Origin of the sequence: Streptodolium elevatio, from assembly GCF_040649515.1 — a bacterium.
Taxonomy (GTDB): domain Bacteria; phylum Actinomycetota; class Actinomycetes; order Streptomycetales; family Streptomycetaceae; genus Yinghuangia; species Yinghuangia elevatio.
The window spans coordinates 57529-115199 of sequence record NZ_JBEZFP010000008.1 but is presented as its reverse complement, the minus strand read 5'-3'; the positions used below and the strand labels follow the sequence as shown (position 1 = coordinate 115199).

Here is a 57671-nt window from a genome sequence, read left to right as displayed (position 1 = left end):
GCGCCGCGGAACGCGCGGGCGGGGACGAGGTCGGCGAGTACCGGCAGGGACGTGCCGGGCAGGGCAGTGCTCACGAGGACTCCACACTCAAGGTTCAGTTGCGGGACCAGGCGAACGTACCGAACGCGTTAACGACCGTTCATGCCGGTGCCCGACAACGAAGCGCACGGTTCGTTGTCGGGCACCGCACAACCTGCCTCGTGCGTCGGTCGGCACAGCTCGGCGGAACTCGGCAGAATTCGGCGGAAGTCACCGGATAGCGGCCGAATTCAGATGACCGCGTCCGAACTCAGGGGAACCCGGAGGAGCTCAGAGCTGGATCGACTTGATCTCCAGGTACTCCTCCAGGCCGTACCGGCCCAGCTCGCGGCCGTTGCCCGACTGCTTGTAACCGCCGAACGGGGCAAGGGGGTTGAAGGCGCCGCCGTTCACGTCCACCTGGCCGGTGCGGATCCGGCGGGCGAAGGCGAGGCCCTCTTCCTGCGTGGCTGCCCACACCGCGCCGCCGAGGCCGTACGACGTGTCGTTGGCGATGCGCTCGGCGTCGGCCTCGTCGTCGTAGGGCAGGATCGACAGGACCGGTCCGAAGATCTCCTCGCGGGCGACGGCCATGTCGTTGGACACGTTGGCGAAGACCGTCGGACGCACGAAGTAGCCCGCGTCCACGCCGTCCGGACGCCCGGGGCCGCCGGTCGCGAGGACGGCGCCCTCTTCGACGCCGCGCTCGATGTAGCCCTGCACGCGCTCGAACTGCACGGACGACACGAGCGGGCCGAGCTTGCCGTCCAGCGCGCCCGCGGCCTCGGCCGCCAACTCCACGGCGCGGTCGTGGTCGTCGCGGTGCACGAGCATGCGGGTCAGCGCGTTGCAGGCCTGCCCCGAGTTGAGGTACGCGCCGTTGACCCCGGCCCGGACCGCGGCCTCCAGGTCGGCCCCGGGCAGGATCACGTTCGCCGACTTGCCGCCCAGCTCCAGGGCCACGCGCTTGACGGTCGGCGCGGCGAGCGCGGCGACCCGCGTGCCGGCACGTGTCGACCCGGTGAACGAGACCATGTCGACGCCCGGGTGCGACGCGATCGCCTCGCCGACGACGGGCCCGGTCCCGGACACCAGGTTGACGACGCCCGCCGGGATGCCGGCCGCGTCCAGGATCTCCATGAAGACGTACGCCGCCGACGGCGCCACCTCGCTGGGCTTGAGCACCACCGTGCAGCCCGCCGCGAGCGCGGGCCCGAGCTTGTTGGTGATCTGGTGCAGCGGGAAGTTCCAGGGCGTGATCGCGCCGACCACACCGACGGGTTCGCGCACCACCAGCGAGTTGCCGATGCGCTCCTCCCACACGAACTCCTCCGCGAGGCGCACGTACGTGCCCAGCACGCCGATGGGCAGGCCGACGTGTACGCGCTGCGCCAGCGGACCCGGCGCGCCGATGTCCCGGGTCACCGCCTCGGCCATCTCGCCGGTGCGCTCGGCGAGCAGGTCACGGACCTTGGCCAGGGCCGCGGCGCGCTCCGCGGGCGGCGTCGCGGCCCACCCGGGGAAGGCGCGGCGGGCCGCGGCGACCGCACGGTCCACGTCCTCCGGCGTGCCTTCGGGGACGGTCGCGTGCACGGTCTCGGTGACCGGGTCGACCACCTCGATGACGCCGCTGCCCGTCGAGGGCACCCACGCGCCGCCGATGTGGATGGTGTCGTGCACCGTGACCGCCGTCCCGTGTCCGGACGTCGCGGCCCCCGTGGTCTCCGCCTGCTGTGTCATGCCGGGCACCCCTTCTCCACTGGCCCCACTGCTACATCACTGCTACGTCGTTGCTGCGTTTGCTGCGTCGTTGCCCACGTCTCCGGGAACGCTACGTCCGGCGCGCCGCGAGGTCACCCCTCCGGGGCGGGAATAGGTTTCTTGCGTAGGATCTTCAATTGCAAGTAACTTGCAATTGAAAACGCCTCGGAGGAACTGATGACCTACACCTTGCCCGAGCTCCCGTACGACTACGCGGCGCTGGAGCCCGTCATCAGCGGCCAGATCATCGAGCTGCACCACGACAAGCACCACGCGGCGTACGTCAAGGGCGCGAACGACACGCTCGAACAGCTCGCCGAGGCGCGGGACAAGGACCAGCTCGGCGGCATCGTCGGACTCGAGCGCACGCTCGCGTTCCACCTGGCCGGACACGTGCTGCACTCGATCTACTGGACGAACATGTCCGGCGACGGCGGCGGCGAGCCCGGCAAGGACGGCGCCGAGGGCGAGCTCCGCGAGGCCATCGAGGAGCACCTCGGCGGCTTCGACAAGTTCAAGAACCAGCTCACCAAGGCCACCGCCACGACCCAGGGTTCGGGCTGGGGCGTGCTGGCTTGGGAGCCGCTGGGTCAGCGCCTGATCGTCGAGCAGGTGTACGACCACCAGGGCAACATCGGCCAGGGCGCGGTCCCGCTGCTGGTGTTCGACGCCTGGGAGCACGCGTTCTACCTGCAGTACAAGAACGTCAAGCCGGACTTCGTCGACGCCATGTGGAAGATCGTCAACTGGCAGGACGTCGCCGCCCGCTTCGGCAAGGCGAAGGCGGCCGGCGCGCTCGTCTGAGCAGCCGGCGACCGACGGCCTCGTAACGGCACAGCCGCGCAACTGCGCGGTACGCACCGCAGATTCCGGAGGGACGTGACCTCCGGGGCCTTTCGAACTGATCGTCTTCCCAACGTCAGCTTCAGTCAGGCCGGAAACGACCCCGCGCGCGCCAATCGCGCGGGGTCGTTTCGCTGCGCCCAACCCTAGAGCGGGCACGGGAGTCGACGGGAACCGCACACCTTTGAACGCATGAACGCATGAGCGCATGAACGCGACCCGCCGCACAGTCCCTCGCCGGGGCAACACCCAGCCCGCGCCTGAGCCCGCGTCCGTCCGCTCAGTCCGACGGCGACGTCCAGACGAGCGGCCTGCTGCGGCCGACCACGGAGTACTCGCGGGCCAGCCCTGCCTCGTGCAGGCGGGCCAACGGGGTGAAGGACAGGCCGTACTCGTCCTCGCCCTTGTCGAATCCCCAGTCCTTGTAGATCTCGACCTCGTAGACCACCCGGACCGCGGGACCGGCGGCGGCCGCCACGTCGCCCCGCGCGGCGTCCTCGCCGTCGTCCGCCGCGATGTCGAGCCGTCCGGTGATGCGGTACTGCAGACCGCGCAGCGCCAGCCACCAGTCCAGGTGGTCCCCCCGGCCGATCCGCACACCGTGCCAGTTCGTCGTCACGTCGAACTCGCGCTCCGTGCCCCCGCTCTCGCGCCAACGGGCCAGGGCCAAGTCCCGCCACTCCACCAGGTGCCGGTCAGCGACGCGCCGAAAGGGTGCGGTGCCGAGCGGGCCTTCAGGGTCGACCGTGAGGTCGGCGCCGGTACGCCCGTAGTAGTGCCGCAGCGTGGCGGCACTGTGCCGCAGACCGACGACGCGCCAGACCACCGCGGTGGGACGCAGGGCCACCGAGAACGCCCGGTCGCGGACACCCGGACGTCGCGACCCGAACGGCGCGTTGCCGTTGGGGGTACGCGGGTCCGGTCGGCCGCGGCGGGCCGTGCGTACCAGGGGTCTGGAGCGTTCAGGCGCGGTCATCTGTCCAGTTTATTGGCTTATGTCACGATCTGTTGTACGGGTGCTTCATGGTGTCGCCGCGTCCGAGCATGGCATGCATCCGCAGGCGTACGCAGGGGCCGCGAGGCGTAATGTCTTTCCGCCTCGCGGCCCCTCGGCGCCGTGCCCCGCTGCCCGTCCTCAGTCGAAGATGGGGCCTTCGGTGCGCGTGCGCTTGAGCTCGTAGAAGCCCGGCGTGCCCGCGACCAGCACGCAGCCGTCCCACAGCCGGCCCGCGGCCTCGCCCTTGGGAGCCGGGGTCACCACCGGGCCGAAGAACGCCACGCCGTTGACGGACACGACCGGCGTGCCGACGTCTTCACCCACAAGGGTGATGCCCTGCTTGTGCGACTCGCGCAGCGCCTCGTCGTAGTCGGTGGAGTCCGCGGCGTCCGCGAGGTCCTTGGGCAGCCCGGCCTCCTCCAAGGCCTCCTCGATCGTCGCCCGGTCGTAGTCCCGGCCGCCGGGATGCCGCCGGTTGCCCAGCGCGGTATAGAGCGGCAGCAGCGCCTCGTTGCCGTGCTTCTGCTCGGCGGCAATGCACACGCGCACCGGGCCCCAGCCGCGCTGCAGCATCTCCTTGTACTGCTCCGGGATGTCGTCCCGGTTCTCGTTGAGCACCGACAGGCTCATGACGTGCCAGGTGACGTCGATGGGACGCACCTTCTCGACCTCGAGGATCCAGCGCGAGGTCATCCAGGCCCACGGGCACAGCGGGTCGAACCAGAAGTGCGCTTGGTCGCGCTCCACGGTCGTCAAGATGCGATCCTTCCGCTTCACAATGGCGGGTGGTATCCGCCCCTCAACCGTGCAACCCCGCCCCCGCGCGCGCCATTCCGCAACGACCCCGCCGATCCGCACCGCCGTGAAAGGATCGCGGGGACAAGCGGAGACAAAGGGAGCGTGACCCGTGCCCGGTAGGAACCTGACGCGCGACGAGGCCCGCGAGCGGGCCCGGCTGATCGGCGTCGAGGCGTACGACATCGCCCTCGACCTGACGACCGGGCCGACCACGTTCCGGTCCGAGACGGTGATCCGGTTCACCTGCGCGGAGCCGGGCGCCGCGACCTTCGCCGACCTGCTGGCGCCCGAGGTGCACGAGGTGACCCTGAACGGGCGCGCCCTCGATCCGGCGCAGGTCTTCGACGGCGTGCGCGTGGCGCTCGACGGGCTGGCGGCGGAGAACGAGCTGCGGGTCGTCGCGACGTGCGCCTACAGCCGGACCGGCCAGGGGCTGCACCGCTTCGAGGATCCGGTGGACGGCGGCGTCTACACGTACACGCACTTCGAGCCCGCCGACGCCCGGCGGCTGTACGTCAACTTCGAACAGCCGGACCTGAAGGCGTCGTTCACGTTCACGGTGGACGCCCCCGAGGAGTGGACCGTCGTGTCGAACGCCCCCGAGGCGTCCCGCGAGCCGGTCCGTGCCGGGGTCGCGCGGTGGCGGTTCGTGCCGACCGAGCGCATCTCCACGTACATCACCGCGATCGCGGCCGGCACCTACCACGTCGTACGCGACGTCTACGAGGGCGACGGCGTGACCGTCCCGCTGGGCCTGCTGTGCCGCGCCTCGCTCGCCGAACACCTCGACGTGGAACGGCTGATCGGGCAGACCAAGGCCGGTTTCGCGTTCTTCCACCGGGCGGACCGCTTCGCGCTGCCGTACCCGTTCGGCAAGTACGACCAGGTCTTCGTACCGGAGTACAACATCGGCGCGATGGAGAACCCCGGCTGCGTCACCTTCCGCGACGAGTACGTCTTCCGCTCCAAGGTGACCGAGGCGGCGTACGAAGGCCGCGCCAACACCGTGCTGCACGAGATGGCCCACATGTGGTTCGGCGACCTGGTCACCATGACCTGGTGGGACGACCTGTGGCTCAAGGAGTCGTTCGCCGACTACATGGGCACCGCGGCCGTCGCCGAGGCCACCGAGTACGAGGACTCGTGGGTGTCCTTCGCCATCCGCCGCAAGGCGTGGGCCTACCGGCAGGACCAACTCCCCACCACGCACCCGGTCGTCGCCGACATCCGCGACCTCGAGGACGCGATGCTCAACTTCGACGGCATCACGTACGCCAAAGGCGCCTCGGTCCTCAAACAACTGGTCGCGTACGTCGGCAAGGACGCGTTCTACGCGGGCTCGCGGCAATACTTCGCGCGGCACGCGTACGGCAACACCGGCCTGGAGGACCTGCTTTCCGCCCTGGAGGCGTCCAGCGGGCGCGACCTGTCGACGTGGTCCAAGGCGTGGCTGGAGACCACCGGCATGAACCGCCTCGTGCCGGAGGTCGAGGTGGACCCGGACGGCGTGATCACCTCCTTCGCGGTACGCCAGGAGGGCGAGCCGCCGCGCCCGCACCGCATCGCGATCGGCTGCTTCGACGACGACGGCTCGGGGCACCTGGCCCGGGTGCGGCGCGTCGAGGTCGACGTGACCGGGCCGCGCACCGAGGTCCCCGAGCTGGTCGGCCACCCCCGGTCCGCGCTGATCCTGCTCAACGACGACGACCTGACCTACTGCAAGATCGCCTTCGACACCGTGTCGGCCGCGACCGCGCTCGCCCGTCTGTCGGACGTGGACGACTCCCTCGCCCGCGCGCTCATCTGGTCGGCGATGTGGAACCTCGCCCGCGACGCCGAGCTGCCCGCCAGGGAGTTCGTGGACCTGGTGCTGCGCCACGCGTCGGGCGAGTCGCGCATCGCGGTCGTGCAGATGGTGCTGGAGCAGGCCGAGTCGGCGCTCGAGCACTACGCCGACCCCGGATGGCGTGCCGAGGGCCGCGCCCGGCTCGCCGCCGGGGCGCTGCGCGAACTGCGGTCCGCCGAACCGGGCAGCGACCACCAGCTCGCGTGGGCGCGCTGCTTCGGGCGTACCGCCACCGGGCAGGAGGGACTGGAGTTCCTGCGGTCTCTCGTGGCGGGCGACGACGAGGTCGAGGGCCTAGTCGTCGACAAGGAGCTGACCTGGCTCATCACCGAGACACTCGCGGTCGAGGGGTTCGCCGACGCGACCGACATCGACTCGGTGCTGGCCGGCGACGACACCGCCGCGGGGCGCCAGCACGCCGCGGCCTGCCGCGCGGCCGTCGACTCGCCCGAGGCCAACGCGGAGGCGTGGCGCTCGGTCGTGGAGTCGGACGAACTGCCGAACGCCATGGTCGACGCCGTCATCCGGGGCTTCAACCGCACGTCCGCGCCCGCGAACCTCGCGCCGTACACCGAGCCCTACTTCGCGGCGCTCGACCGCGTGTGGGCCGAGCGCTCTATCGAGATCGCCCGGCGCATCGTGGTGGGGCTCTATCCGATGTGGGACGTCTCGCCGGAGCTGCTGCGGCGTACCGACGACTGGCTCGCCGACGACCGCCGGGCCCCGGCCCTGCGCCGTCTGGTCGTGGAGCGCCGCGACGATGCCGCCCGGGCGCTGCGGGCCCGGGCCAAGGACGCGTCCGCCGGGCGCTCCGCCTGACCTCCGCACCGATCCACCGACCGCAAAGGAGACGACCGGCGTGCCCGGTACCAACCTCACCCGTGAAGAAGCCCGCGAGCGGGCCCGGATCCTCACCGTCGACACCTACGACGTCGCACTCGACCTGACCGGCACCGGTCCGACGTTCGCGTCCGAGACGACCGTGCGGTTCTCCTGCGCCGAGCCCGGCGCCTCGACGTTCATCGACCTGGTCGCCCCGTCGGTCGACTCGGTGACCCTCAACGGCACCGAGCTCGACCCGGCGAAGGTCTTCGCGGACAGCCGCATCCGGCTGGACGGTCTGGCCGCGGAGAACGAACTGCGCGTCGTCGCCTCGTGCGCGTACATGAACACCGGCGAGGGCCTGCACCGGTTCGTCGACCCGGTCGACTCGAAGACCTACCTCTACACGCAGTTCGAGGTCGCCGACGCGCGCCGCGTGTTCGCCAACTTCGAGCAGCCGGATCTGAAGGCGTCGTTCGCCTTCAGCATCTCCGCGCCGCAGGACTGGCAGGTCATCAGCAACTCGCCGACGCCCGACCCCATCCCGTCGCTGGAGGGCAACGGGGCGGCGGTGTGGCGGTTCGCGCCGACGCCGCGGATCTCGACGTACATCACGGCCCTGGTCGCCGGGCACTACCACGCGGTCCGCGACTCCTACACGGCCGCGGACGGCACGGTCGTGCCGCTGGGGGTCTTCTGCCGCGCGTCGCTCGCCGAGTTCCTGGACGCCGACAACATCTTCGACGTGACGAAGCAGGGCTTCGACTACTTCCTCGAACAGTTCGACTTCCCCTACCCGTTCGCGAAGTACGACCAGCTCTTCGTGCCGGAGTACAATGCGGGCGCGATGGAGAACGCGGGCTGCGTGACGATCCTGGAGGACTACGTCTTCCGGTCGAAGGTGACAGACGCGTCGTACGAGGTGCGCGCGGAGACCATCCTGCACGAGCTCGCGCACATGTGGTTCGGCGACCTCGTCACCATGCAGTGGTGGGACGACCTGTGGCTCAACGAGTCGTTCGCCACGTACGCGTCGATCCGCTGCCAGGCGGAGGTCACGCGCTGGAAGCACGCGTGGGCGACGTTCGGCAACCGCATGAAGACGTGGGCCTACCGGCAGGACCAACTCCCGTCCACGCACCCGATCTTCGCGGACATCCGGGACCTGGAGGACGTCGAGGTCAACTTCGACGGCATCACGTACGCCAAGGGCGCCTCGGTGCTCAAGCAGCTCGTCGCGTACGTCGGCAGCGACCAGTTCATGGCCGGTGTCCGCACCTACTTCAAGCGGCACGCGTGGGGCAACACGACGCTCGCCGACCTGCTGACCGCCCTGGAGGAGACCTCCGGCCGCGACCTGTCCGCGTGGTCGGCCGAGTGGCTGCAGACGGCCGGCATCAACACGGTCCGCCCCGAGATCACCGTCGACGACTCGGGCACCATCACGTCCTTCGCGGTGCTCCAGGAAGCGCCGGAGGCGTGGCCGACCATCCGCACGCACCGCATGGCGATCGGCTTCTACAACCGCACGTCGGAGGGGCTCGTACGCTCCCACCGGGTCGAGCTGGACGTCTCCGGGCCGCGTACCGAGGTCGCCGAACTCGTCGGCCGGGCCCGGCCCGACGTCGTGCTGCTGAACGACGACGACCTGACATACTGCAAGATCCGCCTCGACGAGCACTCACTCGCGGTGGTGACGTCGGCGATCGGCGAGTTCGCCGACCCGCTGCCGCGCGCGCTGTGCTGGGCGGCGGCCTGGGACATGACGCGCGACGCGGAGATGGCGACGCGCGACTACCTGACCCTGGTGCTGTCCGGTATCGGGCAGGAGAAGGACATCAACATCGTCGGCTCGCTGCACCGCCAGCTGATCAGCGCGCTCGAACTGTACGCCGCCCCGGAGTGGCGGCCCACCGGGCTCGCCCGTCTGGCGGAGGCGGCACTCGGCCACCTGCGTTCCTCGGCACCCGGCAGCGACCACCAGCTCGCCTGGGCGCGCTGCCTGGCCACGGTGGCGGTCACCGACGACCAGATCGCGCTGCTCAAGGGGCTGCTCGACGGCACCGGGACGGTGGACGGCCTCGCGGTCGACACCGACCTGCGCTGGGCGCTGCTGCAGCGCCTGGTCGCGGTCGGCGCGGCGGACGCCGACGCCATCGAGGCCGAGCGCCGGCGCGACGACACGGCCGCGGGCGCGCGGCACGCGGCGGCCTGCCTGGCGGCGCGGCCGACGCGTGCGGCAAAAGACGAGGCGTGGGCCTCGGTCGTCGAGTCGGACACGCTGCCGAACGCCACGCAGGGCGCGGTCATCGGCGGGTTCCTGCAGCCGGACCAGCGCGAACTGCTCGCGGCGTACACGGAGCGCTACTTCGAGGCGATCGCCGGGATCTGGGAGCAGCGCACCAACGAGATCGCCCAGATGATCGTGATGGGCTTCTACCCGTCCATCCAGGTCTCGCAGGCGACCCTCGACCGCACCGACGCGTGGCTCGACGCGGCGGACCGGGTGCCGGCGCTGCGCCGCCTCGTGGTCGAGAGCCGCGACGGCGTCGCCCGGGCGCTGCGGGCCCAGGAGAAGGACCGCGCCTCGGCGTAGCCCGGATCGGCCGGGCCGGCCCCGACGCTTCGGCGGGACCTGACGCGTCGACAGGACGCGCCGGTCCGAGACCGGACGAGTCGGCGGAGCTCGGCGGGGACCGTGGGGGACCGTCGGGATCCGCGGATCAGCCTCGAAGCGAAGCCGCTTCGGGCGGATCCGCGGACCCGACGGGAACCGCCGGCCGCGCGGGGGCGACGCGTCACTCTCGCGGCTCCCCCGGTGGGGCGGTGCGGTACGGCGGCGAGTACGGTAGGACCGTGGTCAACAGGAATGCACTGCGTGCCGGCACGGTCGCGGCCGGCGTAACGCTCATGCTGCTCATCTCGTCCCCGGCGTTCGCCCTGACGCGGGACGACGGCGACGACCCGGGCCCCGGTCTGAGCATCGGCGAGACGCTCGGTTACTTCGTCGGGCTGCCGATCCTGCTCTTCGCGGTGATCGCGTTCCTGGTTTCGCTTCCCGACATCATGCGCAAGGGCGGCAACAAGAACCCGTAGGCCTAGTCCGGGGTGCCGCGCGGCCGTCGGGTCACAGGCCGCGCAGCACCCTGGCGAGCGAGGCCGCCCGCGCACTCGCGGTGAGGTCTTCGAGCAGCACCTTCCGGCCCGCCGAATCGGCCACCGGCAGGAGCCAGTTGGGGTACTCCCGTGAGGTTCCCGGGAGGTTCTGCGGACGGCGGTCCCCCACCGCGTCCGGCAGCCAGACGCCGATCATCCGGCAGGGCGCCCGCACGAGAAGGCGGTGCAGCGCCTCCACCGTCTCCCGCTCCCCCGCCCCCGGCCGCAGCAGCCCTCGGGAGCGCAGCAGGTCGAGCCACGCGTCGCGGTCCCGGTCCGCTTCCGCCCGGGCACTGTCGAGGTCGGTGGCCAGCAGTTCCAACTCCGCCCACAGGTCGACGTGTTCGCCGGCGAGCCGGGCCGCGGTGGGCGGCAGGTCGTGGGTGGTCACGGTGGCGAGGGACAGCGCACGCCAGTCCTCGGGCGGCATCGGGCCCGCGTCGTTCTGCTCGAACCACAGGACCGACGTCCCCAGGACGCCGCGCTCCCGCAGGTAGTCGCGCACCCACGGCTCGACGGTGCCCAGGTCCTCGCCGACCACGACGGCGCCCGCGCGGTGTGCCTCCAGGGCGAGGATGCCGACCATCGCCTCGTGGTCGTAGCGGACGTACGCCCCCCGGTCGGGGCGATTGCCGCGCGGGATCCACCAGAAGCGGAACAGGCCGAGGATGTGGTCGACGCGGACCGCACCCGCGTTGCGGAAGACGGCGCGCAGGAGTTCGCGGTAGGGGGCGTACCCGGCCTCGGCGAGCCGCACCGGGTGCCAGGGCGGCTGGCTCCAGTCCTGGCCGAAGGCGTTCATGGCGTCCGGGGGTGCGCCGCCCGAGGCACCGAGGGCCAGGACCTCGCCGCCGCGGCCGGAACCGAGGATCCACGCGTCCGAACCGTCGGGGTGCACGCCGACCGCGAGGTCGTGCACGACGCCGAGCGGCATGCCCGAGTCGCGCGCGGTGCGCTGCGCGTCGGCGAGCTGCCCGTCGGCGATCCACTGGCACCAGCGGTGGAAGTCGACGGCGGCGGACAGGCGGCGGCGTGCCTCGCGGACGCCGGGGCCGTCGGGGTCGTGCAGTTCCTCGGGCCAGTCGTGCCAGTTCGGGCCGTACTCCTCGACGAGCGCGCACCACGTGGCGTGGTCGTCGAGCCAGCGTCCCTCGGTGGCGAGGAAGGCGCGGTACGCCGCCTCGCGCCCCGGACTGCGCGGCACCCGGTGCACCATCGCCAGCGCCTCGCGCTTGGCGGTGCGCACGCGGTCGCGGTCCAGGCGCTCGCCGGAGCCGCGGGCCCCGGTGTCGGCGATGTCGGCGATGTCCGCGGCTCCCGGCGGCGAGCCGTCCGCGCCGGGCGTCCTCGCCCCCACGACGGTGGCGGTCGTCGTGCCGGTGGCGGTGTCGGTCGCGGCGTGCTCCAAGTCGCCGGTGCGCAGCCGCAGTTCCTCGGCGACGGCGTGTTCGACGGGGCTGAGGTACGCGTACTCCGGCACCGCTTCGACACGCACGTACATCGGGTCGGTGAAGCGGCGGCTGACCGGGAGGTAGGGCGAGGGTTCGACCGGCGCCACCGGCGACGCCGCGTGCAGCGGGTTGACCAGCACGAACCCGGCGCCGTGCCGGCGCGCCGACCAGCCGGCCAGGTCCGCGAGGTCGACGAGGTCTCCGATGCCCCACGAGCGTCGCGACAGCAGCGAGTACAGCTGCACCATGAATCCCCAGGAGCGTCCCGAGGGCGGCGCCAGGTGTGCGGGGGTCACCGCGAGCGGGGCGCTGGCGAGGCGTTCGTCGGTGCGGGCGCCGGGCACGCCGCCGGAGCCGAGCGGCACGTCGTCGGCGGACAGCACGCGGGCGTGCAGGGTGTGCCAGCCGAGCGGGAGGTCGACCGGCAGGGCGTACGCCCGCTCCTGGACAACCTGGCCGTCCACCGCGGGCGGCAGGTGGCGGGAGCGTTCGGCGAGGTCGCGGCGGACCCCGCCGTCCTCCTGCTCGACCCACAGTTCGAGGCGGGCACCGGGCTCGGTGTGCACCGAGAAGGTCTCGGACCGGCCGGCGCGGGTCACGATGACCGGGGGAAGCAGGCGCTGACGTCGCGTCAGCTCGTGTGCCGCGAGCGCGGCCTGCACTGCTTCGGGGGTCTCGGCGTCGACGCCGAGGGCGGCGAGGACCGCACGGACCGTGGCCTCGTCGGCGTAGACGACGTCGCCGCGCCAGCCGTGGTGCTCGGTCGCGACGCCGTACGCCCCCGCGAGTCTGGCCAGGTCACCGGTGACCGGCCCGGCCGCGGCCTTGTCCTCCGTGCTCGTGCGCTCCATCCAGCGAGCATCGCACCTGAGACGCCTCCGGCGGGGCTGTTCCGTGCGCGCGTCGCCCGAAGGGGCGCGCCGACCTGTGCGGAGCACCCCTTCGGAGACGGCAACGGCGGCGGACCTTCTGCCTCGTCCGGCAGGGCCCGCCGCCGTTATGCGCTTGCGGCTTGATCGTAGGTTTCGTACTGGCCGTAATGCCCCTTGCGGGCACTATGGTCGAAATGCTGATGCTGGTGCTGGTGGTCGGAACGGCCGAACCCGTACTCCTCCGCCCCGTACGGCGCGAGGTACGGCTCCCAGCGCGGATCACGGAAGCCGGTTCCGATGATGCGCCAGGCCAGCCCGCTCGGCTGCGCCGGCTTGCGGTGCATCCGCCAGCCCAGCTCGGCGATGTAGCGGTCGCTCTTGACGTGGTTGCAGCGGCGGCACGCCGAAACCACGTTCTCCCAGGTGTGCTGCCCGCCCCGGCTGCGCGGAATGACGTGGTCGACGCTGGTCGCGGCGCCCCCGCAGTACACGCAACGACCACCGTCCCGGGCGAAGAGCGCGCGACGGGTGAGCGGCACCTGACCCCGAAAGGGGATTCGGACAAATCGGGTCAATCGAATAACGCTCGGTACCGGAATCTCTGTGGTGGCGCTGTGCAGAATGCTGCCGGATTCCTCCAGGCAGGTGGCCTTGTTGTTGAGCACGAGAATGAGTGCCCGTCGCACCGAGACCACGCACAAGGGCTCGTACGACGCGTTGAGGACCAATGAATGCGGCACGTAATGCCTCCTTTTACGCCTGCGGCACGTGGCTCGCGCCGGGACGATCGGCTCCCAGTGTCGCTGCCCGCCTACCCCTCGCGCTACAAGGAATCCCCAAGGCCACACGCCGTTCACCTGTGGGTAGGTCCCTCGGAGCGGGTTTAGGATCCCGGCATGACGCGCCCGGACTATCCCCCCGCCCCCCGGTCCGACACCGTCGATGTGCTTGCGGGACGCCCCGTTCCGGACCCTTTTCGGCCGCTTGAGGACCCCTCTTCAGAGCGCACCCGGGCATGGTCTCGGGCGCAGGCCGAGATTTTCGCCACAGCGGCGTCGGAGCTGCCGGAAAGGGACCGGTTGCGCGACCGGGTGGCCGCCCTTCTGGCCACCGGCACCGTCGGAGCGCCTTTGTGGCGCGGGGACCGCTGCTTCTTCCGCAGGCGCCTCCCCGAGCAGGAACACGCGGTCCTCGTGACGGTCGGTCCGGACGGGGCCGAACGGGTGCTCGTCGACCCGGTCGCGCTGGATCCGGACGGGACGACGACGCTCGACGACTGGCGGCCCTCGCTCGAAGGGGACCTCCTCGCATACCGCGTGTCGCGTGGCGGCACCGAGGAATCCGAGCTGTACGTCATGGACCTCGCCACCGGCGAGACCGTCGACGGCCCGGTCACCCGAACGCGTGAATCGCCGCTCGCATGGCTGCCCGGCGGGCAGGCCATCTACCTCCAGCGCAACCTCCCGCCCGAACAAGTGCCCGAGGACGAGCGGCAGTACCACCGCCGCGTCTACCTGCACCGCCTGGGCACCGACCCGGACACCGACGTCGAGGTCTTCGGGGCGGACCAGGACAAGACCGCGTTCTTCCGCGTGTCGGTCTCGCACGACGGCCGCCACCTGGTCGTCAGCGCCTCCGAGGGCACGGCGCCGCGCAACGACCTGTGGATCGCGGACCTGACGGCGGGGCCGCCGGAGGCCCCCGTACTGCGGCCCGTGCAGATCGGCGTCGACGCGCGGACCGGCGCGCACCCCGGGCGCGACGGGCGCCTGTACCTGTTCACCGACCTCGACGCCCCACGCGGCCGGATCTGCGTCACGGACCCGGCCGCGGCCGACCTCGGCCCCGGCTCGTGGAAGACGCTGGTCCCCGAGGACCCGGAAGCGGTCCTGGAGGACTACGCGATCCTCGACGGCCCCGAACTGGGCGACGCCCCGGTCCTGCTGGCCGCGTGGACCCGACACGCGGTGGGCGAGCTGTCCCGCCACGACCTGCGTACCGGGGCCCGCACCGGGACGGTCCCGCTCGGCACGGACGGGTCCGCGACCGCACTGGGCTCGATAGGGGCACTCGTCGAGCGGCCGGAGGGCGGCTGCGAGGCGTGGTTCGGCTGGTCGGACTACCGCACGCCGTCGGCGGTGCGCCGCTACGACGCGCGTACCGGCGAGGTCTCGGTGTGGGCGACCGCCCCGGGCGCCGTGGACGTGCCCGAGGTACACGTGAGCGTCGAGGAGTACGCCTCCAAGGACGGCACGGTCGTACGCATGTTCGTCGTCTCCCCGACGTCCGCCCCCGACATCCCGCGCCCGACCGTCCTGTACGGCTACGGCGGCTTCGCGATCCCCATGACCCCCGGCTACTCCGCCGGCGTCCTGAGCTGGGTCGAGTCCGGCGGCGTGTACGCCATCGCCTGCCTGCGCGGCGGCAGCGAGGAGGGCGAGGACTGGCACCGAGCGGGCATGCGCGAGCACAAGCAGCGCGTCTTCGACGACTTCCACGCCGCCGCCGAACACCTCCTCGCCCGCGGCTGGTCGGCGCCCGGCGGCCTCGGCATCTCCGGCGGCTCCAACGGCGGCCTGCTGGTCGGCGCCGCGCTGACCCAGCGGCCCGAGCTGTACGCGGCGGTGGTCTGCTCGGCGCCGCTGCTGGACATGGCGCGCTACGAGCTGTCCGGGCTGGGCCGGCTGTGGACCGACGAGTACGGCACGGTCGAGGTGCCCGAGGAACTGGACTGGCTGCTGGGGTACTCGCCGTACCACCACGTCACCGAGGACGTGGAGTACCCGGCGGTGCTGTTCACGGTGTTCGAGGGGGACACCCGCGTCGACCCCCTGCACGCCCGCAAGATGTGCGCGGCGCTGCAGACGTTCGGCGCCGGGAGCCGGCCGGTGCTGCTGCGCGCGGAGTCCGATGTGGGCCACGCGGAGCGGTCCGTCACCCGCGCCGTCGAACTGTCGGCCGACACTCTGGCCTTCCTCGCCCGGTGGACCGGCCTGACGGGCACCTCCGCGGCGTGCCGTTACGGTGGTGGGGACCCGCCCGGCGCCTGACCGAACTCGATCGGGCACCTGATCGGGCACTCGATCGGGCAGCCGACCTACAGTCGATCGGGCGCTTGATCGTCCGCAAGCCCTGACCGGCACCAGCACCAGAGAGGTCCGCACGTGTTCGCACCGGGACTCCCGGCCATGTTGCTCGCCGCCGCCGACGACGAACAGCAGGACGGCAAGGTGTCGAGCTGGTTCGACCGGCACGGCGAGACCCTCGTGGTGACGCCCATCCGCATCCTGGTCATCATCATCGTCGCGCTCATCGTGCGGGCGATCACCCGCAAGATGATCACCCAGCTGATCGCGCGGATGGCCAACGACGGCGCCAACGGCAGCGGCCGCCCGGTGACCGGGTTCCTGCTCAACGCGGAGCGCCGCAGGCAGCGCGCCGAGACCGTGGGCTCGGTCATGCGGAGCATGGCCTCGTTCGTGATCCTCGGCATCGCCACACTGCTGGTGCTGAGCGAGCTCAACGTCAACCTCGCCCCGCTGCTGGCGAGCGCCGGCATCGCGGGCGTGGCGATCGGCTTCGGTGCGCGCAACCTCGTGACGGACTTCCTGTCCGGCATGTTCATGATCCTCGAGGACCAGTACGGCGTCGGCGACCTGGTGGACGCGGGCCCGGCGTCCGGCACGGTGATCGAGGTCGGGCTGCGCATCACCAAGCTGCGCGACGTCGACGGCACGGTCTGGTACGTGCGCAACGGCGAGATCAAGCGCGTCGGCAACCACAGCCAGGGCTGGGGCACCGCCAAGATCGACGTCCAGGTCGGCTACCGCGAGGACGTCGACAAGGTCCGCGACCTGATCGTCACCGCGACCGAGCAGCTCGCCGACGACGAGACGTGGAGCGAGACGGTGTGGGGTCCGGGCGAGGTGATCGGCATGGAGTCGGTCACCCCGGAGTCGGTCGTCCTGCAGGTGCAGGTCAAGACGATGCCCGGCCAGGAGCTGCCGGTGGCACGCGAGTTGCGGGCCCGGCTCAAGCGCGCGTTCGACGAGGCCGGCGTACGCCTGTCCGAACCGGTCGTCACCGCCATCCCCCCGGTCGACGCGACAGCCGCGGCCGCGGCCCCCGCCGCCGAGCCCGCGGCACCCCCGGCGGCGGCACCCCCGTCGGCACCCCCGCCGACCCCCTGACGCCCACCCCGGACGCGCACCCCGGACGCACGACCCGGACGCACGACCCCGTCCCGCGCCGTACGCCCGCATATCGCGGCTTCGACGTGGCCTGGCCGGGTGCATACCCGGGTGCGAACGGGAAGCTGCGGGTTGCGCGCGGCGCAGTGCGGAGGCCCGGGGCAGGCGCCCGATCCGGTTTTCCCGGGGCTGTTCTTCCGCGGGCGGGTTGTGTGCGACCCCTCCGCCGGCCGGTGCCCATCTGCGAGGATGGTGCGGTGAGCGAATCGACGGCGGATCAGTCCCCCTCCTTCTACGACGCGGTGGGCGGCGAGGAGACCTTCGTCAAGCTGGTGCACCGCTTCTACGAGGGCGTACGCGCCGACCCGCTGCTGCGGCCCATGTATCCCGAAGAGGACCTCGCCGGCGCCGAGGAGCGCCTGCGGCTGTTCTTGATGCAGTACTGGGGCGGCCCGCGCACGTACAGCGATTCGCGCGGCCACCCCCGACTCCGCATGCGGCACGCGCCGTTCGCGGTGACGCCGGCCGCCCGCGACGCGTGGTTGCGGCACATGCGGACCGCCGTCGACGAACTCGCGCTGGCCGAGCCCCACCGCGCGCAACTGTGGGACTACTTGGTGTACGCCGCGGAGTCGATGGTGAACCAGGCGGAGTAGTGACCGAAGTAAACCGGCCGGAGTGACCCCGCGTTCGGGGAGTCTGCGGAGGTGGTGACCGCACGTGGATGTGACCGGGCAGCAGGACGATCGCCACGACCACCGCAGGGACGGCGCCCGTACGCCGCGCGCTCCGGCGCGTGAGCCGGCGTGGTGGCGCGACGCGGTCTTCTACCAGGTGTACCCGCGCAGCTTCGCGGACTCCGACGGCGACGGAGTGGGCGACCTGCCCGGCATCGTCGAACGGCTGCCGCATCTGCGCGATCTCGGTGTCGACGCCGTGTGGCTCAGCCCCTTCTACCCGTCGCCGATGGCCGACGCCGGCTACGACGTCGCCGATCCGCGGGGCGTGGACCCGGTGTTCGGCACTCTCGCGGACTTCGACCGGTTGGTGGAGCGCGCCCACGGGCTGGGGCTGCGCGTCGTCATCGACATCGTCCCGAACCACACGTCCCACGAACACGCCTGGTTCCGGGCCGCACTCGCGTCCCCGCCCGGCTCGTGCGAGCGCTCCCGCTACCTGTTCCGCGACGGCCGCGGGCCGGACGGCGGCGAGCCTCCCAACGACTGGACCTCGCAGTTCGGCGGTCCGGCGTGGACCCGCGTGCGCGAGGCCGACGGCAGCCCCGGCCAGTGGTACCTGCACTTGTACGCGCCCGAGCAGCCGGACCTGAACTGGCGCAATCTGGAAGTGCGTTCCGAGTACCTGTCGATCCTGCGGCACTGGCTCGACCGCGGTGTGGACGGCTTCCGCATCGATGTCGCGCACGGCCTGCTGAAGGCGGTCGGCCTGCCGGACGCCGGTGCCATCCCGCAGGGCTGGGAGGGCCGCATGCACCACCGGCTCCCCTACTGGGACCAGCCCGAGGTGCACGACGTCTACCGCGGTTGGCGGCGCGTCCTGGACGAGTACGCCGGCGAACGGATCGCGGTCGCCGAGGCGTGGGTGCCGAATCCGGACCGGCTGGCCGCGTACACCCGTCCCGACGAACTGCACCAGGCGTTCAACTTCCCCTACCTGATGGCGGGTTGGGACGCCGAACGGATCCGGCGCGTGGTCGACGCGTCGCTCGACTCCGCCCACAAGGTGGGTGCGCCGCCGACGTGGGTGCTGGCCAACCACGACGTACCGCGGGCGCCGACGCGCCTCGGTGGGCTGGACCGCGCGCTCGCGGCCCTGCTGTTCGAACTCGCGCTGCCCGGCTCGGTGTACCTGTACCAGGGCGAGGAGTTGGGGCTCGAAGAGGTCGTGGACCTGCCGGACGAGCTGCGGCAGGACCCGGTGTTCCTGCGGTCCGGCGGAGCGTTGCGGGGGCGCGACGGGTGCCGCGTACCGCTGCCGTGGTCGGACGACGGGGCGTCGCTCGGGTTCTCGCCGAGCGGGCGGTCGTGGCTGCCGCAGCCTGCCGGATGGCGGGCGCTGACCGCGGAGGCGCAGGCGAAAGATCCCGCGTCGACGCTGAGCATGTACCGGCGTGCCCTGCGTCTGCGCCGTGAACACCCGGCCCTGGGCGGCGACGGGGTGCTGACGTGGCTTCGGTCGCCGGAAGGCACGTTGGCGTTCGAGCGCAGCCCCGGGTTCGTGTGCTTCGCCAACCTGACGGACGCCCCGGTCGTGGTGCCGCCGATCGGCGCCCTGCTGGAATCCAGCGGGCCGGTCGACGGTGCTCCGGACGGAAGCCATGTCCTGCCCGCGCACACGACGTCCTGGTGGAGCGTCGGCGGCTGAGGCCGCTCTTCGGAGCTTCGGACCGTGGCCCTGGCCCGTGGCCCTTGTCTCGGTCTTGCCCCCGGCCCTCGGACCCCGGACCTGAGCGCACATGCCAAGGGCGGTCTCCTGGGGGTGAGACCGCCCTTGCCGGGATGCTCCCCACATGCCGTCCCCCCCTCGGGTCGGCACGCGGGGTCCCGCGGTCCGCCGGACTTCCACGGGGTCGTCCGGCGGGCTGGAACCAGAGTGGCGACGGCTCCGGCGGCGTCGCTACGGGACGGGGACAGCGGTTACCGGTCCAGGACACAGGAGTTGCGTGCCGCGCACGTTCGTACATGTCCGGTGACACGAAGCGGCCCGACGGGGATGGGGAGTGTATGTCACGCAAAGGGGCGCGCGATAGACCAAGATTCACATCTTGGACGATCACGCGCCCTGTGCCGCACGGCCGCTGACTCAGCGTCAGCGGCCGTGCGATTCGTGCGTTCAGTGCTGTTTGTTCAGTCGGTACGTTCCGGCCCGCGGCGTTTCGGCCGTCGGACCGGTGTTCAGACCGGTGCCGTTCAGACCAGTGCCTCGTCGCGCTCGCGGCCGGGGCCGTCGGTCCCGTCCGCGCCGCTGTGCTCGGTCGCCTCCGGGTTCTTGGCGAGCTTGCTCGGCCACCAGATCTTCTGCCCGATGTCGTGCGTCAGCGCGGTCACCAGGACCGAGCGGACGATGAACGTGTCGAGCAGGACGCCGAGCGCCACCGCGAAGCCCATCTCCACGAAGGTGACGAGCGGCATCGTGGTGAACACCGCGAACGTCGCGGCCAGCACCAGGCCGGCCGAGGTGATGACGCCGCCGGTCGCCTCCAGGCCCACGATCGCGCCCTTGCGGGTACCGCGCTTCAACGCTTCCTCGCGCACCCGGTGCATGAGGAAGATGTTGTAGTCGATGCCCAGGGCGACCAGGAACACGAAGATGAACAGCGGCATGCCGACGTCCATGCCCGCGAACCCGAACACGTGGTTGAACACCAGCGAGCTGATGCCCAGTGCCGCCGCGAACGACAGCACCACGGTGGCGATGAGGATCACCGGCGCCAGGATCGAGCGGAGCAGGACGCACAGCACGATCAGCACGGCGAGCAGGATCAGCGGAATGATGACCTTGTCGTCGTGTTCGGACGCCTTCTCCATGTCCAGCGCCATCGCGGGTCCGCCGCCGACCTTGGCGTCGGCACCCGGCAGGCCGTGCACCGCATCGCGTACGCGCTCCACCGTCTTGCGGGCGGCCTCGGTGTCCGGGCCGTCCGACGTGGTCGCGTACAGCTCGACCTTGCCGTTCTTCGGCGGCCCGGCCGGGGCGACCCCTTCGGGCGCGATGCCCTGGGTGGCCTGGATGGCGTCGATCAGCGGCTTCTGCTGGGCCTCGTTGCCGATGACGACGATCGGGTCGCCGGAGCCGAGCGCGAAGGACTTCGCCGCGATCTCCATGCCCTTGATCGACTCGGGCTTGCTGGTGAACTGGTCCTTGAACTCGACGCCGGAGGCCTTGAGGCCCATGAGGCCCATCGAGAACGCCGCGAGCACGACCGCGGTGACCACCCACACCGAGCGCGAACGCCGCTCGATGAGTGCGCCCACCCGGGTCCAGACGCTGTTCTTGTGCGACTGCTCGGTGCCGACGTGCGGAATCTTGGGCCAGAACGCCCAGCGTCCGAAGATGACCAGCAGGGCCGGCAGCAGCGTGGTCATGACCAGCAGGCCGACCGCGATACCGATGGCGCACACCGGGCCGAGGCCCTGCGTGGAGTTCATCTCGGCGGCCAGCAGGACCAGCATGCTCAGCGCCACCGTGGCGGCGCTCGCGATGATGGCGGGGCCCGCGCGGTGCAGCGCGTGTGCCATCGCCTCGTGGCGGTCCTCGTAGTTGCGCAGTTCCTCGCGGTAACGCGCGATCAGGAGCAGGGCGTAGTCCGTCCCGGCTCCGAAGATCATGATGTTGAGCACCGCGTAGCTCTGGCCGTTGACGGTGATGCCGGCCTTGGTCGCGAGATAGACGACCGCCCACGCGGCGAACATCGCGAACACCGCGGAGATGAGCGGCACGAACCACAGCACCGGCGAGCGGTACGTCAGCAGCAGGATGACGATGACGACGCCCATGGTGATCATGAGCAGTGCGCCGTCGATGCCCTCGAACGCGGCGGCCTGGTCGGCACCGATGCCGGCCGGACCCGCGGTGTACGCCTCGAGGCCCGCGGGTGCGCCCTCGTCCGCGACCTTGCGGATCTCCTTGACGGCTTCGTTGAGGTCCTCCCAACCGCCGTCCTTGATCGCGATCGGGATCTCGATCTGTGCCGTGGTGTTGTCGCCGCTGTACTGGACGTCCAGCGTCTCGCTCGCCACGCCCTCGACGTTGACGTACTGCGCCTGGTCGTCCGCGATCGCCTTGCGGTCGTCGTCGGACAGACCGCCAGGACGGTAGTAGATCTCATTGGCGTTCGCGATCGTGTCCTCGCGGAAGTCCTTCTGCTCCTCGACCACCTTGGTGGACTCGGCGCTGCCGGGCAGCCACGCGGACATCTCGTTGTCCTGCGCTCCGGAGAGCTTCCCCGCCAACGGGAAGAGCGCGAAGATGATCACGATCCAACCGACGAACACGACCCATTTGCTTCGGCGTCCGCATGGCAGTGCGGATAGCGCCTTCCAACTCTTCATCTAGCCCCCACAAACGCGATATGTCGCGAGCCTTCTCACCGGACACGATGTATCGCGTCTGCGCAAGGTGTCAAGGAAACAATCAGCCGGTTGGCGAAGTGGTCGCTTTGCATGTCGAATAGCCCGCTATTGGTCCAGACCATGACGGGATCCGGGCCGGGCACAATCGACAATCCAACAGGTCGCGGGCATGTGCGCGCCATCCGTTTTACGCGCCCTGCGATCCCGGAGGTGTGATCACCGCAACGCGCGGGAAGGGCCGCCCGTCGGGCCGCGACGTGCTCGGCCCATCTTGTCTACCCGGCGAACTCGTCCGCAGTCACCCCGTTTTCCCGCGCTCGCCACCCGCGGCCACCCGCGGCCACCCCTCAGCAACCCGGGTCCGCGGCCGCCGGTTCCGCGTGTGCCTACGGGGCGCCGCGGCCGTAGTGCAGGGGCGACCAGCCGGCGAGCCACACGAACCCGGCGGCGAACAAGGCCAGGACGACCACCAAGGTGCGTCCGCGCAGCCGGGTCGCCGCGGCGATGAACATCGGGAACGCGGTCCACACGAAGCGCGGTTTGCTGCCCTGCGCGGAGGCCGTGAAGGACAGCAGCAGGATGCCGAGCGTGAACACGGTGACCGCGGGCGGGAACTTCTCGCGCAGCAGCCAGACCACGCCGACGACCGCGAGCACGAAGAACACGGTGTGCATCAGGTTCTGGGCCGGCTCGGCGCGCACCGCGGGGTCGAGCCACAACACGCGCTTGACCGTGTTGACGCCCCAGTCGGTGTGCTGGTCCCACCCCTGGTCCTGGGTCTTGAACCAGAACCGCGCGTCGTCGTACCTGAGCGTGCCCCACAGCAGGTACGCCGCCCCGCCGATCGGCGACAGCAACGGCGCCCACAGCGCCTTCCATTCCCGGTCGCGGTGGATCGCGATCCCGGCCGCGACCGCACAGGCGGCGCACAACATGACCATGTTCGGCCGCACCGCGGTGCCGATACCCGCCAACACCCCCGCGAGCACCCACTGCTTGCGCAGCAGCGCGAGCAGGCAGAACGCCGCGAGCAGCGCGGCCAGCGACTCGGCGTACAGGAAGCCGAAGACGAACGCGCCGGGAAAGAGGCAGTACAGCAGCACCGCGCGGTCCGCGACGCGGCGGCCGCGCAGGTGGTCGGCGAGCTTCCACACGGCGTAGGCACTGGCCGCGCCCAGCACCACGGAGACGATCAGCGCGGCGAGGACGTAGCGTCCGCCCAGCGGCACCGCGACCGCCTTGACGATCATCGGCAGCAGCGGGAAGAAGGCCGTGTTGTTGGCCTTCACCGAACCGTCGGCGTCCAGCGGCAGTTGGTCCGGGTAGCCGAAGCGGGCGATGTCGAGGTAGTTCGACGCGTCCTTGAAGATGAAGTGCAGTTCCCAACCGTGGTACTTGCGGCGCTCGACCGAAGGCACGTACCGCACGTTGCGGTCGCCGAGCCACGCCCACACGCCGAGGGTGAGGATCCACGTGGAAGCGTACGCCAGCAGCGGGAACGCCCACGGTCGGGGCAGACGGTCGCTCAGCGGGCGGGGCTGCCCTCCGGTCGGCTCGGCCGTCTCTACGGTGGTGTGCGCGGTCATCCCCAACCTTCGGCGGTCACTTGGCGGTCACTGTGGCGGTCACTGTGGTGATCACGTCGGCGATCACGTGGGCAGTCACTTCGGTCGGACCGTCGTCCGGCGGTCGCGCCACGGATGCGATCACGGGACGCCACACGACAGACGAGACGATAGACGTTCCGCCGCCGACCCTTTGACGGGTCCCCGGCCGGTGCGGGTCAGCGGGGGACGAACAGACTCGGGCCGCCGGATCTGCGCACCGACACCGAGCCGTACGGCGCGTCGAGCCGCAGCCATCCCCCCACCGACAGCACGGTCGCCTCGGCGCCGGCGTCGACCGAGCCGAGGAACCCCAGCGACGCGGCCGCGTGTGCGGCACGCAGCGGGAGATGGGTGCCGGGGACTCCGCTCAGTGCCCGGCTCCACACGTCCTCGGCCATCTGGTCCAGGGCGGCGCGAGTACGCTCCTCGGCGGGCAATGCCTCGGTACGGCCGCGGAACCGCCCGACGGCTTCCGCGACTTCGCGGACCAGCCCGGCGATCGGCAGCGACGCCAACTGCACCCAGCCGGTACGCGGCGGCAGCATGGCCGTCCACGGCGGACCCGTCACCTCGGGCGGGGCCGTCACGACCGCGGTCTCCTTGGACGCTTTGCCGTGCTCGTCCTCCACGGCCGCGAGCGCGTCCAGCAGACGGCCCGCGGACACCGCCGCGTCCACGCGTACGGGATCGGCCAGTTCGGTGGTGCGGAGCGCGACCACGCCGGACGTGCCGCCGCCGAACGGGACACGGCCGAAGGTGCCGAGCACCGCACCGTCGGCCCGCAAGTGGACGACGGCGGCCCGGTCGTAGCGCAGCAGGCGTACGAGGTATCCGGCGAGGTCGGCGACGGCGGACCCGTCGACGAGGTGCAGGGCGGTCATGGTGGTGGTCAGGCCTCCAGGAAGCCTTCGAGGTAACGCCGCTCGTCCTGGTTGAGCCGGCGCGGGCGCTGATCGTCGAGCGCGTAGGGCACCAGGACGGACGTGGCACGTGCGTAGACGTGGTCGTCGTCCAGGATTTCGTACGCCAGCTGGAACTGCGCCGCCCTTATCGACATCACCCAGGTCTCGACGCGGATCGGCTCGGGCCGCCATACGAGCGGGTGGCGGTAGTCGATCTCGTGCCGGGCGATCACGACGCCCTCCGCGAGGGTCTTGGCACCCTCGCGCTGTCCGAGTGTGAACATCATGTCCACGCGCGCCTCCTCCAGGTAGCGGAGGTACTGGACGTTGTTGACGTGCCGGTAGGCGTCCATGTCGGACCACCGCAGAGTCGCCTGGTACACGTGCCTGGCCACGATTGGCCCTTTCTGTGGCGGAGCTTGTGAGAACGGTGCCGCACGGAGCGGCCCCCGTCCCGAATCCTCGCGTTGCTCGCGCGAGCACCGGGGACGGGGGCCGACTGCCCGCGTCAGCCACGGGTGGGTGGAACTCCCCCGCACACGCGGGGAGGCCGTGGACTGTCCGCGTCGGCGTCCGGGTCAGCCGCGGGTGAGCTTCTTGTACGTCGCGCGGTGCGGACGGGCCGCGTCCGCACCGAGACGCTCGACCTTGTTCTTCTCGTACGAGTCGAAGTTGCCCTCGAACCAGAACCACTTGGACTCGCCCTCGTAGGCGAGGATGTGGGTCGCCACGCGGTCGAGGAACCACCGGTCGTGGGAGACGACCACGGCGCAGCCCGGGAACTCCAGGAGCGCGTTCTCCAGCGACGACAGGGTCTCGACGTCGAGGTCGTTGGTCGGCTCGTCGAGGAGCAGCAGGTTGCCGCCCTGCTTGAGGGTGAGCGCGAGGTTGAGGCGGTTGCGCTCACCGCCGGACAGCACGCCGGCCGGCTTCTGCTGGTCCGGGCCCTTGAAGCCGAACGCCGACACGTAGGCGCGCGACGGCATTTCGACCTGTCCGACGTTGATGTAGTCGAGGCCGTCGGAGACGACCTCCCACAGCGTCTTCTTCGGGTCGATGTTGGCGCGGCCCTGGTCGACGTACGAGATCTTGACGGTGTCGCCGACCTTGATGTTGCCGTCGTCCGGCGTCTCGTCGCCGATCAGCATCTTGAACAGCGTGGTCTTGCCGGCGCCGTTCGGACCGATGATGCCGACGATGCCGTTGCGCGGCAGCGTGAACGACAGGTCGTCGATCAGCACCTTCTCGCCGAACGCCTTGTTGAGCTGGTCGACCTCGATGACCACGTTGCCCAGGCGCGGGCCCGGCGGGATCTGGATCTCCTCGAAGTCCAGCTTCCGCATCTTGTCGGCCTCGGCTGCCATCTCCTCGTAACGGGCCAGGCGCGCCTTGCTCTTGGCCTGCCGGCCCTTCGCGTTGGAGCGGACCCACTCGAGCTCTTCCTTGAGCCGCTTGGCGCGCTTGGCGTCCTTCTGGCCCTCGACCTTGAGACGGGTCTGCTTGGTCTCGAGGTACGTGGAGTAGTTGCCCTCGTACGGGAACGCGCGGCCCCGGTCGAGCTCCAGGATCCACTGCGCGACGTTGTCGAGGAAGTACCGGTCGTGGGTGACCGCGACGACGGTGCCGGCGTACTTCTCCAGGTGCTGCTCCAGCCACTGCACCGACTCGGCGTCGAGGTGGTTGGTGGGCTCGTCGAGCAGCAGCAGGTCGGGCGCCTCCAGCAGCAGCTTGCACAGCGCCACCCGGCGGCGCTCACCACCGGAGAGGTTCGTGACCGCCCAGTCGCCGGGCGGGCAGCCGAGCGCGTCCATCGCCTGTTCGAGCTGGGCGTCGATGTCCCACGCGTTGGCGTGGTCCAGCTCCTCCTGGAGCTTGCCCATCTCGTCCATCAGCGCGTCGGAGTAGTCGGTCGCCATGAGCTCGGCGATCTCGTTGAAGCGGTTGAGCTTGCCGAGCGTCTCCGCGGCGCCCTCCTGGACGTTCTCCAGGACCGTCTTCTCCTCGTTGAGCGGAGGTTCCTGGAGGAGCATGCCGACGCTGTAGCCCGGCGACAGGAACGCGTCGCCGTTGGAGGGCTGCTCGAGACCCGCCATGATCTTGAGCACGGTCGACTTGCCCGCACCGTTGGGACCCACGACGCCGATCTTCGCGCCGGGCAGGAAGGACAAGGTCACGTCGTCGAGGATCACCTTGTCCCCGTGCGCCTTGCGGGTCTTCCTCATCGTGTAAATGAACTCCGCCATGCTCCCGATCCTAGGGTCTGTCGATATCCGCTCCGGACGAGTGTCCTATGCGGCGCGGGGCGGGGGCGAACCCGACCGGACACCGACGGCCGCGGCGGAACACCACCGGAGTCCGTACCTGCCGGACAGGGGTTCCGCGATGCCGTACGGCTCGACGGCCGCTGATTCGGCCGCTGATTCATCGTGCTGCCCGGGTGGCGGACGATTCCCGCCCCCGGAACGCCTGCTCAGGCCCCCCGCCTGGGCCGCGCCGATTCGTGCCTCGCCCATGAGTGTCCTACGCCGCACGCGCCCGAGGCGAATCGGATTCGGTGCGCGCCACGGAGATGTGACCCGCGTCGCTTTCCCGGCGTGGGGCGCGCGTGAACTGCGAGGTTCCCCGTGCCAGATCGTGGCCGAGTGAATACGCCTCGACGTCCACGCTCGTGTGCCATCGCTCGTCCCGCTGCCATTCGCGGACGCAGAGTCTGCCGGCGACCACCAGCGGATCCCCTTTCTCCACCGAACTCATGGTGTGCTCGGCCAGCCGCCGCCACGCGACCACGGTGTAGTAGCTGGACTCGCGGTTGACCCACTGGTTCGCCTCGCGGTCGAACCTGCGCGGCGAAACGCCGAGCCGGAACCTGGCCATGGGGACGCCGTTGCCGGTGACCGACGTGCGTACCTCACTGACGACGTTGCCGATGAGCGTGACAAAGGTGTCGTTCACGACGGGGCCTCCGGTGGGTGCGGTTCGTCGGCTGGGTCGGGTCGGCGTCGCGTTGCCGTGCCTCAACGATCCACGACCGCCGGGTGCCGGATCGCCATCCGGCGTGAATCTGTGGACAACTTTCGGTCGCGGGGCTCGCGGTCGAACGCATCGGCGAGGGATCCGCCCGGCGGGGCGGCAGCGGGCGTTCGAATCGTGCGGCGCCATCCCCCGGGACGGTGGCCCTTCGTCCACAGATCGCGCAAGTGGCTTGCGCGGCGTCAGCGGACGTGCAATGGCTCGCGAGCGGCGACGAACAGCGCGTGCGCCTCGCGATAGCGCTCGAGTTCCCCGTTGGCGGGTTCCACGAGGTACTCGTCCACCACGTCGGCGACCCGGTCGGCGAGCTGCCGTTCGGCCGCCGCCTGCCGCTCCCGCGCGGTGTCGATACGCCACGACTGCTCGGCGTACGTCGCGCACACCGCCGACACGATGCCGACGAGCAGCGGCAGGAGCGCCGCGTACCAGCCGTTCCAGGGGCCCACCGGCTCTACGCCGGCCAGGGCCAGGGCGATACCGGCAATCCCGAGGCACGCCAGTGCCACGCCCACCCAGCGGACCACGGCGGCCACACGCACCTTGGCGGGCAAGCCGGTCAGACCTGGCAGTCCCGGCACTCCAGGTGGTCCAGACGCGTCCGACGCCGTCGACAGTTCGGCCTCCAACGCGGCCGGCACACGCTGCGCGCCGCGGCCGAGCGCACGGCGTACCTGCGCCGCCCACGGCTCCGGAAGACCGCGCGTCAGCTGGGCGGCGGCCCCGCGTACGGCCAAGTCCACCCGGTGCGTCTGCACCGGCACCCGTCGTCGAGGCCCACCGGCGCCCGTCCGGACCGCCCGGCCCGCCGTGCTCGCCGACGCGGCGACAGGCGAGGCGGCGGACACGGCCGCGACCGCGCCGAGGCCCGCCGCCGTGCCCAGGCCCTTGAGCAGTTCCGCGCGTACCTGTCCGGATACGGGTTCGGCGCCCGGCACCACGCCGGTGAACTCGGGGTCGATCTCTTCGGTGATGTGGTCGAGATCCGCCGCCAGACGCAGGATTGCGGCGCGGCGGCCCGCGGCGACGGCCGTGACGATGTCGCGCAGTTCGCGCACCCCTTCGCCGGTGACCGCCGATGTCGCGACGAGCCGTACGTCCGGCAGCCCGTCGGCGGCCAGTAGGCGCCGCAGGTCGGCAAGGCAGTCGTCGGCGCCGCCTTCGGGCAGCCGGTCGACCTGGTTCAGCACGACGGTCATCACGTCGCCGTGCCGGGCCAACGCGCGCAAGTAGCGTTCGTGGACGGCGGCGTCCGCGTACTTCTGCGGATCGAGCACCCAGATCAGATGGTCGGCCGCGGCGACGAACCGGTCGACCTCGTCGCGGTGCCCGGTCTCCACGGAGTCGTGGTCGGGCAGGTCGACGACGACGAGGCGGGACAACACCGGGTCTTGCAGCGGGCCCGTGTCGTCGAGTGCGCCGTGTCGCGGAATCTGTCGGGAGTGCGGCAGGCCCAACAAGTCGAGCAGCGGCCGGGCGCTCTCGGGGTCCCACGCACAGGCCAGCGCGGTGTCCGTCGTCGGTCGGCGCGCCCCGGTCCGCGACAGATCGAGGCCGATCAGCGCGTTGAACAACGAGGACTTGCCGGACCCGGTGCCGCCCGCGAGTGCGACGACGGCGTGTTGCGGTGCGGTACGCAGCCGCGCGTCCGCACGGTCGAGCAACGCGCGTACTTCGGCGAGGTGTTCCGCGGCCATGCGGCCTTCCGCCGCGACGGTCATCCGGTCGAGTGCGGACAGCCGTGCGAGCACGCGCGAAGGCTCCTCCGCGGTCCCGTAGTCATGACCGGCGTACGGCCCGGAGCCGAAGCGTTCGGCCGCCCCGCTCATCCGGCCCTCCTCATCGCGTCCGTCGCCGCGCCCAGCCGGTCGCCGGGCACGGTGCGCAGTGCCCGGACAGTGCGCATGTGCACATCCCGCTGGGCGTCGAGCAGCTGCGCGGCCCGACCGCGCACCGACGCGCGCAAAGGCTCCATCTCGGCGGCGAGAGCTGCCGAAAGAGCCGCACGCGCCTGCGTGGCCGCCTCACTCCCGCCTGAGGCGTCGGAGTCAGTCGTGTCGCCGGCAGAGTGGCCACCGGCGCCCGTGTCCGTGTCCGCGTCATAGCCGAGCGCCGCGGTCATCAGAAGTACGCCTGCCCGCGCCCGTCCTGACGCCCCATCAGGTAGGCCGGCGGCCACTCGCGCCACCGCCTCCGCGCGCCACTCGGCCGCCGCACGGGCCGCCGCCGCGCGCGGGTCTGCCGTCGTGTCGATCTCGGCCCCAGCCTCGGACCCAGCAGCCCCAACGTCCCCCGACCCCGTCGCGCCGCCGGGGGTCCGGTCGTCGACCAGGGCGAGGCCGCCCGGTCTGCCGCGCCAGCACGTCGACGTGAGCCCGGCGGCGCGCTCGGCGACGTCGCGGAACAGGCTCTCGACGCCTTCCACCAGCGCCGCTTCCAGTTCCGGCACGCCGGATTCGGGCAGGCCCGCCGACACCCAGGCCCGCCAGTGCGCGAGCACGTCGCCGGTGAGGACCGAGCCGCCGCGCAGCGCTCCGTCGACATACCGGCGCGCGGCGGCGTACGCGCGGTCCACGCACACCGCGAGCGCACCGGCCGCCTCGTGCTGCCGCCCCGCGGCCCGGCCCAGTGCATCGGCACGGTCGGGAAGGCTGCCCAGAACGCCGCCGAGTGTCCGACGTACGGCCGTCTCGCGCGTATCGGCATGCATCGCCCGGTCGTACAGCCAGGCACGGACGGGTGCGATCTGATCCCGCGTCAGCATGCGGCCGACGAGAGTCGTCTCCGGAAGTGCGAACAGCGGTACGCCGCCGAGTCCCGCGCCGCCGAGCAGCGCCTCGAAGTGCGGGCGGATCTCGCCGAGGTCGCCATCCGGCACCCGGTTGAGCACCACCGCGATCTCGGCGGTGCGCTCCCGCGCGACCTGCAGCAACCGCCACGGCACGGCGTCCGCGTAGCGCGCCGCCGTCGTGACGAACAGCCAGATGTCCGCGGCACCCAGCAGGCGTACCGCGAGCGCACGGTTGGCGCCGTCGACCGAGTCGATGTCGGGGATGTCGAGGACCGCCAGCCCCTGCGGCACGCGGTCGTCGACCCGGAGCACCAGGGCCGGCCCCTCACCGGCCGCCCGTGTCGGACGGGCGGCGCGGCGCAGACCGGGGAGCACACGCGTGCCGGAGAACCAGCGGCGGTCGGCCGCGCGGCACACGAGGACCGGTACGCGCGTGGTCGGGCGCAGGACGCCCACCGGACTGACCTCGCGACCCACCAGCGAGTTCACCAGGGTCGAGCGGCCTGCCCCCGTCGATCCCCCGACGACCGCGAGCAGCGGCGCCTCGGGGTGTCGTAGGCGCGGCAGGACGTAGTCGTCGAGCTGGGAGACCAGTTCGGTGCGCGTACGCCGGGCCTCACCGGCACCCGGCAGGTCAAGCGGCAGAGGCAGGTCGGCGGCCTCGTCCCGCAGCCGGGCCGCCGCCGCGGACAGTCCTGCGCTCGCGCGGCTCACCACGTCATCACCACGTCATCACCACGACTGCACAATCCCCAGTTATCGGGGAAAATCACCCAGCCGTTTCGGTGACGCGCTGTGCACGCATGCCACCGGCCTCACGCGCGCCTGTCCCGGGCCGCCGCAACAACCGCCCTGACCGCACCCACGCTCCACGCCCACGCCCACGCTCACGCCCACGCAGCATCTCGCGGCGCGTCCTGCGCGTGGCGGGTCACGCGGGGGGCAGCGACACGACCACACCCTCACGCGACGACTGCCGTGCGGCCTCGATGACCTCCAGAACGGCGATCGACTCGGCCAGCGGTACCGGAGAGGGCGCACCCTCGCGCAGCGTCGCCGCGACCCCCCGGTAGAAGTCCTGGTAGGCGCCGGGCATCGTGCGCAACGGGCGGGCGTCGTCCGGCGTGCCGACCTTCCCCCACGCCTCGGCCGGCTCCTCACCCCAGTCCGGCGCGTCGGGCGTGGTGCCGGCGCGCAGGGCGGCCTCCTGGACGTCCATGCCGTACTTCACGTACGCCGCCTTGCTGCCCAGCACCCGAAACCGCGGGCCGATGTCGGCGGCGGTTGCGCTCATCCACAAATGCGAGCGCACACCGCCCGCGTGAGTCAGCGCCACGAAGGAGTCGTCGTCGACGGCGACGCCCGGACGGCTCAGGTCGAGTTCGGCGTACACACGCTCGGGGCGTCCGAACAACGCGACGGCCTGGTCGACGAGGTGGCTGCCGAGGTCGAACAGGATGCCGCCGAGCGCGGCCGGATCGGCGTCCTCCTTCCAGCCGCCCAGCGCGGGCTGCGGCCGCCACCGCTCAAATCGTGATTCGAAGCGCAGGACGTCGCCGAGTTCACCGTCGGCCACCAAGCGGCGCACCGTACGGAAGTCACCGTCCCAACGCCGGTTCTGAAACACGCACAGAGTCCGCCCGCGCGCCTCGGCCAGTGCGGCCAACTCCCGTCCCGCGGCGGCACTTCCGGCGAACGGCTTGTCCACCACCACGTGGAGGCCGGCCTCCAGCGCCTCGCGCGCGAAGGGGGCGTGGAACCGGTTCGGCACCGTCACCACGGCGAGGTCGAACTCGTCGGAGCGGTCGAACAGCTCGGTGGCCGCGGCGACGATCTCGACGCCGTCGCCGTACCGCTCGCGCACCGCCGAGGCCCGCTCCGGGTTGCCGGTGACGACGGCGGCCAACTCGAAGTCCGGCAGAGCCTCCAGGAACGGCGCGTGAAACGCGGCGCCGCCCAGCCCGTACCCGATGAGCGCCGCGCGCAGCGGCCTGGTGCCGTTCATTTGTGTACGTCCTCGCAGGTGGTTGGCCATGACCGGGCGGAGCCGGTCCATCCGGAACCGGCCGTCGCACCTCCCACGACCGACCGTGTCCGTTTTGCCAGGAACCGGAACCCGCCTGATCACATTCTGGCCGCCAACTGCGTCTGATCAGGTAACGGTCGCGGCGGCGTGGGCAGTACCAACGGCAAGCGGCTCTATTGTGTTGTGCCGCGGCCGGATCCCGTGCATGATCCTCAATCGCCCCAGCCCCCGTAGCTCAGCGGACAGAGCAGGCGCCTTCTAAGCGCTTGGTCGCAGGTTCGATTCCTGCCGGGGGCACATCAGGTACACAAGGCCAGGGTTCTCCCTGGTCAGCATAGATCTACGGAGCGTAAAGGCCCGGTAAGCGCCGCGCTCGGGGGACTTCGGGGAAGGCATCGACCAAGCGCTCCGGCGCTTCTGCTCTTTCCGGAAAACACGCCGCTTGTTCGCACTACCGGGCGAACTCATCGGGACTCTCACCGGTTTCGCAAACAGCGTCGAATACCGCCGCACTGACCGTCCCAATCCGCCTCTGGCGGACGTACGGACGGGCGCTTGCGCGAGCGCGGCGCAGCTGTGCGTCCGGCAACCGCGTACGCCGCGGACACGCCCGGCCTTTTCACCCTCTCGGGTACAAATGACGTCGCGCCTGATCGGGCCGCCCGATCAGGCGGCCCGACCCGAATACGCGGCCCCAACCTGCGGCCTTGCATATTCATACGGGCTGGTGCATAGTCTTGCCATGTCCAAGGTCCTCACCTCCCTTCCCACCGGAGAGCGCGTAGGCATCGCCTTCTCGGGCGGGCTCGACACCTCGGTCGCCGTCGCCTGGATGCGCGCCAAGGGCGCCATCCCCTGCACGTACACCGCCGACATCGGGCAGTACGACGAGCCCGACATCACGTCCGTGCCCGGCCGCGCCTCCACCTACGGCGCCGAGATCGCGCGACTCGTCGACTGCCGTGCCGCGCTGGTCGAGGAGGGCCTCGCCGCGCTCGCGTGCGGCGCGTTCCACATCAGGTCCGGCGGGCGTCCCTACTTCAACACCACTCCGCTGGGCCGTGCCGTGACCGGCACGCTGCTGGTGCGGGCGATGCTCGAGGACCGGGTGCAGATCTGGGGCGACGGCTCCACCTTCAAGGGCAACGACATCGAGCGGTTCTACCGCTACGGGCTGCTCGCCAACCCGCACCTGCGCATCTACAAGCCTTGGCTGGACGCGGACTTCGTGACGGAGCTCGGCGGCCGCAAGGAGATGTCCGAGTGGCTGCTCGAGCACGGGCTGCCCTACCGGGACTCCACCGAGAAGGCCTACTCGACCGACGCCAACATCTGGGGTGCCACGCACGAGGCGAAGATCCTCGAGCACCTCGACACCGGCATCGAGACGGTCGAGCCGATCATGGGCGTGCGGTTCTGGGACCCGTCGGTATCGATCGCCGCGGAGGACGTGACCGTCGGCTTCGTCCAAGGCCGTCCGGTCAGCATCAACGGCAAGGAGTTCGCCTCCGCGGTCGACCTAGTCATGGAGGCCAACGCGATCGGCGGCCGGCACGGCCTCGGCATGTCCGACCAGATCGAGAACCGGGTGATCGAGGCCAAGAGCCGCGGCATCTACGAGGCGCCGGGCATGGCGCTGCTGCACATCGTCTACGAGCGCCTGCTCAACGCGACCCACAACGAGGACACGGTCGCCGCGTACCACAACGAGGGCCGCCGGCTGGGCCGCCTGCTGTACGAGGGCCGGTGGCTGGACCCGCAGGCGCTCATGGTGCGGGAGTCCCTGCAGCGGTGGGTCGGCACGGCGATCACCGGCGAGGTGACCGTCCGGCTGCGGCGCGGCGAGGACTACTCGGTGCTCGACACCCGGGGCCCCGCGCTCAGCTACCACCCGGACAAACTCTCCATGGAGCGGACCGAGGATTCGGCGTTCGGCCCGGTGGACCGTATCGGCCAGCTCACCATGCGGAACCTGGACATCGCCGACTCCCGCGCGCGGCTCGAGCAGTACGCGGGCCTGGGCCTGGTCGGCACCGACCACCCGACGCCGATCGGCGCGGCACAGGCCGCCTCGACCGGCCTGATCGGCGCCATGGACAAGGGGGACGCCCAGGCGATCGCGTCCCGCGGCGAGGTCTCGGACGAAGAGGCGCTGCTCGACCGCGCCGCAATGGAGTCCGGCACCGACTGAGGCCGACGCCACAACGACCGCCAACCGCGCGACATACCGCACACCGCAACGACGATGGGCCCGCCGGAGCACCACCCGGCGGGCCCATCACCACATATGTCACCGACCCGCCCAACCACACGAGCCACCTGCGGGCACACCCGAACGGTCGCGGAGCTTGTCCGACAGCACACCTGCAACGGCCGTTCCTATGGGGGTAATTGGTGTGCCTCAGGACAGTTGATGGCGGGGGGACGGTAGAGGGCCCGAGGGCCGGGGAGTTTCCGCGTCGGCTACGGAGTGTCTTCACATTCCCGCCGAAAGCCCGCGGGCAGTGGTGCTTGCACGCCGGGCCTTGCGGCAAAGTCCGTAGCCCGGCGACCCGGGAGTGCGAAGGAGGGCCGCCGGGCCCGGCGCACGCCCGCAACGTGCCACGGTTCGAGAGGGCCCGGCGGGAATTCGAAGACACGACCCAGGGGTCATGGGCTGAGCGCATTCACGGTCGGAAACCGTCACGACGCGTGGTGACGGTCGATCGGGATCACCGGCGGCGCACGGCTGACCAGGTGGGTCGTCACCTGGCAACGCAGGCCGAAAACCTCGTCGACCGCGCCACCTTCGACGGCGCTTTGTGCGGCTAGCCGGTCGCCTTGCGGGTACCGGACCAGGCCTGCCAGAGGGCGGCGTACTGGCCGTCGGCGGCCCGTAGTTCGTCGTGTGTGCCGACCTCGACCACACGGCCCGCGTCCAGGACCACGATGCGGTCGGCGGATGCCGCCTGCGTCAGCCGGTGCGCCACGACCAGGGCGGTACGCCCCTCCAGCGCGCGCGAAGCCGCCGCTTCCAGGGCCCGCGCGCCGCTGCTGCCCGCCTCCGCCGTCGCCTCGTCGAGGATGGCGACCGGCGGATCGGCGAGGACGAGTCGGGCGAGCGCCAGTTGCTGCGCCTGAGCACCCGTCAGAGCGTGGCCCCCGGTTCCCACGACCGTGTCCAGGCCGTCCGGCAACGCCTCGGCCCACGACAGCGCACCCACCCGCTCCAGCGCCGCCCGGAGTTCGCCGTCGGCCGCCTCGGGCCGGGCCAGCCGCAGGTCGTCGGCGAGCGGCCCGGAGAAGACGTGGACCTCCTGCGTGACCAGCGCGACGGTACGCCGCGTCAGTTCCGGCCCCAGGTCGGCCAGCGCGGCGCCGCCCACCGACACCGTCCCGCCGGACGGCACGTGCACGCCCGCGATCAGCTTCGCCAGCGTCGTCTTCCCGGCGCCGCTCGCGCCCACGACCGCGACGTGCTCGCCGGGCGCCAGGACCAGGTCCACGCCGGCCAGCACCTCGGGCCCGCCCGCGCCGTACGCGTGCCGCAGCCCGCGCACCTCCACCGACGCACCGGACGCCTCGGCGCGGTGCCCCTCGTCGGGCGCCGGCTGGTCGGCCACGCCGACGAGCCGGGACAGTCCGGCCATCGCCGACTGCGCGTCGTCGAGGAGCACGAGCGCGTTGTTCATCGGTCCGAACAGCGCGTGGAAGTACAGGGCCGCGGCGGTGGCCGTGCCGATGGACGCCGACCCGTCCCGCACCAGCAGGAATCCCGCCCCCAACACGGCGGTGAGGCCCACGAATTCGGCGATGTGCAGGCGGCAGTAGAAGCGCAGCACCAGGCGTACGCCGCGCAGCGTGAGGTCCATCGCCTCCGCCGAGCGCCGCTCCGCACGGGCGCGGTGCTCGGTGCCGAGGCGGAACGCACGTACGGTGGCGGCTCCCCCGATGCTGTCCAGCAACTGCTGCTGCCGGGCGCCCGCGGCGACCCGGCCCGCGGCGTACAGCGGGACGGCGCGGCCGACGTACCAGCGGGCGGTGTGCAGTTGCACCGGGACCGCGAGCAGCGCGGCCAGCAGGAAGCGCCAGTCGAGAAGGGCCAGCGCACCCAGCGTCAGCACGATCGTCAGGACCGACCGCACCAGCACGGGCAGCGCACGCCGCACGGCCTCGGCGACCAGCGACACATCGGCCGTGACCCGTGACGTCAGGTCCCCGGAACCGGCCTTCTCCACCTGCTCCAACGGCAGCCCGAGTGCCCGTTCGACGACGCGCTCACGCAGGGTCGCAAGCACCGTCTCGCCGAGGCGCGCGACCAGCGAGAAGCCGTACGCCACCGCCGCCCCCTGGGCGACCGCGACCAGCACCAGCCCCACGACCGGCCAGGTCAGGGCATCGGCGGACTTCCCGTCCGCGACGAGGTCGACGATGTGCCCGAGCAGCGGAGCCGTCATCAGCTCGATGACGGTGGCCGCGACCATGACCACCAGGGCGGACCACGCGAGCACGCGGTGCGGGCGTACGAGCCCGCCGATCACCGCCCGGGTGCGCGCGGGGGCCGCGGTGGGCAGCAACTCGCGTTCGGAGTCCGACTGTTCGCCGGACTGCCGAGGCCCTGATATTCGGGTGTCGAGGACGTCTCCCGGCGTGTCCGGGCCGGGCTCGTTGCCCGGGTCGTGCGCGCGTTCCTGTCCCACGCCGGTCGTCACGCCAGCACCGCCGTCCGGTAGTCCTCGTGCCGCAGTACCAGGTCGGCGTGCGGTGCCGTGTCGACGACGCGTCCCTCGGCGAGGAACACGACGCGGTCCGCGACCGCGAGCAGCGCCGGGCTCGTGGTCACCACGATGGTGGTGGCGGAGCGCCGCAGGTCCCGTACGCCGGTGGCGATCCGCGCCTCGGTCACCGCGTCCACCGCCGTCGTCGGATCGTGCAGCACCAGCACGGCCGGATCGGCCGCCAGCGCACGGGCCAGGGCGACGCGTTGGCGCTGCCCGCCGGACAACGAACTGCCGCCTTCGGCAAGGACCGTCGCGGTGCCCTTCGGCAGGGCGTCGGCGACGTCGTCGGCACCGGAGGCGGCAAGTGCGCGCTCGACGCCGACGCCGTCCGCGCCCACCGCGGCGACGTTCCATTCGAGCGAGCCCTCGAACAGCTCGGCGTCGTGCGCCGCCACCAGGACGGCGGACCGCAGTCCGTCGGGCGCCAGCAGCGGCAGCGCCACGCCGTCCAGTTCGACCGTGCCGGCGTCCGGGTCGGCGTCGCGGGCCAGGCAGCGCAGCAGCGCCGCGGCCTCCGCGGGATCGACCGCGACGACCGCGACGAACTCGCCGGGCGCGGCCTCGAACCCGACGGCGTGCAGCGGACCGTGCGCGAGGTCCCGTACGACGAGGCGTCCGCCCGCCGGCTCGGTCGGCCGTACGTCGCCGGGCGGCACCGAAGGCGGCGCGCCCAGCACCTCGGCGATGCGCGCCGCCGACGCCCGTGCCTGGGCGAACTCGGCGTTGATGTAGGAGAACATCGACAGCGGGCCGAGCAGGAACTGTGCGAGGCCCACCGCGGCGACGAGTTCGCCCAGGCTGATGCGGCCGTCGGCGGCCAGCCGCCCGCCGACCAGCGCCACCAAAGCGATGAACACCCCCGCCAGCGCGAGAACGACGCCGCCCTGCCACGCCTGCGCCCGGGCGGCCCGAAGCGTCGCGGTCAACGAGTCGCGGCTCGTGGTCCGGTAGCGCGCGACCGCGGCGGACTCGCCGCCGATGCCCTTGAGCACCCGCAGTCCCGCGACCAGGTCCGCCGCGACCCCCGAAGCGTGCGCGGCCCGCTCCTGCTCCGCCGAACTCCGGCGCTCCAACGGCTTGCCCACCATGTGCCCGAGCCACAGCAGCGGCGGCGCGCCGAGCAGCACCATCAGTCCCAGCGGCAGCGAGATGCGCAGCAGCGCGACCGCGCCCACCGCGAGACCGGTGAGGCCGCCGATGCCGAGCACCACGCCCATGTTGACGCCGCCGACGCGCTTGGCGTCCTCGGTCGCGACGTTGACGAGAGCGCCGGGCAGCCGTCCGCGGTCGGCGCCGCCGACGGGGTCGAGGACCCGGTCGACGATGCGCAGCCGCAGGTCGTGGGCGGCGATCTCGGCCGCCTGCTCCCCGGCGCGTGCGCCGAAGCGGAAGCCGAACGACAAGACGAGGTACACGACGGCGAGCACCGCGATCCACACCGCGAACGCGCCCGCGTCGTCGTGGGCCACCGCGCGGTCGATGACGACACCGATGAGGACCGGCACCGCAGCCTCGCCCGCCTGGTGCCCGGCACCGAGGACGGAGGCCAGGGCCACCCGTCGCGACTGCCCGCGTACCGTCTGCCGCAGCACCGTGCGCCCTGTCAGCGCGTCACCCATCGCCACCCCGCCCGCCCGTCACCGCATCCTCCGGAATACGCCCGGCTCCGGGCATCGTGAACGAAGGTGAGGCTAGCCTAAGCGCGCGTCAGCGGACAGACCTGATCACATCCGGTCCTCAGTGCTCACCGCCGCACCGGCGCCAAGTGGCGGGGCTTCCGGGGGTCTGTTGTGATCGAAGCGTCCGACCGTTTGACGAAAGGACAGGCCCTGCCATGGACACGACCATGATGAAGGCCCGTGACGTGATGCACTCCGGCGCCAAGTGCGTCCCCGAGGACGCGTCGCTCATGGAAGCCGCGAAGATGATGAAGGACATGGACGTCGGCTGCGTACCGATCTGCGGCACCGACGACCGGCTCAAGGGCATGGTGACCGACCGCGACATCGTGCTGCACTGTTGTGCCGAGGGACGCGACCCCGCCACCGTCCGGGCCGGCGAACTCGCCGGGAACCTGCACTGGTGCGACGCCGACACCACGCTCGACGACGTGCTGGACATGATGGAGACGCACCAGATCCGGCGCCTGCCGGTGATCGACACGCAGAACGGCCACCGGCTCATCGGCATGATCAGCGAAGCCGACCTCGCCCGGAACGTCACCGACCATCAGATCGCCGAGTTCGTCGAGAAGGTGTACGCCGTCTCCTGACACCCGCCGGTCCCCCGGTTCGGACCGCCGCCCGGGCACCGGCCGCCGCTCCGAGGACGCGGCCTCCCCAGACGGTCGCCAGCATCAACGCGACCGTGCCCACCACCAGCAGCACCGGCGACACCGAGTCCAAGGCCGCGGGAACCCGCCCGTCCGGCACCCGCCCGAAGGCCCCCGGCCAGGTGCGGCCGACCAGCACGGCGGCGATCCCGCCCCCGGCCAGAGCAGAGACCGCCCGCCCCGGCACCGCGCCCCGCGCGGCCGCCGGGGCGGGCGTCCGCTCGGTCACCGCGGTCCGCCGGTCACAGGAACACCGGTTCGTTCTCCGCCCGTTCGCGGATCGCCCGGAGCCAAACCCGCCGGATCAGCCCGCTCGGCGGCCGGATCACCGCCCAGTACGCCCGGAAGACCCGCCTCGAACGCTCGTCGGTCGCCCACACGCGCGTCTCCGTCGTGACCGTCGACCCGCGCCGCAGGAAGTTGAAGACGATCTTGAGGTGGCCCGGCTCGTCGAACGCCCGCATCGCGTCGGCCGGCAGTTCGCCCGCGATCGGCACGCGCCGTCCCGTCCGCGTCGACAAGAAGCCGATCACCAGCTCGTTGTCCGAGCGGTCCAGGACGGTGAAGCCGTCCTTCGTCATCGACGACAGGATGCGCGGATCCGCCGTCGCGTCGCGGCCGACGAAGCGCAGCGCCATCAGCCTTCGGAAGACCGGGACCTCACGCCACGTCAGCTCCTCGATGGCCCGGAAGACCGTGTCCGCGTAGGCGTCGATCTCGATGGTGTGGCGTTCGCGGAAGTGCCATTCGGGGAGAACGTCGTCCAGGCGCATGGCGGGCGTACCCTTCTTGCGGCGGAGGATCGCCCGATCGGTGCGATCGCGTACGGCGATCATCGCGCCCGCACGCGCGCGTCGCGTCGCCCGGCGGAACGGTCGTGGGCTGCCCCGCGCGCTGTAGCCGGCACCTGCGCTACCCCCGGGGGACTACCCCTCCGGGACTATGCGCTTCGGCCGCACGAGGCCCGACTCGTAGGCCGCCACCACCAATTGCGCCCGATCGCGCAGGCCGAGCTTCGCGAGCACGCGGCTGATGTGGGTCTTGACGGTGTTGGGGCTCATCGCCAGCCGCAGGGCGATCTCGTCGTTCGTGAGCCCGGCCGCGACCTCGCACAGCACCTCGCGTTCACGCTCGGTCAGCGCGTCGAGCAGGGTCTCCCCCGCGGCGGCGTCCCGCGGAGTGCGGATCAGCGAGCGCGTGAACATGTCGATGACCTGCCGTGTGATGCCCGGCGACAACAGCGCGTCGCCGCGCGCGACGACCCGGATGGCCTGCACCAGTTCCTCGGCCTCGGCGTCCTTGACCAGGAACCCGCTCGCCCCCGCGCGCAACGCGGCGTACACGTTGGCGTCCTCGGCGTACGTCGTCAGGATCACCACCCGTACACCGGCCAACTCCGGATCCCCGGCGATGCGCCGCGTCGCGGTCAGGCCGTCGACGTCCGGCATCCGGATGTCCATGAGCATGACGTCGGGCCGCTGTTCGCGGGCCAGTGCCACCGCCGCACCGCCGTCGGCCGCCTCGCCGACGACCTCGAAGTCCGGCTCGGTGCCGAGGAGCGCGCGGAAACCCGTGCGCACCAGCGCCTGGTCGTCGGCCAGCCCGATCCGGATCATCCCGCCTCCCCTCGTCGCACGGCCAGCGGCAGGCGCGCCGCGACCCGGAACCCGCCGCACGGTCCGCCCTCCCCCGAGGTGACCGCCCCGGCGACGAGCGTGCCGCCGACCGACTCGGCGCGCTCGCGCATCCCGGGAAGCCCGTGCCCGCTGCCCTGACCCTCGGTCAGACCGCGGCCGTCGTCGACGACTTCCAGGACCAGTTCGCTGTCACCGTACGCCACCCGCACCCGGGCGGACGCGCCGTGTCCGGCGTGCCGCAGCACGTTCGTGAGCGACTCCTGCACGATGCGGTACGCCGCGTGCCCCGTCTCCGCGGGCAGCGCCACCGCCGCCCCGGAGCGCTCCAACTCGACCGGCACACCGGCGTTGCGCACCGCCTCCAGCAGCGTGCCCAGGCGCTCCAGGCCGTCGTTGTCCGGCAGTCCGGTCTCGCGCAACATGCCGACCGTGGAACGGAGTTCGCGCAACGCCTCGCGGCTGGCGGTTCGGATGGCGATCAACGAGTCGCGTACCTCCGGGTCGGGATCGCCCAACAACCGCAGCGTCGCGGCCGACTGCACCGCGATGCCGGCCATGCTGTGCGCGACCACGTCGTGCAGCTCGCGTGCGATCCGCAGCCGCTCCTCGGCGACGCGCTTCTCCGCGTCGCGGACCGCCTGCGCGAGACGGGCCTCCGCCGCCTCCCGGCGCACCCGGACGACCTCGCCGACGAGCACCGGCCCGCCGAACGTCGCGAGGACCACGGCGTAGAAGAGCGTCACCGAGCCCATGAACGTCGCGGCACTGTCCAGCGTGCGGGCCATTCTCGGCACCCAGAGGCTGCACATGGCGACGATGAACATCAGCGCGGCGACCGCGGTCCTGCGCCGCCGCCCGGCGGCCGCCGTGGCGTACAGGCACAACATCACCGGCAGCACGATGGGCCCGACGGGATAGCCGCGCATCATGAACGCGGCAAGCACGCCGCTCTCCGCGACGAGCGTCCAGCGCGGCCACCGGGACCGCGCCACCAGCAGCAACGACGCGGCCACCAGCAGCACCCACGCCAGCCAGTCGACATCCTTGCCCTCGAGACGGCTCGGCTCCCCGCCGCCGGTGTCGAGCACATAGACCGGCACCGAGACGATGAAAACCCCGATGACCTGCACCGGCAGCATCGCGAGCGCCAACGCGACATCGACCGCGGGCAGCCCGAACACCCGCCCCGGAAAACGCTCCGGCAGCCCCGCCAACCCACGTATCGGACGCACGGCCCCACCCTACGGACGCCGAAACCCCCACAAACCCCCGGCCGCCACCGCGTCCGAAGACCGCGAGGTGAGAAAAGGCCCTCGGCCGGGGCCGGCGGTCGGCGCGCAAGGGAGTGAGGAAGAATCACGCACCGGGTCGACGCGTTGGCCGGTCACCGCGCCACTCGGGCAACCAAAGGACCGTCGCACCGGCCGGATGTCGACACCGGTCCGCGGGCGAGTCGGTCGGGGGTGAGTTGGCCGATCGTGGACGGCCGGGTCGGTTGGCGGCTTCGGGCGTCGGGCCTGCGGCAGCGGGCCGACACGTGAGCCGATGAGCTTAGGCGCGCGAATGGACGGTGGGTGAGCGCGTAGGACGAAGTGCGCGCACCCGCGCGTCGCCGCATGGCCGAGTTGCGCCAGGGGCGGAGCGCACGCAGGTCTCCGGGTCAGTGCGTGACGGGATGGACAGGGGTGCGGGCGACGCAGGTGCGGCCGTCGGCTTCCCCGACCGCTGTTGTCGCACGCTGCCGCTGCCGCGCTGCCACTGCAGTTGCACGCAGGCGCGGGGTCAGCGGGTGGTCCACTCCTTCAACAGTGCCTGTTCCTTTTGCGGGGTGATGCCTTGGGAACCGGTGTGGGAGCGGTACTTGGGGAGGGTTTCCGGCGCACCCTCGGACGTGAGCCAAGCCCAGGTGTCGGCGACGGTTTCCCGGACCGGGCGGGTTTTGAGGCCCGCGGCGGCGGCCTTCGCGGGGTCGGGGAGCCAGACGCCCGCCAACTCGTCGGTCGGCGGGGTCCACAGCGGGAGTTCGGTCCACGGGGCGACGTCGCGTTCGAGCAGGAAGTCGTCGTCGACCCAGACCAGTTCCGCGTGCGAACCGGTCGCCGCGACGCAGTCGCCGAGCCATGCGCCCATCGTCGTGTTGGCCGGCGAACCGCTCACGAGGTAGCGCCCCTCGGCGCGGGCCTCGATCTGGTCGAGGATGAACGCGGCGAGGTCGCGTACGTCGATGACCTGCATCGAGCGGTCCGGATCGCCGGGGGCCAGCACCCGGCCGCCGGCGGCGATGCGGCGCAGCCACCACGGCAGTCGGCCGACGTTCTCGTACGGGCCGAGGATCAGGCCCGGCTGCACGACCAGCGCGCGCCCGTCGAAGCCGCTCTCGACCGCGCGCTCGCAGCCCGCCTTGAGTATCCCGTAGTCGCCGTCCCCCTCGTCGGCGTCGGGCGCGCACGCCAGGCGCGGCGACTGCTCGTCGACGCGCTTCGCCGGCCAGTCCCCGTACGCCGAGATACTCGAGACGAACGCGTAGGTCTCCGCACGGCCGTTCAGCGCCCGCACCGCGTCGCCGACGACACGCGGGGTGAATCCGCAGACGTCGACGACCGCGTCCCAGCGCCCCAAGGACGCCAGCCGCGCCAGGTCCGCCTTGTCCTCGCGGTCGCCGCGCACGGTCGCGGCGCCCGGCACGTCCGTGCCGGTGCGCCCCCGATTGAAGGTCGTGACCGCGTGTCCCCGCGCCAGCGCCGCTTCGACGACGGTCCGTCCGACGAACACCGATCCGCCGATCACCAGAATGTCCATGTACCGAGACTTCCCCGGTCGACGTCACGATGTGTACGGATTCGCCTCTCGGCGAACGGATTACGCGGGCGGGTGAACGGACTTGCCGCGACCGCGAAGGCCGGCCGGCGCCTGGGTCAGTGGTCGTCCCAGTGCCCGTCGTGCCGTGCGTGGCGGTGACCGTCGTGGATGTAGTCGACGTGGTCGTCGTGCGGCACCGCGACGTGCCCGCAGCCGTCGCCGTGGTCGTGGTGGTGCCCTTCGTGCACGTGGTGCCCGCTCGGCGAGCACTCGTCGATGTGCCCGTCGTGTACGCGATGGATGTGCCCGTCGTGCACGTAGTCGATGTGGTCGCCGTGCGGTACCGCGACGTGGCCGCATCCCTCGCCGTGCGCGTGGTTGTGGTGCCGGTGCTCCTGGTGGTCGACCGCGGTGCCCATCGCGTGATCAGCCCCAATCCCAATCTGCCGTGTCCTGCTGTCCGGGCAACGATTCATGCAGGCATGGGACACGGGATCAACGCGCCACACCGTCACCCGCGCGAGCGGTCCGCGGCCGTGTGGTGCGCGAGACTTGCCGCCATGGAGATCACGCTGGACCCGGATTCGCAGGTGCCGCCGTTCGAGCAGGTGCGCGAGCAGATCGCCGAGCAGGCCCGCACCGGGCTGCTGCCGGTCGGCACGAAGCTGCCGACCGTACGCGCCCTCGCGGCCGAACTGGGCCTCGCGGTCAACACCGTCGCCCGTTCCTACCGCGAACTGGAGGCCGACTCCGTCGTCGAGACCAGGGGCCGCAACGGCACGTTCGTCGCGGCGGTCGGCGACACCGCGCGCCGGGAGGCGGCCGCGGCGGCGGGCGAGTACGCGCGCCGGGCGGCACGGCTCGGCCTCGGCCACGACGAGGCCCTCGCCGCCGTGGTGATCGCGCTCGACGCGGCGTACGAACCCCGCTGACACAGCGTCAACTGTCCTGACCGGTGAGCGACCCCGGGTGCCCGGACGGCCGTAAGGCGTCCGGGTTGGGCAAAACCGCTGTACGCACGCCCCGGCGGCACGGATGATCGAGGCATGTCCATGCCCCGTCAGATACCGGCCCGGATCCACGGGGTGGAGGCCGCCGAGACCGGCGGCGGCGACGTGTCGCCGTCCCTCGACCCCTCCCAGACCCTGCCCTACTCCCTCGGACTCGACGATTCGGACACCCCGTACGACGTGATTGACGCCCTCACGCTGGCCGAGTTCGTCTCGGGCCGCCAGCCGTGGGCGAGCACCACCCGGCTCGACCGCATCCGACCGGGCGCCAAGCTGGTGCCGCGCGGTGCGAAGGTGCTGCGCACCGTGGAGGAGGACGACCGGCAGTCGACCCTCGCCGCGGGCGAGGGCTGGACCCTGCGCGCGGTGGTGTGGCGCAGCGGCGGCGGCGAGGTGACCGTCACCGCGGACAACCCCAAGACCGGCCGCGCGGTGATGAAGAAGGCGGTCAAGAACGCGAAGGCCGAACCCCTGCCGCAGGACGAGTCGGTGGCGATGGGGTTCTGGTACCACTCGGCACGGCGCGGCCCGTACCGCACGACCCGTTCGATCACCGCGGCGCCGTGGACGCAGATCCGCCGCAACTACACGGGCGCGACCGCCTCGGCGTTCGACAAGCTGATGGCGGTGGGCCGCGAGGACGTCGCGGGTCGCCTGATCCTGCTGCACGGGCCGCCCGGGACCGGCAAGACGACGGTGCTGCGCTCGCTCGCGCGCGAATGGCGCGACTGGTGCCGGATGGACTGCGTGCTCGACCCCGAGGCGTTGTTCGGCGACACCGGCTATCTGATGGACGTCGCGATCGGCCGCACCGGCGAGGAGGACGATTCCGAGCACACCCGGTGGCGGCTGCTCGTCCTGGAGGACTGCGACGAGCTGATCCGCGGCGAGGCCAAGCGCTCCACCGGGCAGGCGCTGTCGCGTCTGCTGAACCTGACCGACGGGCTGCTGGGCCAGGGCCGCAACGTGCTCGTGGCGATCACCACCAACGAGTCGCTCGGCCAGCTGCACCCGGCGGTCGTACGCCCGGGCCGGTGCCTCGCGCAGATCGAGGTGGGCCCGCTGGACTTCCAGGAGGCCACGGCGTGGCTGGGCACGTCGAACGGCGTCGGCTCGGCGTCCACGCTCGCGGAGTTGTACGCCCTCAAGAACGGCGCCGCCCCCGTCGAGGCGACGCGTCCGCCCATCGGTGACGGGATGTACCTGTAGCACTCGGCCGTCGAGGTCCGCGGATCCGCCCGAAGCCCCCGGCTCCGGGCGGGCCTGCGGACCTCGACGTCGTTTGCGCGCAGCCCCGCGCACCCGCCGGTCAGCGGTTCGGGTCCGCCGGTCAGAGGTCCAGGTCCACGACCACGGGCGCGTGGTCCGACGTGCCCTTGCCCCGCCGGGCCTCGCGGTCCACGTAGGAGTCCTTGACGGCCGCGTTGAAGGCCGGGTTGCCCATCACGAGGTCGATGCGCATGCCCTTGTTCTTCTGGAAGCCGAGGTTGCGGTAGTCCCAGAAGGTGAACGGCACGTCGTACTTGAGCGCGCGCGGCATGACCTCTTCGAGGCCGGCCTTGCCCAGCTCGACCAGCGCGGTGCGCTCGGCCTCGCTCACGTGGGTGGCGCCCTCGAAGAGCGTGATGTCCCACACGTCCTTGTCGGTGGGGGCGACGTTGAAGTCGCCGAGCACCGCGAACGGACGCTCGCCGGCCGCGTCGAACGCGACCGCCGCCTTGAGGGCCGTCAGCCACTCCAGCTTGTACGCGTAGTGCGCGTGCACGAGCTCGCGGCCGTTCGGCACGTAGACCGACCACACGCGCACGGATCCGCAGGTCGCGCTGATCGCGCGCGTCTCTTGCACGCCCTCGTACTCGGGTCCGCCCTCAAGGCCGCGCACGACGTCCTCCAGGCCGACCTTGGACAGGATCGCGACGCCGTTCCAGCGGCCGTCACCGTGTGCGGCGACCTGGTAGCCGAGCGCCTCGACGGCCTCGTACGGGAAGGCGTCGGCCGTGCACTTGAGCTCCTGGAGGCACAGGACGTCGGGGGCGGCGCCCTCCAGCCATTCGAGCATGCGCGGCAGCCTGGCCCCGACCGAGTTGATGTTCCAGGTGGCGACCCTCATGCGACCGTGACCGACCTTTCCTCTTCGCTGCTGTGCCCTGTTGGGGTACGGCTGATACGTGGGCATGTCCGACCCGGCCATTGTCCCCCGTGCCACCGACACCGCGTCGTGGCGGCACACTGGTCCGCATGTCTTCTCCAGAGCCGGACGTCATCGCCGAGCTTTCCGCCGCCATCAGGGCTTTCGCGGCCGAGCGCAACTGGGAGCCGTACCACACCCCGAAGAACCTCGTGATGGCGCTCAGTGTCGAGGCGTCCGAGCTGGTCGAGATCTTCCAGTGGCTCACTCCCGAGCAGGCGGCGCGCGTCATGGAGGACCCGGAGGTGGGCGAACACGTCCGGGAAGAAGTCGCGGACGTGTTCGCCTACCTGCTGGGTGTGTGCGGCGTTCTCGGCATCGACCTCGCGCAGGCCCTGCGCGACAAGATGGTCAAGAACGCGCTCAAGCACCCGGCTCCGCAGCCACCCCCCGGCAGCTGAGGAGCTCCCGGCCTCCCTGGGTGTGCGCCGCATCACGTTTTCCCAGGAAGGACGCCAGGAGCGAGTCGCGGTCGGCCAGTTCGTCGGCCGTGCCGGACAGGGCGAGGCGGCCCGCGGCGAGGACGTAGCCGCGCCCGCACAGGCGCAGCGCCTCGACCGTGTTCTGCTCGACGACGAGGACCGGCAGGTCGGTGGCGATGCGCGCGAGGGCGTCGTACACCGCGCGCACGACGACGGGTGCGAGGCCGAGCGACGGTTCGTCGAGCAGGAGCATGCGCGGTGCGGAGACCAGCGCGCGGCCGATGGCGACCATCTGCTGCTCGCCGCCGGACAGCGCGTAGCCCGCCCGGTCGCGCAACGGGACGAGGGCGGGCAGCAGCGCGTACACGTCGTCCTCGGTCCATCCGCGGCGTCCCGATGCCGCGATGCGGCCCATGCGCAGGTTCTCGTGCACGCTCAGGCTCGGGAAGACGCGTCGGCCCTCGGGTACGTGCACCAGTCCGCGCCGCGCGATCTCGGACGGCGAGTGGCCGGTGATGTCGGCCCCGTCGAACAGCACGGTGCCGCGGGCCGGGACGAGACCCGAGACGGCGTGCAGTGTCGAGGTCTTGCCCGCTCCGTTCGGTCCCAGCAGGGCGACCGCTTCGCCCGCGTCCACGCGCAGGTCGAGCTCGCGCACCGCGCGTGTGGTGCCGTAGTCGACGCACAGTCGGTTCAGTTCAAGCATCGTGGGCCGTCCCCAGGTAGGCGTCCATGACCCGCCGGTCGCGCCAGACCTGGGCGGGGCTGCCCTCGGCGACGATCCGGCCGGTCTCCAGCACGGTGATGCGGTCGCACAGCGCGTCGATGAAGTCGATCTTGTGGTCGATCACCAGCAGGGCGACGCCGTCGGCGGCCACCGCCCGTAGCAGCACCAGCAGTTCGGTCGTCTCGTGGTCGTTGAGGCCGGCACTGGGCTCGTCCAGCATCAGCACGCGGGGGCAGGCGGAGATGCCGCGGGCGACGTCCAGGAGCCGCTGTTCGCCGTACGTCAGCACCGCCGCCGGGAGGCGTGCCTTGTCCGCGAGCCCGACACGCTCCAGCGCCGCGAACGCCGAGGCCCAGCGCGCCCGTTCGACCCGGAGCATGTACGGCCGCGCCAGCCACGCCGCGCCGAGCCCGCTCGCCCGCCGGTCCGGCGTCGCGACGAGGACGTTCTCCAGGCACGTCAGGTAGCGGTACGGCTGCGGCTGCTGGAACATCCGTACGAGCCCCGCCCGCCGGGACCGCTCGGGCCCGCCCAGCCGTACGCGGTGTCCGTCGACGACGAGTGAGCCGGTCGCCGGGACCACCCCGGACAGCGCGTTCAGGAGCGTCGTCTTGCCGCTGCCGTTCGGCCCGATGATGCCGACGACCTGGCCCTCCGCGACCGTGACGCCGACGTCGTCCACGGCGCGCACGCCGCCGAACGACACGCGGATCCCCGAGGCCTCCAACACGGTGTCAGCCATGCGCACCGCCCTTCCCGACGCGGCGGAGCAACGCCCGTGCCCGGCCCGCGAGTCCGATGAGCCCCTCGGGAGCCACCATGATCATGACGAGCAGCAGCGCGCCGTAGACGACGCCCTGGTACTCCTTGAAGTCGGACAGCAGCTTCGGCGCCCAGACGTAGAAGCCGGCGCCGAGCACCGGCCCCCAGATCGACCCGGCTCCGCCGAGGATCACCATCAGGAAGATTCCGATGCCGAGGTCCAGGCCGAACTGGTCGACGCCGACGAAGCCCTGCCAGTTGGCGAGCAGCGCGCCGGACAGGCCGCCGGCGACCGAGCCGAGGACATACAGCATCAGGTGCACGCGGCGCACCGGGATGCCGGCGGTGCGCGCGACCATCTCGCCGTCGCGGGCGGCGACCGCCTCGCGGCCGACCGGCGAGCGCTCCAGGAACACGCCCAGCAGGAGCGCGAGTCCGAGCACGCCGAGGAAGAGCCAGAACGCGCCGCGGTCCGAGTCGAAGGTGTGGCCGAACAGCGAGGCGTACGGCAGCCCGGTCACCTGCCCGTTGACGCCGGTGAACTCGCTGGTGCGGCTGAACACCACCATCCCGATCTGGGACACCGCCAACGTGCCGATGGCGAACGCGAAGTGCTGGGCTCGGGCGAGCGCGAGGCCGACGACCGCGGCGACGGCGCCGGCCGCCGCGGCGCCGCAGAGCGCGCTGAGCCAGAACGGCTGCCCCCGCTCGATCGTGTAGGCGCTCGCGTACGCGCCGACCGCCATCATCGTGGTCTGGCAGAACGCGAACCGGCCGCCGAGGCCGAAGATCCAGTAGAAGCCGATCCCCGCGAGCGAGTAGAGCAACCACAGATCGAGCAGGTTCGTGCCCTCCGCGGAGGTGATCAGGTTGGGCGCCGCGACGGCCGTGACGGCGACGAACGCGAGGACGCCGAGGTACTGGTGGCGGCCGTAGACCGGCGGCTTCACGGTGCCGCGGGGGCTCGCGCCGAGGCGGGCGCGCAGGTCGTCGAGGCGCCCGGAGGCGGCGTCCAGGCCGGGTACGCCGGTCCGTTCCGTCGCCCCGTCGGGTGGTGCGGCAGGATTGTGTGTGTCGGTCATGGGCCGGCTTCCTCGGGGTTCTCTCGGGTTCGGTGTCGCGGCGGCCGGGATGGGACCAAGTCGCCTCCGGGGAACGCCTGTTCGTAATTCAGAGGCGTGCCGCGTGGGTCTTGAAGATCCCTTGCGGCCGCAGGGCGATCACCAGGAACAGTGCGACGTAGGGCAGCGCGCCCGCGTAGTCGCGCAGCACGTAGCCGCCCAGCAGTTGCTGGATGAGTCCGACGCCGAGGCAGCCGAGCACCGCGCCGCCCAGGTTGCCGAAGCCCCCGGCGACCGCGGCGGCCATGCCGCCGAGCATGATCGCGAACCCGAAGTTGAGGTCCAGCACGGTCAGCGGGGCGACGAGGATGCCGGCGAGTGCCGCGAGCGCGCCGGACAGCGCCCACGCGGTCATCGACACGCGCCGGATGCGCACGCCGCACAGTTGCGCGGCGTCCGGATCCGCGGCGAGCGCGCGCACCTGGCGGCCGAACGACGTGCAGCGGAAGACGTAGACGAGCACGCCGACCACGACGGCGGTGACGCAGATGATGAGCACCCGCTGCCATGCGATGGCCGCGCCGGCGACGTGCCACGCCCCGTCGCCGAGCGGGCCGGGCAGGCGGCGCGGTTCGCTGCCCTGCCAGATCCCGATCGAGGCGCGGATGACCAGGGCGGCGGCAAGCGTCGCGACGATGACGGTCATCTGCGGGCGTTTGCGCAGCGGGGCGTACGCGACGCGTTCGAGCACGATGCCGACGACCGCGAGCAGCACGATCGCCAGCAGCGAGCCGGGTACGACCGGCCAGCCGAGGTCGTCGATCGCCCACCAGGCGAGGAAGCCGCCGAGGGTGAGCAGGTCGCCGTGCGCGAAGTTGACCACGCCGGTGGCCTTGTAGAGCAGCAGGAAGCCGACGGCGGCCAGGGTGAGGACCGCGGCGTACGCGAGTGCGCCGGCGAAGAGGGCGATGAACGTCGCCATGGGAACTCCTGGGAGGCGAGGGGCGGCGGCGCACCCGCGGTGGCCGTGCGGGGCGTCGGCCCCGGGTGCGCCGCCACGTACGGGGGTCGGCTCAGCTCGCGCCCTTCGCCAACTCCGGGATCTTGTAGGTGTCCACGACGGTCGGCTTGCCGGTCGCGTCGTAGTCGATCGCGATCTGCTGGTGCGCCAGGATGTGCGAGGGGTCGGACTTGTACTCGGGCTGGCAGGCGCCCTCGGTCCAGGTCAGCTGTTCGAGCGCGGCCTTGATCTTCCCGTGGTCGGTGGTGGTCCCGGCCTTCTTCATCGCCTCGGCCTGCATCCACACCGCGTCGTGCGCGGCGGCGGCGAGCGGTGGGGCGTCCGTGCCGAACTTGGCCTTGTACGCGTCGTTGAACGCCTTGCTCGCCGGCCGCGTGTCGATCGCCGGGAGGCAGGCCAGGACCGCGTTGAGGTTCTCGATCTCCTTGCCCTTGGCGAGGCCGTAGTTGACCACCACCGGCGTCGAACCGCCGCCCAACACCGGGGTGGTGATGTTGTTCTGGGCCATCTGCTTGAGCTGCGCGGCAAGCGTGTTCGGGTACGTCCACGAGAAGACGGCGTCGCTGCCCTTGAGGGCGAGGACCGCCTCGGTCAGGTCGGTGGCGGTGACCGGCACCAGGCGCTTGTCGCCGACCGCGGCGGTCGTGCCTTTGACCGCGGCCTCGGTACGCGCGGTTCCGTCGCGCCCGTACCCGAGCTCGTTGCCGAGGATGCCGATCTTCGCCCAGTTGTTCTTCACCGCGAGGGCGACCATGTTGCGGGCGGTCGCGCCGTCGTAGGGGTTGGTGGTGAACATCCACTCGCTGCCGTTCTTGGCGCCGTACAGCAGCGTGATGTCGTTGTTCACGTTGACGATCGGGATGCCGGCCGCGTCGATGTCGCGCTGCAGCCCCTGCGCCTCGGTGCCGCCCGGGAAGCCCACCATGCCGCTCGGCTTCTTGTCCTTGGCCTGGAGGAACGCGGTGCGTGCCGATGTCGGGTTGAGGCCGCTGGGCACGCGCTCGAACTCCAGCGGCTTGCCGAGCACGCCGCCTTTGGCGTTGATCTCGTCGACCGCGATCAGGGCGCCGTTCTGGTAGTCGTCGATCGCGTTCGGGTCCTCGCCCTTGACCTGCCACAGGCCGACGATCTTGGCGGCCGGCATGTCGGCGTTCTGTGCCGAACTCCCTCCCGCCGCCTGGGAGTCGGTGTCCTTCTTGTCGTCCCCGCCGCACGCGGTGGCGACCAGGGCGAGTGCGACGGCCGCCGCCCCCGCGGCGATTCTGCGGGTACGGCGGATTCCGCCGGTTCCGCGGCGCGGCGCGCTGCGCGGTCCGGAAGAGGTGTACGTGCGGTTCATGAGGGAGCAACGCCTTTCGCGTCCGCTCCCCGGAGGCCATCCCCCACGGATGGTGCCGGTCAACGTAGAGCAGGACCCGGTGCCGCACAAGCCTTGACAGCCGGCCGGGCCGGGGCGTAAAAGTTCCGAGTAATCTAACAAATGTTAGATAGCCAACTAACGCTCGTTAGATTAGTTGCCCAGGCCGGAAACCAGTACTCCCCGGCAGCTCTCCCCCACACACCCGACGGCGGACCGGCACCACCGAACGGCCTTTCCGGACCACCCGAGCGCCGGCTCGGAAACCGGTCGAGAGGCGGTTCGGAACCCCCGGGCGCCGCCTCAAGACGCGTTGCACGCGCGGCAATTGCGTGCGGCGCACCGGGACGGAAGGCGGTGCGCACGAGCAGCGGAACCAAGTCCTCCGGAAAACCCCCGTCCTGCGGTTAGGCTGCGCAGAACCACCGGCCGGAGCAGGAAGACACGAACTGATGGCACGCAGGAAGACGGCGCCCGAGGCGCCCGCCCGACGGGAACTCATCCTCGCCGAGGCGGCGTCGCTGTTCGCCCGCAAGGGCGTCGCGGCGACGACCGTACGGGAGATCGCCGACGCGGTCGACATCCAGGCCGGCAGCCTCTACCACTGGTTCGAGTCGAAGGAGGAGATGGTCGACGAGCTCCTGACCGGGGCGATGGACGACCTCTCCGCCTGGTACCAGGAAGCGGTCGACGAGAACACCGAACCGCTCCCCCGGCTCCGCGGGCTCGTGCACGCGGCCTTCCGGGTCATCGCGGCCCACCCGGACGCGTGCACCGTGTACCTGCGGGACTACGCGTACCTCGCGACCCTGCCGCGGTTCGCGCACCTGAACGACTCGAGCCTGCGGGTCCGCGCGCTGTGGATGGACACGCTGGAGGCCGGGATCGCAGCCGGGGACTTCCGCGGCGACCTGACCCCCGACCTCGTGTACCGCTACCTCACGTATCCGCTGTGGCTCTCGGTGGGTTGGCACCGGACCAGCGGGCACACGCTCGACGAACTCGAGGAGCAGTTCCTCGGCCTCGTGCTCGACGGCGTGACCCCGCGCCCCGGACGGCGTACCCCGCCCGGGACTTCCGCGGGGGCGAAGCGCACCACCGCACCGCGATCGGGCGGGAGCCGCCGCAAGGCGTCGGGCGGCCCCGTGGCCTGACCCCGGCCGCCGCAGGGTCATGGCGGCTCCCCCCCGATCGGCGGGCGCGCACAGCACCGGCGCGTCCGGCCCGACAGAACTCCGGGCCCGGCGCGTGACCGACCGATCGACGAACAGGGAGCCGTCCCGTGGAAGACGCGACCGTGCAGGGCTTCGCCGCGCCGGAATTCGACGCGGTGGCCCGGGAGTTCCGGGCGAACTTCGCCGTACGCGGCGAGGTGGGTGCGGCGCTCGCGGTCCAGGTGCGCGGCCGACCGGTCGTCGACATGTGGGGCGGCCTCGCCGCCCCGGCCGCCGGGCGGCGCTGGGAGCACGACACCGTGCAGGTCGTCTGGTCGGCCACCAAGGGCCTGGTCGCCACGTGCCTGGCGATGCTCGCGGATCGCGGAAGGCTCGACTACGCGAGCCCGGTCTGCCGGTACTGGCCGGAGTTCGCGGCGGCCGGGAAACAGCGCGTCACGGTCGGGCAACTCCTGTCCCATCAGGCGGGATTGGCCTACTTGGACGCGCCGATCACACTGGCCGACGTGGCGGTGCCCGACGCGCTGTCCGACCTGCTCGCGGCCCAGCGGCCGCACTGGGAACCGGGGACCGCGCACGGGTACCACGCGGTCACGTGGGGCTTCTACGCCGGTGAACTGCTGCGCCGGATCGACGGGCGCACCGTGGGAGCCTTCCTGTCCGACGAGGTCGCGGGGCCGCTGGGCGTGCCGGCGTACATCGGCACACCGCCCGAAGTCGCCGTCGGCGTTGCCACGATCGTGCCCTCGGCGGCCGCGGAGCCGTCGGCCGCGTGGGATCCCGATTCGGACCTGGTGCGCGCGATGTTCGCACTCCCCGAACTCGCCGCGCCGGGCGCCGACCACGACCCGGGCGTGCTCGCCCTGGAGATTCCGTCCGGCTGCGGCGTCACCAACGCCCGTGCCCTTTCCCGGGTGTACGCGGCACTCGCCGAGGGCGGCACGCTCGACGGCGTCCGCCTGCTGTCCCCCGACACCGTCAAGACCGCGACCGCCGCGGCGGTCGAGGGCCCGGACCGCATCCTCGGCGAACTCACCTCGTTCGCCCAGGGGTTCATGAAACCCGCCACGTCGTTCTTCCAAGTCTCGCGCGACCCGCAGGCGTTCGGCCATCCGGGCGCCGGCGGGACGCTGGCCTTCGCCGACCCCGCGGCGGGGCTCTCGTTCGCGTACGTCACCAACAGCCAGTCGGCCTCCCACACCGACTGGCGGGCCATGTCCCTGGTCGCCGCGGCCTACCGCGCCCTGGAGGCGTAGCCCGCCCCACCCGGTCCCGTCGTCCCGTCACTCCGTGGTCGGCGCGCGGGACCGGCTTTCGGCAATGCGGTTCCTTTCGGAATCAAGGCCGCCGGTTCCGCCGCGCGGCCGAGGTACGCCCCCCGATATCCCCCCGGATATCCCCCAAGAAGGGTGACGCACCATGACGCATCCCCCCGACAGACCGCACCGCCGCCGGCCCCGGCGCACGGTCGGCCTGCTGCTGAGCGCGATCCTCGCCGCGCTCTCCCTCCTGTTCGGCGCGATCCCGGCCAACGCGGTCACCCCGGTGCCGCCGACCCAGCCGGGCACCTACAAGGTCGGCACCTACGAGTTCCTGTACTGGACCGGTGGACCCGGGTTCCAGAACGCGCGGGTCTCGTACCCGGCCACCTCGGACGGCTGGCTCAAGCCCGCCGACAAGACCGAGGGCAAGTACCCGATCGTGGTGCTCGCCCCGGCGTCCTGGGTCGGGTTCGACTACTTCGACTGGGCCATCGGCTACCTGACCTCGCACGGCTACATCGTGCTCAGCTACTACCCGCCGAACCTGCTGTCGACGGACCCGTACATGCACACCAAGAACATCAAGGCGGGGATCACCCGGCTGATCTCCGAGAACGGCGCCTGGGGCAGCCCGGTCAAGGGCATCGTGGACACCGGCAGGATCGCGGCGGCGGGCGTCTCGCTCGGCGGCGCGGGCGCGCTCACGGCTGCCGCGCAGGACAGCCGGATCGACGCCGTGGTGGCGATGACGCCGGGGTACGACCCGGCCGACCCCGACCTGTACAACCGCGTCGAGGCCGACGTGCGCAACATCCGGGTGCCGACGCTGATCGAGAGCGGCCAGAACGACTGCATCTCCCCCGGAGCCGGCAAGCGCTACTACAACGACGTCTCCGGCACGTACAAGCAGTACGTCGAGATCGGCGGCGCGAACCACGTGCAGTTCCTCGACGACCAGGGCGTGAGCGTCCCGATCCCGGGCGTTCCCGAGGACTGCGACCCGGGTGTGTCGTACGACTCGCAGCACTACACCGGCAACGTCTACGCGACCGCGTTCCTCGAGTACTTCCTCAAGGGGCGCACGCAGTTCGGCACCTACCTGAACGGCGCGTACGCGCAGGCCGACCGCGCGTCCGGCGTGCTGTCCGACCTGCTGTTCCAGCCGTAGCCGCGGACTCCACCCCCTTGCGGCGCGGGGTCCGGGGGCGTGCGGCGGCACGCCCCCGGACCCACAAAAGTCAGACTCCCTTACCTTGTGCCCGCGGCCCGCGCGCCGCACAATGTCCCCGAATACTTAACCGAGGCAAGCGATCTACGAGGTGGGCGCATGAGTTTCGTCTTCGACGCCGACAACCACTACTACGAGGCGATCGACGCGTTCACCCGCCACCTCGACCCGCGCCTCGGCGGCAGCGTCATCCAGTGGTGCGAGATCAACGGGCGCAAGTACCACGTCATCGGCGGCAAGGTGAACCACGCGGTGGTGAACCCTACCTTCGACCCGATCGCGAAGGCCGGCGCCATGTCCGAGTACTTCCGGGGCAATCCGGAGGGCCGCAACCCGCTGGAGTTCCTGCGCGAGCGCGAGCCGATCCGCCCCGAGTACCGCGACCCGGCGGCGCGCGTGCGCGTCATGGACGAGCAAGGCCTCGACAAGGTCTGGCTGTTCCCGACCCTCGGCATGATCTACGAGGACGCCCTCAAGCACGACCCGAAGGCCGTCGGCCAGCTGTTCCGTTCGTTCAACCGGTGGCTGGAGGAGGACTGGGGCTGGAACCACGCGGACCGCATCTTCGCCGCGCCGTACATCGCCCTCGCCGACCTCGACACCGCGATGGCCGACCTGGACCGGGCACTGGAGAACGGCGCCCGCGTGGTGTGCATGCGGCCGGCGGCGCCGACCACGACCGACGGGCCGTTCACCCCGGGCGACCCGGTCTTCGACCCCTTCTGGGCGCGGGTCAACGAGGCGGGCGTGCCGGTGGTCGTGCACGCCGGCGACAGCGGCTACTCGTCCAACGGCTACAGCCGCAAGCAGGGGCTGTCCACGGACTTCAAGGGGCACGGCAAGCCGTCGGTCACCATGCTGTGGACGATGGAGCGCCCGATCTACGACTTCCTCGCGTCGCTGGTCCTCGACCGCGTCTTCCACCGCTTCCCGAACGTGCGCGTCGTCTCCGTCGAGAACGGCTCGGAGTTCCTCGGCGACCTGTTCCGCAAGCTGCGGTCGGTCAACCGCAAGGTCCCGGGGCTGTTCCCGGAGGACCCGGTGGAGACCTTCCGCCGGCACATCTGGATCAACCCGTTCTGGGAGGACGACGTACACGAGACCGTCGAACTCATGGGCGCGGACCGGGTGGTCTTCGGCTCGGACTGGCCGCACATCGAGGCGCTACCGAACCCCCGGGACTACGAAGTCGAGGTCAAGGACTTCGACGAGGAGACCCGCGCGAAGATCATGGGACTGAACGCCGAGGAGCTGAACACGCCCCGGCCCGCCTGACCGCGGGCGCCGGGTTCCGGCCCGCGCCGTCACACCAGTCCGGCGAGCTTGTAGAGGACGAGGGACCCGGCCACCGCCACGTTGAGGGTGGTGCCGGTCCCCACCATCGGGATCTCCACCACCTCGTCGAGCAGGTCCAGGGCTTCGGGCGGGATGCCGTCACGCTCGTGGCCGAGCACGGCGACCGTGGTGCCGCGGGCGGGGCGCAGGTCGGCGAGGCGTACCGCGTCCTCCGCCAATTCGACCCCGACCACCCGGGCGCCGCGCTCGCGTTGGCAGGCCAGCCAGGTGAGCTGGTCGCCGCTCCAGTGCACGCATGCCGGGCGCCGCAGGGTGTTCCCGCGCGCCAGGGCCTCCGGCACCCAGGGAAAGCGGGGTACGGCCAGGCAGGCGCCGACCGCATCGCAAGTCCGCAGCATGGTGCCGAGGTTGGCGTTGTGCATCGGCCACAGGGG

The 57671-nt window shown here is 71.6% G+C and carries 45 protein-coding genes, 1 tRNA gene and 1 pseudogene (1 of these 47 running past the window's edge); 18 read left to right on the top strand and 29 right to left on the bottom strand.

Annotated elements, in window-relative coordinates; all coding sequences use genetic code 11:
- Positions 1-74: the start of a biotin transporter BioY gene (locus AB0C36_RS05195; protein WP_358349436.1), read on the bottom strand. Its footprint begins 523 nt before the window's first position; only the first 74 of its 597 coding nucleotides appear in the window; it begins with the start codon at positions 72-74; its stop codon lies beyond the left edge, outside the window.
- Between the two features lie 235 nt (positions 75-309).
- A complete protein-coding gene (locus tag AB0C36_RS05190) occupies positions 310-1758 on the bottom strand; it encodes an aldehyde dehydrogenase family protein (protein WP_358349433.1) in 1449 nt (482 codons plus the stop codon).
- Positions 1759-1953: 195 nt separating this feature from the next.
- Here AB0C36_RS05190 and AB0C36_RS05185 point away from each other — a divergent pair, with 195 nt between their 5' ends.
- The gene (locus tag AB0C36_RS05185; RefSeq protein WP_358349461.1) at positions 1954-2583 is read left to right on the top strand and encodes a superoxide dismutase; all 630 of its coding nucleotides are present in this window, start codon (positions 1954-1956) and stop codon (positions 2581-2583) included.
- Between the two features lie 319 nt (positions 2584-2902).
- Here the strand turns inward: AB0C36_RS05185 and AB0C36_RS05180 are convergent, their stop codons facing one another.
- Positions 2903-3598 carry a hypothetical protein gene (locus tag AB0C36_RS05180; protein ID WP_358349431.1) on the bottom strand — a complete coding sequence of 232 codons (696 nt, stop codon included), beginning with the start codon at positions 3596-3598 and terminating at the stop codon, positions 2903-2905.
- Positions 3599-3757: 159 nt separating this feature from the next.
- Positions 3758-4375, bottom strand: coding sequence for a mycothiol-dependent nitroreductase Rv2466c family protein (locus AB0C36_RS05175; RefSeq protein ID WP_358349428.1), 618 nt, complete (start codon positions 4373-4375; stop codon positions 3758-3760).
- Between the two features lie 151 nt (positions 4376-4526).
- Between AB0C36_RS05175 and pepN (AB0C36_RS05170) the strand changes: the two genes are divergently transcribed.
- The 3 genes from pepN (AB0C36_RS05170) (at position 4527) to AB0C36_RS05160 (ending at position 10181) form a co-directional block, all read left to right on the top strand.
- Entirely contained in the window at positions 4527-7082 is a 2556-nt protein-coding gene (gene pepN / locus AB0C36_RS05170) for an aminopeptidase N (RefSeq protein ID WP_358349425.1), read from the top strand.
- A 40-nt stretch (positions 7083-7122) separates the two neighbouring features.
- Entirely contained in the window at positions 7123-9681 is a 2559-nt protein-coding gene (gene pepN, locus AB0C36_RS05165) for an aminopeptidase N (RefSeq protein WP_358349422.1), read from the top strand.
- A gap of 314 nt (positions 9682-9995) precedes the next feature.
- Positions 9996-10181, top strand: a complete 186-nt coding sequence (locus AB0C36_RS05160) for a hypothetical protein (protein WP_358349459.1) — start codon at positions 9996-9998, stop codon at positions 10179-10181.
- A gap of 31 nt (positions 10182-10212) precedes the next feature.
- Here the strand turns inward: AB0C36_RS05160 and malQ are convergent, their stop codons facing one another.
- Complete coding sequence (gene malQ, locus AB0C36_RS05155) at positions 10213-12543, bottom strand: 4-alpha-glucanotransferase (RefSeq protein ID WP_358349420.1); 2331 nt, start codon at positions 12541-12543, stop codon at positions 10213-10215.
- A 257-nt stretch (positions 12544-12800) separates the two neighbouring features.
- Positions 12801-13304 (bottom strand): annotated as a pseudogene (locus AB0C36_RS05150) (HNH endonuclease); the annotation flags it as partial.
- 156 nt (positions 13305-13460) lie between these two features.
- On the opposite strand from AB0C36_RS05150, the gene AB0C36_RS05145 reads away from it, so the two are divergent.
- The 4 genes from AB0C36_RS05145 (at position 13461) to AB0C36_RS05130 (ending at position 19139) form a co-directional block, all read left to right on the top strand.
- Positions 13461-15614, top strand: coding sequence for a prolyl oligopeptidase family serine peptidase (locus tag AB0C36_RS05145; protein WP_358349417.1), 2154 nt, complete (start codon positions 13461-13463; stop codon positions 15612-15614).
- A gap of 114 nt (positions 15615-15728) precedes the next feature.
- On the top strand, positions 15729-16754 hold the full coding sequence (locus tag AB0C36_RS05140; protein WP_358349414.1) for a mechanosensitive ion channel family protein: 1026 nt from the start codon (positions 15729-15731) through the stop codon (positions 16752-16754).
- Between the two features lie 257 nt (positions 16755-17011).
- On the top strand, positions 17012-17410 hold the full coding sequence (locus AB0C36_RS05135; protein ID WP_358349411.1) for a globin: 399 nt from the start codon (positions 17012-17014) through the stop codon (positions 17408-17410).
- A gap of 64 nt (positions 17411-17474) precedes the next feature.
- Positions 17475-19139, top strand: a complete 1665-nt coding sequence (locus AB0C36_RS05130; RefSeq protein WP_358349408.1) for a glycoside hydrolase family 13 protein — start codon at positions 17475-17477, stop codon at positions 19137-19139.
- 545 nt (positions 19140-19684) lie between these two features.
- Here AB0C36_RS05130 and AB0C36_RS05125 read toward each other — a convergent pair.
- From AB0C36_RS05125 to AB0C36_RS05085, 9 genes are all read right to left on the bottom strand, one after another.
- Positions 19685-21769 carry an MMPL family transporter gene (locus tag AB0C36_RS05125; RefSeq protein ID WP_358349405.1) on the bottom strand — a complete coding sequence of 695 codons (2085 nt, stop codon included), beginning with the start codon at positions 21767-21769 and terminating at the stop codon, positions 19685-19687.
- Positions 21770-22233: 464 nt separating this feature from the next.
- On the bottom strand, positions 22234-23433 hold the full coding sequence (locus AB0C36_RS05120; protein ID WP_358349402.1) for a glycosyltransferase family 39 protein: 1200 nt from the start codon (positions 23431-23433) through the stop codon (positions 22234-22236).
- 197 nt (positions 23434-23630) lie between these two features.
- Complete coding sequence (locus AB0C36_RS05115; RefSeq protein WP_358349400.1) at positions 23631-24335, bottom strand: DUF8185 domain-containing protein; 705 nt, start codon at positions 24333-24335, stop codon at positions 23631-23633.
- A gap of 8 nt (positions 24336-24343) precedes the next feature.
- A complete protein-coding gene (locus AB0C36_RS05110; protein WP_358349398.1) occupies positions 24344-24751 on the bottom strand; it encodes an acyl-CoA thioesterase in 408 nt (135 codons plus the stop codon).
- A 183-nt stretch (positions 24752-24934) separates the two neighbouring features.
- Positions 24935-26599 carry an energy-dependent translational throttle protein EttA gene (ettA, locus tag AB0C36_RS05105; RefSeq protein WP_358349395.1) on the bottom strand — a complete coding sequence of 555 codons (1665 nt, stop codon included), beginning with the start codon at positions 26597-26599 and terminating at the stop codon, positions 24935-24937.
- Positions 26600-26876: 277 nt separating this feature from the next.
- Positions 26877-27308, bottom strand: coding sequence for a single-stranded DNA-binding protein (locus AB0C36_RS05100; RefSeq protein ID WP_358349392.1), 432 nt, complete (start codon positions 27306-27308; stop codon positions 26877-26879).
- A 260-nt stretch (positions 27309-27568) separates the two neighbouring features.
- Positions 27569-29212, bottom strand: a complete 1644-nt coding sequence (locus tag AB0C36_RS05095; protein WP_358349390.1) for a GTPase — start codon at positions 29210-29212, stop codon at positions 27569-27571.
- On the bottom strand, positions 29209-30888 hold the full coding sequence (locus AB0C36_RS05090; RefSeq protein WP_358349387.1) for a dynamin family protein: 1680 nt from the start codon (positions 30886-30888) through the stop codon (positions 29209-29211). Before AB0C36_RS05090 ends, AB0C36_RS05095 begins: the two co-directional genes overlap by 4 nt.
- Positions 30889-31105: 217 nt before the next feature.
- On the bottom strand, positions 31106-32179 hold the full coding sequence (locus AB0C36_RS05085) for a Gfo/Idh/MocA family protein (RefSeq protein ID WP_358349384.1): 1074 nt from the start codon (positions 32177-32179) through the stop codon (positions 31106-31108).
- Positions 32180-32424: 245 nt separating this feature from the next.
- Here AB0C36_RS05085 and AB0C36_RS05080 point away from each other — a divergent pair.
- Positions 32425-32497, top strand: a tRNA-Arg gene (locus AB0C36_RS05080).
- A gap of 445 nt (positions 32498-32942) precedes the next feature.
- A complete protein-coding gene (argG, locus tag AB0C36_RS05075; protein WP_358349381.1) occupies positions 32943-34391 on the top strand; it encodes an argininosuccinate synthase in 1449 nt (482 codons plus the stop codon).
- Between the two features lie 616 nt (positions 34392-35007).
- Here argG and AB0C36_RS05070 read toward each other — a convergent pair.
- Positions 35008-36804 carry an ABC transporter ATP-binding protein gene (locus tag AB0C36_RS05070; RefSeq protein WP_358349456.1) on the bottom strand — a complete coding sequence of 599 codons (1797 nt, stop codon included), beginning with the start codon at positions 36802-36804 and terminating at the stop codon, positions 35008-35010.
- An 83-nt stretch (positions 36805-36887) separates the two neighbouring features.
- Complete coding sequence (locus AB0C36_RS05065) at positions 36888-38579, bottom strand: ABC transporter ATP-binding protein (RefSeq protein WP_358349378.1); 1692 nt, start codon at positions 38577-38579, stop codon at positions 36888-36890.
- Between the two features lie 215 nt (positions 38580-38794).
- Between AB0C36_RS05065 and AB0C36_RS05060 the strand changes: the two genes are divergently transcribed.
- Positions 38795-39232 carry a CBS domain-containing protein gene (locus tag AB0C36_RS05060; protein WP_358349375.1) on the top strand — a complete coding sequence of 146 codons (438 nt, stop codon included), beginning with the start codon at positions 38795-38797 and terminating at the stop codon, positions 39230-39232.
- A 302-nt stretch (positions 39233-39534) separates the two neighbouring features.
- Here AB0C36_RS05060 and AB0C36_RS05055 read toward each other — a convergent pair whose 3' ends face one another.
- The 5 genes from AB0C36_RS05055 to AB0C36_RS05035 all read right to left on the bottom strand — a co-directional run bounded on the left by AB0C36_RS05055 (position 39535) and on the right by AB0C36_RS05035 (position 44147).
- On the bottom strand, positions 39535-40065 hold the full coding sequence (locus AB0C36_RS05055; protein ID WP_358349373.1) for a hypothetical protein: 531 nt from the start codon (positions 40063-40065) through the stop codon (positions 39535-39537).
- A 153-nt stretch (positions 40066-40218) separates the two neighbouring features.
- Positions 40219-40908, bottom strand: a complete 690-nt coding sequence (locus AB0C36_RS05050) for a response regulator (RefSeq protein ID WP_358349371.1) — start codon at positions 40906-40908, stop codon at positions 40219-40221.
- Positions 40905-42161: a sensor histidine kinase gene (locus AB0C36_RS05045; protein WP_358349368.1), complete on the bottom strand. Its 1257-nt coding sequence runs from the start codon at positions 42159-42161 to the stop codon at positions 40905-40907. Before AB0C36_RS05045 ends, AB0C36_RS05050 begins: the two co-directional genes overlap by 4 nt.
- 550 nt (positions 42162-42711) lie before the next feature.
- Positions 42712-43728 carry an NAD-dependent epimerase/dehydratase family protein gene (locus tag AB0C36_RS05040; protein ID WP_358349366.1) on the bottom strand — a complete coding sequence of 339 codons (1017 nt, stop codon included), beginning with the start codon at positions 43726-43728 and terminating at the stop codon, positions 42712-42714.
- 116 nt (positions 43729-43844) lie between these two features.
- Complete coding sequence (locus AB0C36_RS05035) at positions 43845-44147, bottom strand: hypothetical protein (protein WP_358349363.1); 303 nt, start codon at positions 44145-44147, stop codon at positions 43845-43847.
- Between the two features lie 141 nt (positions 44148-44288).
- On the opposite strand from AB0C36_RS05035, the gene AB0C36_RS05030 reads away from it, so the two are divergent.
- Both AB0C36_RS05030 and AB0C36_RS05025 read left to right on the top strand, forming a co-directional pair.
- On the top strand, positions 44289-44660 hold the full coding sequence (locus AB0C36_RS05030; protein WP_358349361.1) for a GntR family transcriptional regulator: 372 nt from the start codon (positions 44289-44291) through the stop codon (positions 44658-44660).
- Between the two features lie 120 nt (positions 44661-44780).
- The gene (locus AB0C36_RS05025) at positions 44781-45947 is read left to right on the top strand and encodes a DUF5925 domain-containing protein (RefSeq protein ID WP_358349453.1); all 1167 of its coding nucleotides are present in this window, start codon (positions 44781-44783) and stop codon (positions 45945-45947) included.
- Positions 45948-46068: 121 nt separating this feature from the next.
- Here AB0C36_RS05025 and AB0C36_RS05020 read toward each other — a convergent pair whose 3' ends face one another.
- Positions 46069-46848, bottom strand: coding sequence for an exodeoxyribonuclease III (locus AB0C36_RS05020; protein WP_358349358.1), 780 nt, complete (start codon positions 46846-46848; stop codon positions 46069-46071).
- A gap of 128 nt (positions 46849-46976) precedes the next feature.
- Here AB0C36_RS05020 and AB0C36_RS05015 point away from each other — a divergent pair, with 128 nt between their 5' ends.
- Entirely contained in the window at positions 46977-47327 is a 351-nt protein-coding gene (locus AB0C36_RS05015; RefSeq protein WP_358349355.1) for a nucleotide pyrophosphohydrolase, read from the top strand.
- On the opposite strand, the gene AB0C36_RS05010 is transcribed toward AB0C36_RS05015, so the two are convergent.
- From AB0C36_RS05010 to AB0C36_RS04990, 5 genes are all read right to left on the bottom strand, one after another.
- Complete coding sequence (locus AB0C36_RS05010; protein ID WP_358349353.1) at positions 47290-48054, bottom strand: ABC transporter ATP-binding protein; 765 nt, start codon at positions 48052-48054, stop codon at positions 47290-47292. The genes AB0C36_RS05015 and AB0C36_RS05010 overlap by 38 nt on opposite strands.
- Positions 48047-48817 (bottom strand): ABC transporter ATP-binding protein, encoded by a 771-nt coding sequence (locus tag AB0C36_RS05005; RefSeq protein ID WP_358349350.1) that lies wholly within the window; start codon positions 48815-48817, stop codon positions 48047-48049. The genes AB0C36_RS05010 and AB0C36_RS05005 overlap by 8 nt, the downstream gene beginning before the upstream one ends.
- Positions 48810-49919 carry a branched-chain amino acid ABC transporter permease gene (locus AB0C36_RS05000; RefSeq protein ID WP_358349347.1) on the bottom strand — a complete coding sequence of 370 codons (1110 nt, stop codon included), beginning with the start codon at positions 49917-49919 and terminating at the stop codon, positions 48810-48812. Before AB0C36_RS05000 ends, AB0C36_RS05005 begins: the two co-directional genes overlap by 8 nt.
- 88 nt (positions 49920-50007) lie before the next feature.
- Positions 50008-50880 carry a branched-chain amino acid ABC transporter permease gene (locus AB0C36_RS04995; protein ID WP_358349345.1) on the bottom strand — a complete coding sequence of 291 codons (873 nt, stop codon included), beginning with the start codon at positions 50878-50880 and terminating at the stop codon, positions 50008-50010.
- A 91-nt stretch (positions 50881-50971) separates the two neighbouring features.
- Positions 50972-52258: an ABC transporter substrate-binding protein gene (locus AB0C36_RS04990; RefSeq protein WP_358349343.1), complete on the bottom strand. Its 1287-nt coding sequence runs from the start codon at positions 52256-52258 to the stop codon at positions 50972-50974.
- 470 nt (positions 52259-52728) lie between these two features.
- Here AB0C36_RS04990 and AB0C36_RS04985 point away from each other — a divergent pair, with 470 nt between their 5' ends.
- The 4 genes from AB0C36_RS04985 (at position 52729) to AB0C36_RS04970 (ending at position 57216) form a co-directional block, all read left to right on the top strand.
- The gene (locus tag AB0C36_RS04985) at positions 52729-53430 is read left to right on the top strand and encodes a TetR/AcrR family transcriptional regulator (RefSeq protein ID WP_358349340.1); all 702 of its coding nucleotides are present in this window, start codon (positions 52729-52731) and stop codon (positions 53428-53430) included.
- A gap of 128 nt (positions 53431-53558) precedes the next feature.
- Positions 53559-54707: a serine hydrolase domain-containing protein gene (locus AB0C36_RS04980; protein WP_358349337.1), complete on the top strand. Its 1149-nt coding sequence runs from the start codon at positions 53559-53561 to the stop codon at positions 54705-54707.
- A gap of 163 nt (positions 54708-54870) precedes the next feature.
- A complete protein-coding gene (locus tag AB0C36_RS04975) occupies positions 54871-55881 on the top strand; it encodes an alpha/beta hydrolase family protein (protein WP_358349334.1) in 1011 nt (336 codons plus the stop codon).
- Between the two features lie 159 nt (positions 55882-56040).
- Positions 56041-57216 (top strand): amidohydrolase family protein, encoded by a 1176-nt coding sequence (locus tag AB0C36_RS04970; protein ID WP_358349331.1) that lies wholly within the window; start codon positions 56041-56043, stop codon positions 57214-57216.
- 29 nt (positions 57217-57245) lie between these two features.
- Here the strand turns inward: AB0C36_RS04970 and AB0C36_RS04965 are convergent, their stop codons facing one another.
- On the bottom strand, positions 57246-57659 hold the full coding sequence (locus AB0C36_RS04965; RefSeq protein ID WP_358349328.1) for a TrmH family RNA methyltransferase: 414 nt from the start codon (positions 57657-57659) through the stop codon (positions 57246-57248).
- Between the last annotated feature and the right edge of the window lie 12 nt (positions 57660-57671).

Excerpts from the sequence above, each read along its gene's own strand:
- AB0C36_RS05190 (WP_358349433.1), bottom strand. The coding sequence starts at position 1,758 with ATGACACAGCAGGCGGAGACCACGGGGGCCGCGACGTCCGGACACGGG.
- AB0C36_RS05180 (WP_358349431.1), bottom strand. The coding sequence starts at position 3,598 with ATGACCGCGCCTGAACGCTCCAGACCCCTGGTACGCACGGCCCGCCGC.
- AB0C36_RS05160 (WP_358349459.1), top strand. The coding sequence starts at position 9,996 with ATGCTGCTCATCTCGTCCCCGGCGTTCGCCCTGACGCGGGACGACGGC.
- malQ (WP_358349420.1), bottom strand. The coding sequence starts at position 12,543 with ATGGAGCGCACGAGCACGGAGGACAAGGCCGCGGCCGGGCCGGTCACC.
- AB0C36_RS05145 (WP_358349417.1), top strand. The coding sequence starts at position 13,461 with ATGACGCGCCCGGACTATCCCCCCGCCCCCCGGTCCGACACCGTCGAT.
- AB0C36_RS05120 (WP_358349402.1), bottom strand. The coding sequence starts at position 23,433 with ATGACCGCGCACACCACCGTAGAGACGGCCGAGCCGACCGGAGGGCAG.
- AB0C36_RS05115 (WP_358349400.1), bottom strand. The coding sequence starts at position 24,335 with ATGACCGCCCTGCACCTCGTCGACGGGTCCGCCGTCGCCGACCTCGCC.
- ettA (WP_358349395.1), bottom strand. The coding sequence starts at position 26,599 with ATGGCGGAGTTCATTTACACGATGAGGAAGACCCGCAAGGCGCACGGG.
- AB0C36_RS05095 (WP_358349390.1), bottom strand. The coding sequence starts at position 29,212 with ATGAGCGGGGCGGCCGAACGCTTCGGCTCCGGGCCGTACGCCGGTCAT.
- AB0C36_RS05085 (WP_358349384.1), bottom strand. The coding sequence starts at position 32,179 with ATGAACGGCACCAGGCCGCTGCGCGCGGCGCTCATCGGGTACGGGCTG.
- argG (WP_358349381.1), top strand. The coding sequence starts at position 32,943 with ATGTCCAAGGTCCTCACCTCCCTTCCCACCGGAGAGCGCGTAGGCATC.
- AB0C36_RS05065 (WP_358349378.1), bottom strand. The coding sequence starts at position 38,579 with ATGGGTGACGCGCTGACAGGGCGCACGGTGCTGCGGCAGACGGTACGC.
- AB0C36_RS05060 (WP_358349375.1), top strand. The coding sequence starts at position 38,795 with ATGGACACGACCATGATGAAGGCCCGTGACGTGATGCACTCCGGCGCC.
- AB0C36_RS05055 (WP_358349373.1), bottom strand. The coding sequence starts at position 40,065 with ATGCGCCTGGACGACGTTCTCCCCGAATGGCACTTCCGCGAACGCCAC.
- AB0C36_RS05050 (WP_358349371.1), bottom strand. The coding sequence starts at position 40,908 with ATGATCCGGATCGGGCTGGCCGACGACCAGGCGCTGGTGCGCACGGGT.
- AB0C36_RS05040 (WP_358349366.1), bottom strand. The coding sequence starts at position 43,728 with ATGGACATTCTGGTGATCGGCGGATCGGTGTTCGTCGGACGGACCGTC.
- AB0C36_RS05035 (WP_358349363.1), bottom strand. The coding sequence starts at position 44,147 with ATGGGCACCGCGGTCGACCACCAGGAGCACCGGCACCACAACCACGCG.
- AB0C36_RS05030 (WP_358349361.1), top strand. The coding sequence starts at position 44,289 with ATGGAGATCACGCTGGACCCGGATTCGCAGGTGCCGCCGTTCGAGCAG.
- AB0C36_RS05025 (WP_358349453.1), top strand. The coding sequence starts at position 44,781 with ATGCCCCGTCAGATACCGGCCCGGATCCACGGGGTGGAGGCCGCCGAG.
- AB0C36_RS05020 (WP_358349358.1), bottom strand. The coding sequence starts at position 46,848 with ATGAGGGTCGCCACCTGGAACATCAACTCGGTCGGGGCCAGGCTGCCG.
- AB0C36_RS05015 (WP_358349355.1), top strand. The coding sequence starts at position 46,977 with ATGTCTTCTCCAGAGCCGGACGTCATCGCCGAGCTTTCCGCCGCCATC.
- AB0C36_RS05010 (WP_358349353.1), bottom strand. The coding sequence starts at position 48,054 with ATGCTTGAACTGAACCGACTGTGCGTCGACTACGGCACCACACGCGCG.
- AB0C36_RS05005 (WP_358349350.1), bottom strand. The coding sequence starts at position 48,817 with ATGGCTGACACCGTGTTGGAGGCCTCGGGGATCCGCGTGTCGTTCGGC.
- AB0C36_RS05000 (WP_358349347.1), bottom strand. The coding sequence starts at position 49,919 with ATGACCGACACACACAATCCTGCCGCACCACCCGACGGGGCGACGGAA.
- AB0C36_RS04995 (WP_358349345.1), bottom strand. The coding sequence starts at position 50,880 with ATGGCGACGTTCATCGCCCTCTTCGCCGGCGCACTCGCGTACGCCGCG.
- AB0C36_RS04990 (WP_358349343.1), bottom strand. The coding sequence starts at position 52,258 with ATGAACCGCACGTACACCTCTTCCGGACCGCGCAGCGCGCCGCGCCGC.
- AB0C36_RS04985 (WP_358349340.1), top strand. The coding sequence starts at position 52,729 with ATGGCACGCAGGAAGACGGCGCCCGAGGCGCCCGCCCGACGGGAACTC.
- AB0C36_RS04975 (WP_358349334.1), top strand. The coding sequence starts at position 54,871 with ATGACGCATCCCCCCGACAGACCGCACCGCCGCCGGCCCCGGCGCACG.
- AB0C36_RS04970 (WP_358349331.1), top strand. The coding sequence starts at position 56,041 with ATGAGTTTCGTCTTCGACGCCGACAACCACTACTACGAGGCGATCGAC.
- AB0C36_RS04965 (WP_358349328.1), bottom strand. The coding sequence starts at position 57,659 with ATGCACAACGCCAACCTCGGCACCATGCTGCGGACTTGCGATGCGGTC.